The sequence below is a fragment of the Arthrobacter sp. FW306-06-A genome (assembly GCF_021870055.1).
GTDB lineage: Bacteria > Actinomycetota > Actinomycetes > Actinomycetales > Micrococcaceae > Arthrobacter.
Genome location: NZ_CP084552.1, coordinates 2,727,670 through 2,785,340, shown reverse-complemented (window position 1 = coordinate 2,785,340; position 57,671 = coordinate 2,727,670). Strand labels below are relative to the sequence as shown.

General features: G+C 67.0%; 48 protein-coding genes and 2 tRNA genes (2 of these 50 only partly in view). 37 read left to right on the top strand and 13 right to left on the bottom strand.

The annotated features are described in order from the left end of the window. The 9 genes from LFT49_RS13015 to LFT49_RS12975 all read left to right on the top strand — a co-directional run. Nucleotides 1-1,289, top strand: the 3' portion of a protein-coding gene (locus LFT49_RS13015) for an acetolactate synthase large subunit (protein WP_236798696.1). It extends 619 nt beyond the left edge of the window; the window shows 1,289 of its 1,908 coding nt (coding positions 620-1,908); its start codon lies off the left edge, out of view; it ends in the stop codon at nucleotides 1,287-1,289. A 2-nt stretch (nucleotides 1,290-1,291) separates the two neighbouring features. Then, on the top strand, nucleotides 1,292-1,804 hold the full coding sequence (gene ilvN, locus LFT49_RS13010) for an acetolactate synthase small subunit (protein WP_141160110.1): 513 nt from the start codon (nucleotides 1,292-1,294) through the stop codon (nucleotides 1,802-1,804). 85 nt (nucleotides 1,805-1,889) lie between these two features. Beyond that, the gene (ilvC, locus tag LFT49_RS13005) at nucleotides 1,890-2,915 is read left to right on the top strand and encodes a ketol-acid reductoisomerase (protein WP_236798695.1); all 1,026 of its coding nucleotides are present in this window, start codon (nucleotides 1,890-1,892) and stop codon (nucleotides 2,913-2,915) included. Between the two features lie 126 nt (nucleotides 2,916-3,041). Further along, entirely contained in the window at nucleotides 3,042-4,631 is a 1,590-nt protein-coding gene (gene serA / locus LFT49_RS13000) for a phosphoglycerate dehydrogenase (RefSeq protein WP_236798694.1), read from the top strand. 234 nt (nucleotides 4,632-4,865) lie between these two features. After that, nucleotides 4,866-7,664: an FtsX-like permease family protein gene (locus LFT49_RS12995; protein ID WP_237428466.1), complete on the top strand. Its 2,799-nt coding sequence runs from the start codon at nucleotides 4,866-4,868 to the stop codon at nucleotides 7,662-7,664. Beyond that, entirely contained in the window at nucleotides 7,661-8,416 is a 756-nt protein-coding gene (locus tag LFT49_RS12990) for an ABC transporter ATP-binding protein (RefSeq protein WP_237428465.1), read from the top strand. Before LFT49_RS12995 ends, LFT49_RS12990 begins: the two co-directional genes overlap by 4 nt. 34 nt (nucleotides 8,417-8,450) lie before the next feature. Further along, a complete protein-coding gene (gene metG / locus LFT49_RS12985; protein ID WP_236798692.1) occupies nucleotides 8,451-10,007 on the top strand; it encodes a methionine--tRNA ligase in 1,557 nt (518 codons plus the stop codon). An 80-nt stretch (nucleotides 10,008-10,087) separates the two neighbouring features. Next, on the top strand, nucleotides 10,088-11,140 hold the full coding sequence (locus LFT49_RS12980) for a 3-isopropylmalate dehydrogenase (RefSeq protein ID WP_236798691.1): 1,053 nt from the start codon (nucleotides 10,088-10,090) through the stop codon (nucleotides 11,138-11,140). A gap of 112 nt (nucleotides 11,141-11,252) precedes the next feature. Next, complete coding sequence (locus LFT49_RS12975; RefSeq protein WP_237428464.1) at nucleotides 11,253-12,365, top strand: branched-chain amino acid aminotransferase; 1,113 nt, start codon at nucleotides 11,253-11,255, stop codon at nucleotides 12,363-12,365. Between the two features lie 81 nt (nucleotides 12,366-12,446). On the opposite strand, the gene LFT49_RS12970 is transcribed toward LFT49_RS12975, so the two are convergent. Continuing rightward, nucleotides 12,447-13,040, bottom strand: coding sequence for a hypothetical protein (locus LFT49_RS12970; protein WP_237428463.1), 594 nt, complete (start codon nucleotides 13,038-13,040; stop codon nucleotides 12,447-12,449). A 120-nt stretch (nucleotides 13,041-13,160) separates the two neighbouring features. Here LFT49_RS12970 and LFT49_RS12965 point away from each other — a divergent pair, with 120 nt between their 5' ends. The 4 genes from LFT49_RS12965 to LFT49_RS12950 are packed head-to-tail and all read left to right on the top strand — an operon-like array spanning nucleotide 13,161 to nucleotide 17,094. Next, nucleotides 13,161-14,018, top strand: a complete 858-nt coding sequence (locus tag LFT49_RS12965) for an MBL fold metallo-hydrolase (protein WP_442863710.1) — start codon at nucleotides 13,161-13,163, stop codon at nucleotides 14,016-14,018. A gap of 5 nt (nucleotides 14,019-14,023) precedes the next feature. Next, entirely contained in the window at nucleotides 14,024-14,800 is a 777-nt protein-coding gene (locus LFT49_RS12960) for a fumarylacetoacetate hydrolase family protein (protein ID WP_237428461.1), read from the top strand. A gap of 42 nt (nucleotides 14,801-14,842) precedes the next feature. Then, nucleotides 14,843-16,357 (top strand): glutamate--tRNA ligase, encoded by a 1,515-nt coding sequence (gene gltX, locus LFT49_RS12955; protein ID WP_237428460.1) that lies wholly within the window; start codon nucleotides 14,843-14,845, stop codon nucleotides 16,355-16,357. Beyond that, on the top strand, nucleotides 16,357-17,094 hold the full coding sequence (locus LFT49_RS12950) for an HAD family hydrolase (protein WP_236798685.1): 738 nt from the start codon (nucleotides 16,357-16,359) through the stop codon (nucleotides 17,092-17,094). The genes gltX and LFT49_RS12950 overlap by 1 nt, the downstream gene beginning before the upstream one ends. Before the next feature lie 80 nt (nucleotides 17,095-17,174). Here the strand turns inward: LFT49_RS12950 and LFT49_RS12945 are convergent, their stop codons facing one another. Continuing rightward, the gene (locus tag LFT49_RS12945; RefSeq protein ID WP_237428459.1) at nucleotides 17,175-18,737 is read right to left on the bottom strand and encodes a hypothetical protein; all 1,563 of its coding nucleotides are present in this window, start codon (nucleotides 18,735-18,737) and stop codon (nucleotides 17,175-17,177) included. A 302-nt stretch (nucleotides 18,738-19,039) separates the two neighbouring features. Between LFT49_RS12945 and LFT49_RS12940 the strand changes: the two genes are divergently transcribed. The 4 genes from LFT49_RS12940 to LFT49_RS12925 all read left to right on the top strand — a co-directional run bounded on the left by LFT49_RS12940 (nucleotide 19,040) and on the right by LFT49_RS12925 (nucleotide 22,886). Next, nucleotides 19,040-19,111 (top strand) — tRNA-Gln (locus LFT49_RS12940). A 127-nt stretch (nucleotides 19,112-19,238) separates the two neighbouring features. Further along, a tRNA-Glu gene (locus LFT49_RS12935) sits at nucleotides 19,239-19,314 on the top strand. Nucleotides 19,315-19,485: 171 nt separating this feature from the next. After that, nucleotides 19,486-21,273: a dynamin family protein gene (locus tag LFT49_RS12930; protein WP_442863709.1), complete on the top strand. Its 1,788-nt coding sequence runs from the start codon at nucleotides 19,486-19,488 to the stop codon at nucleotides 21,271-21,273. Next, nucleotides 21,270-22,886, top strand: coding sequence for a GTPase (locus LFT49_RS12925; RefSeq protein WP_237428458.1), 1,617 nt, complete (start codon nucleotides 21,270-21,272; stop codon nucleotides 22,884-22,886). Before LFT49_RS12930 ends, LFT49_RS12925 begins: the two co-directional genes overlap by 4 nt. Here LFT49_RS12925 and LFT49_RS12920 read toward each other — a convergent pair. Beyond that, on the bottom strand, nucleotides 22,883-23,443 hold the full coding sequence (locus LFT49_RS12920) for a DUF1697 domain-containing protein (RefSeq protein ID WP_237428457.1): 561 nt from the start codon (nucleotides 23,441-23,443) through the stop codon (nucleotides 22,883-22,885). The two genes, LFT49_RS12925 and LFT49_RS12920, sit on opposite strands and share 4 nt — an antisense overlap. 43 nt (nucleotides 23,444-23,486) lie before the next feature. Beyond that, complete coding sequence (locus LFT49_RS12915) at nucleotides 23,487-24,206, bottom strand: IclR family transcriptional regulator (RefSeq protein ID WP_009356552.1); 720 nt, start codon at nucleotides 24,204-24,206, stop codon at nucleotides 23,487-23,489. Nucleotides 24,207-24,319: 113 nt separating this feature from the next. On the opposite strand from LFT49_RS12915, the gene leuC reads away from it, so the two are divergent. From leuC to LFT49_RS12885, 6 genes are all read left to right on the top strand, one after another. Continuing rightward, nucleotides 24,320-25,774, top strand: coding sequence for a 3-isopropylmalate dehydratase large subunit (leuC, locus tag LFT49_RS12910; RefSeq protein WP_237428456.1), 1,455 nt, complete (start codon nucleotides 24,320-24,322; stop codon nucleotides 25,772-25,774). Nucleotides 25,775-25,784: 10 nt separating this feature from the next. Then, nucleotides 25,785-26,387, top strand: a complete 603-nt coding sequence (gene leuD, locus LFT49_RS12905) for a 3-isopropylmalate dehydratase small subunit (RefSeq protein ID WP_237428455.1) — start codon at nucleotides 25,785-25,787, stop codon at nucleotides 26,385-26,387. A gap of 146 nt (nucleotides 26,388-26,533) precedes the next feature. Then, complete coding sequence (murA, locus tag LFT49_RS12900) at nucleotides 26,534-27,859, top strand: UDP-N-acetylglucosamine 1-carboxyvinyltransferase (RefSeq protein WP_236798680.1); 1,326 nt, start codon at nucleotides 26,534-26,536, stop codon at nucleotides 27,857-27,859. Nucleotides 27,860-27,868: 9 nt separating this feature from the next. Further along, nucleotides 27,869-28,639 (top strand): lysophospholipid acyltransferase family protein, encoded by a 771-nt coding sequence (locus LFT49_RS12895; RefSeq protein ID WP_236819897.1) that lies wholly within the window; start codon nucleotides 27,869-27,871, stop codon nucleotides 28,637-28,639. After that, nucleotides 28,636-29,685 carry an NAD(P)H-dependent glycerol-3-phosphate dehydrogenase gene (locus LFT49_RS12890; RefSeq protein WP_237428454.1) on the top strand — a complete coding sequence of 350 codons (1,050 nt, stop codon included), beginning with the start codon at nucleotides 28,636-28,638 and terminating at the stop codon, nucleotides 29,683-29,685. The genes LFT49_RS12895 and LFT49_RS12890 overlap by 4 nt, the downstream gene beginning before the upstream one ends. Nucleotides 29,686-29,687: 2 nt before the next feature. Beyond that, nucleotides 29,688-30,836: a D-alanine--D-alanine ligase family protein gene (locus LFT49_RS12885; RefSeq protein ID WP_236798677.1), complete on the top strand. Its 1,149-nt coding sequence runs from the start codon at nucleotides 29,688-29,690 to the stop codon at nucleotides 30,834-30,836. Nucleotides 30,837-30,885: 49 nt separating this feature from the next. Here the strand turns inward: LFT49_RS12885 and LFT49_RS12880 are convergent, their stop codons facing one another. Then, nucleotides 30,886-31,389, bottom strand: a complete 504-nt coding sequence (locus LFT49_RS12880) for a DUF3515 domain-containing protein (RefSeq protein WP_237428453.1) — start codon at nucleotides 31,387-31,389, stop codon at nucleotides 30,886-30,888. 69 nt (nucleotides 31,390-31,458) lie between these two features. On the opposite strand from LFT49_RS12880, the gene thiL reads away from it, so the two are divergent. From thiL to rsmD, 4 genes are read left to right on the top strand one after another with little or no spacing between them, the layout of a single operon-like run. Next, entirely contained in the window at nucleotides 31,459-32,505 is a 1,047-nt protein-coding gene (gene thiL / locus LFT49_RS12875; RefSeq protein WP_237428452.1) for a thiamine-phosphate kinase, read from the top strand. 22 nt (nucleotides 32,506-32,527) lie between these two features. After that, complete coding sequence (locus LFT49_RS12870) at nucleotides 32,528-33,514, top strand: DAK2 domain-containing protein (protein WP_237430516.1); 987 nt, start codon at nucleotides 32,528-32,530, stop codon at nucleotides 33,512-33,514. Continuing rightward, on the top strand, nucleotides 33,504-35,771 hold the full coding sequence (locus LFT49_RS12865) for an ATP-dependent DNA helicase RecG (protein ID WP_237428451.1): 2,268 nt from the start codon (nucleotides 33,504-33,506) through the stop codon (nucleotides 35,769-35,771). Before LFT49_RS12870 ends, LFT49_RS12865 begins: the two co-directional genes overlap by 11 nt. Nucleotides 35,772-35,813: 42 nt before the next feature. Next, entirely contained in the window at nucleotides 35,814-36,443 is a 630-nt protein-coding gene (gene rsmD, locus LFT49_RS12860; RefSeq protein ID WP_237430515.1) for a 16S rRNA (guanine(966)-N(2))-methyltransferase RsmD, read from the top strand. On the opposite strand, the gene LFT49_RS12855 is transcribed toward rsmD, so the two are convergent. Continuing rightward, the gene (locus LFT49_RS12855; RefSeq protein WP_237428450.1) at nucleotides 36,440-37,228 is read right to left on the bottom strand and encodes a spermidine synthase; all 789 of its coding nucleotides are present in this window, start codon (nucleotides 37,226-37,228) and stop codon (nucleotides 36,440-36,442) included. The genes rsmD and LFT49_RS12855 overlap by 4 nt on opposite strands. Then, nucleotides 37,228-38,457, bottom strand: a complete 1,230-nt coding sequence (locus LFT49_RS12850) for an aminotransferase class I/II-fold pyridoxal phosphate-dependent enzyme (protein ID WP_237428449.1) — start codon at nucleotides 38,455-38,457, stop codon at nucleotides 37,228-37,230. Before LFT49_RS12850 ends, LFT49_RS12855 begins: the two co-directional genes overlap by 1 nt. A 43-nt stretch (nucleotides 38,458-38,500) precedes the next feature. On the opposite strand from LFT49_RS12850, the gene coaD reads away from it, so the two are divergent. The 5 genes from coaD to mutM all read left to right on the top strand — a co-directional run bounded on the left by coaD (nucleotide 38,501) and on the right by mutM (nucleotide 41,611). Beyond that, nucleotides 38,501-39,001 (top strand): pantetheine-phosphate adenylyltransferase, encoded by a 501-nt coding sequence (coaD, locus tag LFT49_RS12845; RefSeq protein WP_236798671.1) that lies wholly within the window; start codon nucleotides 38,501-38,503, stop codon nucleotides 38,999-39,001. Nucleotides 39,002-39,123: 122 nt separating this feature from the next. Beyond that, on the top strand, nucleotides 39,124-39,648 hold the full coding sequence (locus LFT49_RS12840) for a YceD family protein (protein WP_236822036.1): 525 nt from the start codon (nucleotides 39,124-39,126) through the stop codon (nucleotides 39,646-39,648). 36 nt (nucleotides 39,649-39,684) lie between these two features. Further along, complete coding sequence (gene rpmF, locus LFT49_RS12835) at nucleotides 39,685-39,888, top strand: 50S ribosomal protein L32 (RefSeq protein WP_009356569.1); 204 nt, start codon at nucleotides 39,685-39,687, stop codon at nucleotides 39,886-39,888. 20 nt (nucleotides 39,889-39,908) lie between these two features. After that, entirely contained in the window at nucleotides 39,909-40,637 is a 729-nt protein-coding gene (gene rnc, locus LFT49_RS12830) for a ribonuclease III (protein WP_236798669.1), read from the top strand. 5 nt (nucleotides 40,638-40,642) lie between these two features. Beyond that, the gene (gene mutM / locus LFT49_RS12825) at nucleotides 40,643-41,611 is read left to right on the top strand and encodes a bifunctional DNA-formamidopyrimidine glycosylase/DNA-(apurinic or apyrimidinic site) lyase (protein WP_236798668.1); all 969 of its coding nucleotides are present in this window, start codon (nucleotides 40,643-40,645) and stop codon (nucleotides 41,609-41,611) included. A gap of 30 nt (nucleotides 41,612-41,641) precedes the next feature. Here mutM and LFT49_RS12820 read toward each other — a convergent pair whose 3' ends face one another. From LFT49_RS12820 to LFT49_RS12810, 3 genes are read right to left on the bottom strand one after another with little or no spacing between them, the layout of a single operon-like run. Next, nucleotides 41,642-42,613, bottom strand: a complete 972-nt coding sequence (locus LFT49_RS12820) for an NAD-dependent epimerase/dehydratase family protein (protein WP_237428448.1) — start codon at nucleotides 42,611-42,613, stop codon at nucleotides 41,642-41,644. Then, the gene (locus LFT49_RS12815) at nucleotides 42,610-45,282 is read right to left on the bottom strand and encodes an alpha/beta fold hydrolase (protein WP_237428447.1); all 2,673 of its coding nucleotides are present in this window, start codon (nucleotides 45,280-45,282) and stop codon (nucleotides 42,610-42,612) included. The genes LFT49_RS12820 and LFT49_RS12815 overlap by 4 nt, the downstream gene beginning before the upstream one ends. Next, nucleotides 45,276-46,298, bottom strand: coding sequence for a 3-oxoacyl-ACP synthase III (locus LFT49_RS12810; RefSeq protein WP_236798665.1), 1,023 nt, complete (start codon nucleotides 46,296-46,298; stop codon nucleotides 45,276-45,278). Before LFT49_RS12810 ends, LFT49_RS12815 begins: the two co-directional genes overlap by 7 nt. 230 nt (nucleotides 46,299-46,528) lie before the next feature. Between LFT49_RS12810 and smc the strand changes: the two genes are divergently transcribed. Together smc and ftsY are read left to right on the top strand one after the other, a co-directional pair. Further along, a complete protein-coding gene (smc, locus tag LFT49_RS12805; RefSeq protein WP_237428446.1) occupies nucleotides 46,529-50,122 on the top strand; it encodes a chromosome segregation protein SMC in 3,594 nt (1,197 codons plus the stop codon). 105 nt (nucleotides 50,123-50,227) lie between these two features. After that, the gene (gene ftsY, locus LFT49_RS12800) at nucleotides 50,228-51,433 is read left to right on the top strand and encodes a signal recognition particle-docking protein FtsY (protein WP_237428445.1); all 1,206 of its coding nucleotides are present in this window, start codon (nucleotides 50,228-50,230) and stop codon (nucleotides 51,431-51,433) included. A 60-nt stretch (nucleotides 51,434-51,493) separates the two neighbouring features. Here ftsY and LFT49_RS12795 read toward each other — a convergent pair whose 3' ends face one another. Then, nucleotides 51,494-52,735: an MFS transporter gene (locus tag LFT49_RS12795; RefSeq protein WP_237428444.1), complete on the bottom strand. Its 1,242-nt coding sequence runs from the start codon at nucleotides 52,733-52,735 to the stop codon at nucleotides 51,494-51,496. Between the two features lie 226 nt (nucleotides 52,736-52,961). Here LFT49_RS12795 and LFT49_RS12790 point away from each other — a divergent pair, with 226 nt between their 5' ends. Together LFT49_RS12790 and LFT49_RS12785 are read left to right on the top strand one after the other, a co-directional pair. Beyond that, nucleotides 52,962-54,314 carry an ammonium transporter gene (locus LFT49_RS12790; protein ID WP_236798661.1) on the top strand — a complete coding sequence of 451 codons (1,353 nt, stop codon included), beginning with the start codon at nucleotides 52,962-52,964 and terminating at the stop codon, nucleotides 54,312-54,314. Next, nucleotides 54,311-54,649 (top strand): P-II family nitrogen regulator, encoded by a 339-nt coding sequence (locus LFT49_RS12785; RefSeq protein WP_159631736.1) that lies wholly within the window; start codon nucleotides 54,311-54,313, stop codon nucleotides 54,647-54,649. The genes LFT49_RS12790 and LFT49_RS12785 overlap by 4 nt, the downstream gene beginning before the upstream one ends. Here the strand turns inward: LFT49_RS12785 and LFT49_RS12780 are convergent. Continuing rightward, entirely contained in the window at nucleotides 54,646-55,614 is a 969-nt protein-coding gene (locus LFT49_RS12780; protein WP_236799412.1) for an IS481 family transposase, read from the bottom strand. The two genes, LFT49_RS12785 and LFT49_RS12780, sit on opposite strands and share 4 nt — an antisense overlap. A 237-nt stretch (nucleotides 55,615-55,851) precedes the next feature. Then, nucleotides 55,852-57,255 carry a glucose-6-phosphate dehydrogenase gene (locus LFT49_RS12775; protein WP_237428443.1) on the bottom strand — a complete coding sequence of 468 codons (1,404 nt, stop codon included), beginning with the start codon at nucleotides 57,253-57,255 and terminating at the stop codon, nucleotides 55,852-55,854. 84 nt (nucleotides 57,256-57,339) lie between these two features. Here LFT49_RS12775 and ffh point away from each other — a divergent pair, with 84 nt between their 5' ends. Further along, nucleotides 57,340-57,671 carry the start of a signal recognition particle protein gene (gene ffh / locus LFT49_RS12770; RefSeq protein ID WP_237428442.1) on the top strand. 1,252 nt of this gene lie beyond the right edge of the window, so the window shows 332 of its 1,584 coding nt (coding positions 1-332); it begins with the start codon at nucleotides 57,340-57,342; its stop codon lies beyond the right edge, outside the window.

Sequence of the window (57,671 nt, the reverse complement as noted above, 5' to 3'; positions counted from 1 at the left end):
GCCCCGTTCTCGTGGACGTCGCAAAGGACGCCCAGGTGGGCCAGATGACCTTTTCCTGGCCGCCAAAGATCGACCTGCCCGGGTACCGCCCGGTGACCCGCGGCCACAACAAGCAGGTGCGGGAAGCCGCGAAGCTCATTGCCGCTTCGACCAAACCGGTACTGTACGTGGGCGGCGGCGTGGTCAAGGCCCACGCCTCGGCCGAACTGTTCGCCCTCGCCGAAGCAACCGGCGCACCCGTGGTGACCACCCTGATGGCCAAGGGCGCGTTCCCGGATTCGCACCCGCAGCACGTGGGCATGCCCGGCATGCACGGCAGCGTTTCCGCCGTCACGGCCCTGCAGCAGTCCGACCTGCTGATCACCCTCGGTGCCCGCTTCGACGACCGCGTCACCGGCGTGCTGAAGACCTTTGCGCCGAATGCCAAGGTCATCCACGCTGACATCGACCCCGCCGAAATCTCCAAGAACCGCACCGCTGATGTGCCCATCGTGGGGTCCGTCAAGGAGATCATCCCGGAGCTGACCGAGGCCGTGCGCAGCCAATTCGAGGCATCGGGCACCCCGGACCTCACCACGTGGTGGGCGTTCCTTAACAACCTCAAGGAAACCTACCCGCTGGGCTGGACCGAGCCGGACGACGGCCTGATCGCCCCGCAGAAGGTCATCAAGCGGATCGGCGAGCTGACCGGTCCCGAAGGCGTGTACGTGGCGGGCGTTGGCCAGCACCAGATGTGGGCCGCCCAGTTCATCAAGTACGAGCGCCCGCACGCCTGGCTGAACTCCGGTGGCGCCGGCACCATGGGCTACGCCGTCCCGGCCGCCATGGGCGCCAAGGTGGGCGAGCCGGACCGTGTGGTCTGGGCCATCGACGGCGACGGCTGCTTCCAGATGACCAACCAGGAGCTGGCCACCTGCGCCATCAACAACATCCCCATCAAGGTTGCTGTCATCAACAACTCCTCCCTGGGCATGGTGCGGCAGTGGCAGACCCTGTTCTACGAGGGCCGCTACTCCAACACCGACCTCAACACCGGCCATGACACCGTCCGCATCCCGGACTTCGTCAAGCTGGGGGAGGCCTACGGCTGCGCGTCCTTCCGCGTTGAACGCGAAGAAGACATCGACGCCACCATCCAGAAGGCCCTCGAGATCAATGACCGTCCCGTGGTCATCGATTTCGTGGTGAGCCCCAACTCCATGGTGTGGCCGATGGTGCCCGCCGGCGTGAGCAACGACCAGATCCAGGTTGCCCGCAACATGACCCCGGAATGGGAAGAGGAAGACTGAGCATGACCCGCCATACACTTTCCGTCCTGGTTGAGGACAAGCCCGGCGTCCTGACCCGCGTGGCCAGCCTCTTCGCCCGCCGCGCCTTCAACATCAACTCCCTGGCCGTTGGCCCCACCGAAGTTCCGGGTGTTTCCCGCATGACCGTGGTGGTCGACGCCGACGGCGACCTCATCGAGCAGGTCACCAAGCAGCTCAACAAGTTGGTCAACGTCATCAAGATCGTTGAGCTCACCCCCGAATCTTCCGTACAGCGCGACCACATCCTGGTCAAGGTACGTGCGGATGCCGCAACACGCCTGCAGGTAACCCAGGCCGCAGACCTGTTCCGCGCCTCAGTGGTTGACGTGTCCACCGACTCCGTCGTCATTGAGGCCACCGGCCATCCCGAAAAACTCACAGCCCTGCTTTCAGTGCTGGAGCCCTTCGGCATCCGCGAAATTGTGCAGTCCGGCACCCTGGCCGTTGGACGGGGATCCCGCTCCATGAGTGACCGGGCGCTCCGCTCCGCCTAGGCGTCAAGCCCGCGGCGGCACCCGCGCCCGTAACCGCAGCACCGCAAGACCACTATCTACACACCACTCAAGAGGAGTTACGCAAGTGACTGAAATGTTCTACGACGACGACGCCGATCTCTCGATCATCCAGGGCCGCAAGGTTGCCATCGTTGGCTACGGTTCCCAGGGCCACGCCCACGCGCTCAACCTGCGCGATTCCGGCGTCGAGGTCGTCATCGCCCTGAAGGAAGGCTCCAAGTCCATCGCCAAGGCCGAGGACGCCGGCTTCCAGGTCAAGAACGTTGCCGACGCCGCCGAATGGGCCGACGTCATCATGATCCTCGCGCCGGACCAGCACCAGCGCTCGATCTACAACGACTCCATCAAGGACAACCTGAAGCCGGGCAAGGCCCTCGCATTCGCCCACGGCTTCAACATCCGCTTCGGCTACATCCAGGCACCGGAAGGCGTTGACGTCATCCTCGTCGCGCCGAAGGCTCCCGGCCACACCGTGCGCCGCGAATTCGAAGCCGGCCGCGGCATCCCTGACATCATCGCCGTCGAGCAGGACGCCACCGGTTCCGCCTGGGAGCTGGCCAAGTCCTACGCCAAGGCCATCGGCGGCACCCGCGCCGGCGTCATCAAGACCACCTTCACCGAAGAGACCGAAACCGACCTCTTCGGCGAGCAGGCTGTCCTCTGCGGTGGCGTGTCCCAGCTGGTCCAGTACGGCTTCGAAACCCTGACCGAAGCCGGCTACCAGCCGCAGATCGCCTACTTCGAGGTCCTCCACGAGCTCAAGCTCATCGTCGACCTCATGTGGGAAGGCGGCATCGCCAAGCAGCGCTGGAGTGTTTCCGACACCGCCGAGTACGGCGACTACGTCTCAGGTCCGCGCGTCATCACCCCCGAGGTGAAGGAAAACATGAAGGCCGTCCTGGCCGACATCCAGTCCGGCGCTTTCGCCAAGCGCTTCATCGAGGACCAGGACAACGGCGGCGTGGAGTTCAAGGAACTGCGCGCCAAGGCAGAGCAGCACCCCATCGAGGCTGTGGGCCGCGAACTGCGCTCCCTGTTCTCCTGGCAGCAGCAGGACGTCGACTACGTGGAAGGTTCCGCTGCCCGCTAAAGCTGGCCGCCCAACCATATAGAACGCCACCGGTGAGGCCGGGCTCACACTTAACAATGTGAGCCCGGCCTTTCCGTCGGCCTAGACTTGTTTCCATCCCCAGGACTGCAACGCAGAGGATCAGCCGTGTCAAAACCCGTAGTACTGCTCGCCGAAGAACTTTCCCCCGCCACCGTCGAGGCCCTCGGCCCGGACTTTGAAATCCGCCAGACCGACGGCGCCGACCGTTCCCAGCTGCTCTCGGCGATCAGTGACGTAGACGCCATCCTGGTCCGCTCCGCCACCCAGGTGGACGCCGAAGCGATTGCCGCGGCCAAGAACCTCAAGGTCATCGCCCGCGCCGGCGTCGGCCTGGACAACGTGGACATCAAGGCCGCCACCCAGGCCGGCGTGATGGTGGTCAACGCCCCGACGTCCAACATCGTTTCCGCCGCGGAGCTCACTGTGGGCCACATCCTCAGCCTGGCCCGCCACATTCCGCAGGCCAGCGCCGCCCTCAAGGACGGCGAATGGAAGCGCTCCAAGTACACCGGCATTGAACTGTTCGAAAAGAAGATCGGCATCATCGGCCTTGGCCGCATCGGCGCCCTGGTGGCAGCCCGGCTCAAGGGCTTCGACACCAAGATCCTGGCCTACGACCCCTACATCACTTCGGCCCGCGCAGCGCAGCTGGGCGTTCAGCTGGTCACCCTGGACGAGCTGCTGGCCCAGTCCGACTTCATCACCATCCACATGCCCAAGACACCGGAGACGGTGGGCATGCTGGGCGCCGACGCCTTCAAGAAGATGAAGAAGACCGCCTATGTGGTGAACGTGGCCCGCGGCGGCCTGGTGGACGAGGAAGCACTCTTCACCGCACTGCAGGACGGCGAAATCGCCGGTGCCGGCGTTGACGTCTTTGCCAAGGAGCCCAGCACCGACCTGCCGTTCTTCAAGCTCGACAACGTCGTGGTCACCCCGCACCTGGGCGCCTCCACGGACGAAGCCCAGGAAAAGGCCGGCGTCTCCGTGGCCAAATCGGTCCGCCTGGCCCTCGCCGGCGAGCTGGTCCCGGACGCGGTCAACGTCGCCGGCGGCGTCATTGCCCCGGACGTCCGCCCGGGCATCCCCCTGATCGAGAAGCTGGGGCGCATCTTCACCGCGCTTACCCACGCATCCCTGACCCAGTTCGACGTGGAAGTGGCCGGAGAGATCTCCACCCTCGACGTCAAAGTCCTGGAGCTGGCGGCGCTGAAGGGCATTTTCGCCGACGTCGTGACCGAGCAGGTGTCCTACGTCAACGCTCCGGTCATCGCCGAGCAGCGCGGCATCAACGTCCGCCTGATCACCACCCCGGACACCGAGTCCTACCGCAACGTGCTGACCCTGCGCGGCGCCCTCAGCGACGGCAGCCAGATCTCCGTGTCCGGCACCCTGACCGGACCCAAGCAGATCGAGAAGCTGGTGGGCATCAACGGCTTCGAGGTCGAGATCCCCATCAGCGAGCACCTGGTGGTGGTTGCCTACACCGACCGCCCCGGCGTCATCGGAACCATCGGCCACATCCTGGGCATGAACAACATCAACATTGCCGGCATGCAGGTGGCGCGCTCCAACGAGGGCGGCCAGGTCCTGGCGCTGCTGACCATCGACAGCTCCGTGCCCCAGCAGGTGCTGGACGCCATCAAGGCCGGGATCGGCGCTGAAATGGTCCGGGAAGTGGATCTGGAAGACTAGCGCCGCAGGACCAGCGCGACACACCGGCCGAAACGCCGAAGCCGCTCCTCCTCCGCAAGGGCACGCCCAAACGGAGCCACATATGATTGGCCGGTCTGCTTACAATGGCTAGGTCCTGATTCAGGACCGTAGCCGGCAGACCGGCCAATACCTTTTGCACATCCGTCCGTCATTGTCCACGTCTGCCCGGGCGGATGGACGTGTGCGCACGCAATCCAGGTTTCAGGGAGTTCCATGAACGCCGTCCAGAGGTTCATCAGAAGCAGGGTGCTGCTGTTGACCGCGGCCATCTTGATCGCAGCCATGTGCTTGTCGGTCCTCGTCCAAAGCCAGTCACAGGCTGCGCTCCACCGGACGGTCGATGAAAACTCAAGGGGGCTCTACGACATCCTGGTCCAGGCCAAGGCTCCCTCCGGGGCACTCCTGCAGCCGGAGATCGCCAACGGCGCCGGCGGCATCGGCTTCGACCAGCTGGACTCCATCCGGAAGCTGTCCGGCACCTCTGTCGCCGCCCCAATCAGCCTGGTCTCGCGCGTCACCCAGAACCTTGAGACACCCCGGTTGGACGCCATGGACTACCTGGGCTACAACGCCGGCCTGGCCGGCACCGCCACGTCCGACCAGGCCGCCGGCGCCACCGCCCCGGACAAGTGGCCCGCAGCCGAATCCGTGCTGACGGACTCGGCAAAGAAGTACCGTCTCACGGCCAGCGCCGTCAGTTCCGACGGCAGCTCCGAACAGACGCTGTTCAAGACCACCGCCGAAGGAACGCTGGGCAAGGCCAAGCTCGTGGAGGAGAAGGCGGCCGGCGGCAGCAGCATCCGCATCGCCGCACCCGCGGGGGAGACCGGCATCAAGTTCCCCGCCCCGGCCGGCGGCTCGGAGCACAACCTCTTCAACCTCTCGGTGGCACTCCCGCTTGCCCCTGAGGTCACTGAATCCGTGGTGGCCGTTGACCCCGCCGCCGAACGGTCCCTGCTTGGCTCGGCCGGCGACTTCCTGGCTCCGCTGGAAAAGGCGCCGCCCGCCGACGCCCGCGGCGCCGGCGCCGTGGGCCGCTACCTGGAAGGCCTCTTCACCAGCGGCATCAGCATGGACCAGCTCAAGGAAGGCCCCGACTTCCTGGGCGTCAAGCTCAAGTACTGGGCGCCCCTGATGACCCAGTACCAGCAGGCAAAGCGCACCGGACAGCTGACCAGCGCCTCCCAGGCCGTCCCGCTGATCGTCCGTTCCGGTACTTCGCTGGACCTGAAGTACAACGTCAAGATCGAGGAAATTGACGACGCCGGCAAGGTGGTCAAGGACGTCGGGACCGTTTCGAAGTCCCTGGGCAAGGATTACCTGCCGTTCGTCTCCAAGGATCCGTTCACGCTGTCGTGGCCGGGTTCGACCGACCATTCCTCGCTGCTGGGCGCCAACGGCAACTTCAACCCGGGCCTCTACACGCCGGCCAAGTGGAGCACCAATTTCGCCGGCGCCCCGAAGTACACCGACGGCGGCACCGCCTCCAACGGGGCCGTGGACAAGACGGCCGTGCCGGGCGAATGGGTCACGGTCAACCGCCTGCCAGACAAGGCGTCCAACGGCGCACCTGTGGACCAGACCCAGCGCAACCCGGTGGACGAGCGGTCCTACCGTGACAACCTGCCCACCGGCCAGCAGCAGGCTGCGCAGCCGCTGCCCATGGTCTACGGCACATTCGACCCCGCTGCCGTAGAGGCGGCCTCGGGCGATGTCAACAAGCTTCCGCTGGGCGGGTACGACCCCACCCCATTCACCCTGGTCAAGGACGCTGCCGGGAAGGACGTTCCCGAAGCACAGCTGAAGCCTTCACTTAGCGCGACGGGACTCGCCAGCCAGTCCGCCGGTGCCATCACCGACTACTACGGACTCGCCGCAGCACGTGGCTACAAGCAGAACGCGGCCGTCATCGACGCCGTCCGCGTCCGGGCCAAGGCACCGGGCAGCTGGAAGGACGCCCAGCCCGAGGTGGAGAAGCTCGCCGCCGAGATCCGGGACATGGGCCTGGACGCGACCGTAGTGGCCGGTTCGGCCCGCGAGGACACCAGCATCTTCGTCCCCGGCTACTCCAAGGACGGAGCGGGCAAGGAATCGGCGCTGGGCACCGTCCAGCAGTCCTGGGTCCGGCAGAACGCGGCCGAGGCCGTCACCGGAGCATTGTCCGGAACCAACACCACCCTGCTCTTCCTGACACTGTGCGGGGCAGCCCTGCTGACCGGTGCATCGACCGTCAGCTACATCCGGAAGCGCCGCAGCGAAGCGGGCACTTTGCGGGCCATGGGCTGGACCCAGCGGCGGATCCGCAGCTGGGTGCTTGAGGAATTCGGCGTGGGAGCCGTGCTGCTCGCCGCCGCCGGGCTCGTGCTCAGCCTGCTGAGCTGGAGCCTTGCCACCGCTTTGGTGTGTGCCGCCGTCCTGGTGCTGTACTGCGCCGCGGCCTTCTTTGCCGCCCAGCAACTGCGCCACCGCGATGTGATCGACCAGGAGCCGCAGCATGACGAACGGCTCATCCAGGTCGATTCCCCGCTGACTTTCGCCAACCGGCAGCTGAGCACCAACAAGTTCAACACCCTGTCCCTGGCTGTCGCCGTCGGCGTCTTCGGTGCCGCAGTCGGCGGGCTGATCGCACTGCTGATCGACATCCCGCGGGCAGCCGGCGCCAGCGCCCTCAGCGGCCTGGCCGCGGCCAGCGTGACGCTGCCCAGCATCCTGCTGGCGCTTGCGGGCGTGGCCGTGGGGCTGGTGCTGACCCTGGTCACCGGCCGGTTCGAGCTCAATGCCAAGCGGCAGTACCTGGGCATCCTGCAGGCCATGGGCTGGAACCCGGACATGCTCCGCCAGGTCCGGTTGTTCGAAAATGCGCTGGTGGGAACCGTGGCCCTGCCACTGGGCGTGCTGGGCGCCCTTGGCATTGGCCTGCTGCTGGCCCCCTATGCAGCCATCTGGGCTGCCATAGCCGGGCTTGTGGCTGTAATTTGCTGGATACCGATTGCAACGAAAGTGGTCCAATGACAAACCCGACGAACGTCCAGCGCAGCCGCAGGAGCGGCTCCAACGAGGTCCCCCTGCAGACCCGGGCCAACACCATCGTTAAGTCGGCCGACCACGCCACCCCGCTGGAGATGCGCGACATCACCATCCGCTATGGCGGCGGCAAGGGCGGCGCCGAGGCCGTGAGCGTGGTGGAGGGCTTCGACCTGACCCTGCACGCGGGCGAGATGCACTGCGTTGCCGGCCGAAGCGGCTCCGGCAAAACCAGCATCCTGACTGCCGGCGCCGGGCTTACCCTGCCCACGTCGGGCCGCGTCTTCTGGGAAGGCGATTCCCTCGAAAGCATGGGCGACGACGAAATCGCCGACCGCCGTCGTGCCCTCATCGGCTACGTCGACCAAGGCGGTGCACTGATCGACGGAATGAGCGCCCTGGAGAACGTGCTCCTGCCTGCCGTCCCGGACGGCGAGGTGGACCAGCGCCGCGACATGGCCAAGGACCTGCTGGACCTGGTGGGCCTGGGCCGGCGCATGCGGCACCGTCCTGCCCAGCTGTCCGGCGGCGAACGGCAGCGCGTGGCCATCGCCCGCGCACTGATCCTGGGCACCAGGGTGCTGGTGGTGGACGAGCCCACCGCCTCGCTGGACCGTGCCTCCGCCAACCGCATCATCAGCATCCTGAAGGACACCACCTCGGACGGGATCGCCGTCCTGGTGGCCTCACACGACCACGAACTGGTCCGCCTGAGCGATACCCTGACAGAACTGATCTAGCCCACTCCACCGCACCGAAGGTAACCGTCCAACCGTGACTGCTCCAGAGAAAACGCCGTTCTACATCACCACGGCCATCACCTACCCCAACGGCGTGCCGCACATTGGACACGCTTACGAGTACATTGCCACCGACGCCATGGCGCGCTTCAAGCGGCTGGACGGCTATGACGTGATGTTCCTGACCGGCACCGACGAGCACGGCATGAAGATTGCCCAGACGGCGGAAAAGGAAGGCATCACGCCCAAGGAGTTGGTGGACCGGAACGCCGGAATTTACCAGGCGGCGCACTCCGCCCTGGGCATCAGCTACGACCGGTTCATCCGCACAACGGACGCCGACCACTACGCTGCGTCGCAGGCTATATGGAAGAAGATGGAAGCCAACGGCGACATCTACCTCGACAAGTACGAGGGCTGGTATTCCGTCCGGGACGAGGCGTTCTACGCCGAGGACGAGACGGTGGTGAAGGACGACGGCGTGCGCTACTCGAAAGAGACGGACACCGAGGTGACTTGGACGGCGGAGGAGAGCTACTTCTTCCGGCTGTCCGCCTACCAGGACAAGCTGCTGGCCCTCTACGAGTCCCACCCCGAGTTCGGCGCCCCGCAGTACCGGTTCAACGAGGTGATCAGCTTCGTCAAGCGTGGCCTGGAGGACCTGTCCATCAGCCGCACCACCTTCGACTGGGGCGTCCCTGTCCCGGGCAACGACAAGCACGTGATGTACGTCTGGGTGGATGCGCTGACCAACTACCTCACCGGTGTGGGCTACCCGGACGTGGACTCGGAGAAGTTCCGGAAGTACTGGCCTGCCGACGTCCACATCATCGGCAAGGACATTTCACGGTTCCACGCCATCTACTGGCCCGCCTTCCTGATGAGCGCCGGGCTTGAACTGCCCAAGCGCGTCATGATCCACGGGTTCCTGCACAACAACGGGGTCAAGATGTCCAAGTCCCTGGGCAACGTAGTGGCCCCGGCGGACTTCGTTGCCCGCTACGGCCTGGACCAGGTGCGGTTCTTCTTCCTGCGCGAGGTCCCGTTCGGGGCGGACGGCAGCTACAACCACGAGGCCATCGTGGGCCGGATGAACTCCGACCTGGCCAACAACTTCGGCAACCTGGCCCAGCGTTCGCTGTCCATGGTGGCCAAGAACTGCGCCGCCTCCGTGCCCACGCCCGGTGCGTTCACCGCGGAGGACGACGCCATCCTGGCCCAGGCCAATGGGCTGCTGGAGGCGGCCCGCGCCGCCTTCGACAAGCAGGAATTCAGCCGCGCCCTCGAAGCCCTCTGGGGTGTGCTGCACCACACCAACGCCTACTTCGCCGAGCAGGCGCCCTGGGTGCTGCGGAAGACCGACGTCGAACGCATGAACACCGTGCTGTACGTGACGCTGGAGGTGCTGCGGATTGTGGCCATCCTGGCCCAGCCGGTGATGCCGAACGCCACGGCCAAGCTCCTGGACGCGCTCGGCCAGCCGGAAGGCGACGCGCGGCTGTTCAGAGCAATTGCCACCCCAATCGTGCCGGGAACTGGGCTGCCCGCTCCCACCCCCGTGTTCCCCAAGTTCGAGGAACCCGCGGAGTAGCAAAAGCAGGAGCGATGCGCTCGTGTCCAAAAGCTGAGACAGCTTGACCACCATATGGATGTCTTGGCTACCCTGAAAACATGAGCGCATCCTCCATCGATCTGGCAGTAATTCCCGGCGACGGCATCGGCCCCGAGGTCATCGCCGAGGCCCTCAAAGTCCTGGAAAAGGCGGTGGCCGCGGAGGGCGTGCAGCTCAAGCCGACGCACTACGAACTCGGCGCCGGGCACTGGCTTGCCACGGGGGAGACCCTCCCCGAGCACGTCCTGGAAGACCTGAAAAAGCGCGACGCGATCCTCTTCGGCGCCGTGGGGGCCGCCCCGGGCGACACCCGCATCCCGTCCGGTCTCATCGAGCGTGAACTGCTGCTCAAGCTCCGTTTCAGCCTGGACCACTACGTTAACCTGCGGCCATCGCGGCTTTACGGCACAGTGGGCAGCCCGTTGGCCAACCCCGGGACAATCGACTTCATCGTGGTGCGCGAAGGCACCGAAGGCCCCTACGTCGGCAACGGCGGCACGCTGCGGGCCGGCACGCCGCATGAGGTAGCCACCGAGGTCTCGTTGAACACCGCCCACGGCGTGGAGCGCGTGGTCCGCGACGCGTTCCGCCGCGCCAGTGCACGGGAGCGCAAGCACGTCACCCTGGTGCACAAGCACAACGTCCTGGTCTACGCCGGGCACCTGTGGAAGCGCACCGTCGAAGCCGTGGCCCGGGAATTCCCCGAGGTCACCCACGACTACCTGCACATCGATGCCGCCACCATCTTCATGGTCACGGACCCGTCCCGCTTCGACGTGATCGTCACCGACAATCTCTTCGGCGATATCATCACCGACCTTGCCGCAGCCGTCACCGGCGGCATCGGCCTGGCGGCATCGGGCAACATCAACATGGACCGCACCGCACCGTCGATGTTCGAGCCGGTCCATGGTTCCGCACCGGACATCGCGGGCCAGGGGAAGGCGGATCCCACCGCGGCCATCCTCTCCGCGGCACTCCTGCTGGACCACCTGGGCTACACCGATGCCGCGCGGAAGATCGAAGCGGCGGTGGTTGCAGACGTCGAAAAGCGCGACGGCACCGCACGCAGCACCAGCGCCGTGGGCGACGCCATCACCGCCGGCCTGTAGCTGTACTGCCCCGGCGGGTTGCCGCCGGCTTCGGGCGTAAGCTTGTCTCGAATCACCAAATGCCGCCTCGTTGTTCAGCGCTGAGCCCCGGGCGGCCGATCGTGGAGGAACCATGACTCAGACCGCCCATGGCGTCGAATTCACCCGGCAGCCCTCGGAGAACCCGAAGTCCGCCGAAGAGCGTGCAGCCATCCTGGCGAACCCGGGATTCGGCAACTACTTCACCGACCACACCGCCATCGTCGATTACAGCGTGGACGCGGACGGCAACGGCGGCTGGCACGATGCCCGGATCGAACCTTACGGTCCGATCGTCCTGGACCCCTCGGCCGCCGTCTTCCACTACGGCCAGGAGATCTTCGAGGGCCTCAAGGCCTACCGGCACGCGGACGGCTCAATCTGGACCTTCCGCCCGGAGGCCAACGCGGCACGCCTGAACAAGTCCGCCCGCCGCCTGGCCCTGCCCGAACTGCCGGCCGAATACTTCCTCACCGCCATCCGTGAACTGGTGGCCGTCGACAAGGAATGGGTGCCCTCCGGCGACGGCGAAGCCCTGTACCTGCGGCCCTTCATGATCGCCACTGAGGCTTTCCTGGGTGTCCGGGCTGCCCGTGAGGTGTCCTTCCGGGTCATCGCTTCGCCTGCCGGCAACTACTTCGGCGGCGAGCTGAAGCCGGTTTCGATCTGGATCTCCCGCCAGTACGCGCGCGCCGGCCGCGGCGGCACCGGTGATGCAAAGTGCGGCGGCAACTATGCAGCCTCGCTCATTGCACAGCAGGAAGCGGAAGCCAACGGCTGCAAGCAGGTGCTGTTCCTCGACCAGGCCAACGACAACGCCGTCGAAGAACTGGGCGGCATGAACGTGTTCTTCGTCCTGAAGGACGGTTCCCTGGCCACGCCCGCGCTCACCGGCACCATCCTGGAGGGCGTCACCCGCATGTCCGTGATCCAGGTGGCCAAGGACATGGGCCGCGAAGTGGCCGAGCGCAAGATCACCCTGGACGAATGGCGCGACGGCGTGGCCTCCGGCGAGATCACCGAGGTGTTCGCCTGCGGCACCGCCGCGGTCATCACCCCCATCGGGATCCTCAAGGACGACACCGAGTTCATCGGCTCCGAGGATGCCAAGGCCGGCGAAGTGACCATGGCCATCCGCGAAAGGCTCCTGGGCATCCAGACCGGCGTGGAACCGGACACCCACGGCTGGCTGACCCGCCTGGCATAGCCGGGAGTCTTCAAGTACGACGGCGCCTGCCGGACTTTGGTCCGGCAGGCGCCGTTCTGCGTTCCAGTCGACGGCGGGCGGTCAGCGCCGCGCTGCCTTCCGGGCGGCGTTCTTCATCGCCTTGCGCGAGACCGGCTTCAGTGCCTTGCGGGCAGCTTCCTCGGCGAGAGCCCGGTTGCGGCGGGCGTCGATGATGTCGTTCCAGAGCGTGGTGGCAAAAACGCCGCCGTCCTGGGCGTAGACGTCATAGGGGTAGCCGGCGTAGACGGAGGGCGTAGCGCCGCCAGTGAACAGGTCCTGGCTGTCGGCCTTGGCCACGGCGTCACCCACTGCCCAGGCACGGGTCAGGTGGCGGGTCAGGTTTTCCTGGACGAACACGTTGGCGTCGCTGGACCGCGATGCCTGGTCCAGCAGGGCTTCCAGGTCTGCGGCGAGAATGGCAGCGCCGGCCTGCTCCGCAGGTGCGGGGGCCGCATCCAGTTCCGCCGTGATCCCGGAAACGGCTTCCGTCCAGTCCGCCGTGTCACGGAATTTCTTCCAGGTGGGAAACCAGACGATGCTGCCGGTGGCGTGGTTGTGGATGTGCAGGAGGCCGGTGGCCTTCTCGGTTGCCGAGTGGTCGTGGCCGTCCGCGTCCGCCTGGGCGAGAAGGTCTGCGAGTGTTGCTGTGCTCATGGGAGGGTATCCGGCTTCCTGGTGGGGATCGTAGGGCTGTCACTGGGTGCCAACTCCGGGCTGCTGCCGTTCTATTCCTCCGGTGCGTGGCGGACGCAGGCTGGGGAGCGGCCGACCTGAATGCAGGGAGGCCCCGCATGCAAGGATGGGTTCGTGACCTCTGATTCCGGCCCCTCCCTGCAGCGCAGCTCCGCGCTCACCCAGTTCATCCTGGCCCCCAATCCCGGACCCATGAGCCTGGACGGCACCAATTCCTACCTCCTGCGCGCCCCGGGCCATTCCCGCATAGTGGTGGTGGACCCGGGGCCGCAGGAGGAAACGCACCTGCAGGCACTCGCCGGTGCCGGCGCCGTCGAACTCGTGCTGGTGACCCACCGGCACGCGGATCATACGGCGGGTTCCGCCCGCTTGCATGAGCTGACGGGGGCACCAGTCCGTGCCGCTGACCCGCTCCATTGCCATGGTGGGGGAGCACCGCTTCTGGACGGCGAACTGATCCGGGCGGCAGGGCTGGAGATCACCGTGTTGGCCACGCCGGGGCACACGTCGGACTCTGTCTGCTTCCACCTGCCGGCGGACGGGGAGTCCGGTTCGGTGCTGACCGGCGATACCGTCCTGGGCCGGGGAACCACCGTCCTGGACTACCCGGACGGCACACTGGGTGACTACCTCGCGTCCCTGGACCGGTTGGCTGCGCTGGGCCCTGCAACCGTCCTGCCGGCGCACGGTCCGGTGCTGCCGTCCCTTGAAGGCATCGTCCGCGACTACCGGACGCACCGGGAGGAGCGGCTGGCGCAGATCCGCGCTGCGCTCCATCGGCTGGGCCGGGACGCGTCCGCAGGGGAAGTGGCTGACGCCGTCTATGCCGACGTCGGGCCCTCCGTCCGGCGTGCTGCGGAGCTGTCCGTGGCAGCGCAGCTTTCCTACCTGCGCGGCGGGAATGGCGGGAAGGACGACGGCGGCGGGACGGTAGGGTAGGAGCCATGCGTATTGCCAGGTTTGTAGTCGATTCCGATCCCCTGTACGGCGTCGTGGAAGGTGAACCCGGCAGTGAGGAAATCACTGTCATCCACGGCGACCCCTTCTTCAACGGCGTGGAGCGCACCTCCGTGCGCCACAAGCTGGAGGACGTCCGGCTGCTGGCGCCCATCATTCCCCGAAGCAAGGTGATCGGCGTGGGCCGGAACTTCGTGGAGCACGCCAAGGAGCTGGGCAACGAAGTGCCGGCCCAGCCGCTGCTGTTCCTCAAGCCCAACACGGCTGTCGTGGGCCCTAATGATCCCGTGGTGCTGCCCGAGTTTTCCGAAGAGGTCTCCTTCGAAGCGGAACTCTGCGTGGTGATCGGCCGCATCTGCAAGGACGTGCCGGAAGAGCGTGTGGACGACGTCATCTTTGGCTACACCTGCGGCAACGACCTCACCGCCCGCGACGTCCAGAAGACCGACCTGCAGTGGACCCGTGCCAAGGGCTTCGATACCTCCGCCCCGCTGGGACCGTGGATCGAGACCGACATGGACACGGAGGACCTGCAGATTACGGGCAGGCTGAACGGAGAGGTGCGCCAGGATGGCAGCACCAGCCAGATGATCCGCGGCGTACGCGAGCTGGTGTCGCTGGTGTCGCAGGCCTTCACCCTGCTGCCTGGCGATGTCATTATGACCGGGACGCCCGCGGGCGTCGGCCTGGTCAAGGAAGGTGACCGGTTCGAGGTGGAAATCGAGGGCATCGGGCGCCTGTCCAACCCCATCGTCCGCCGCTAGCGCCCTCCCGGGCCCGGCCAGGCGGGTAAAGTTGAAGCCACTATGAGTATCGCTTCTTCGTCACCTGCCGCCTCCATCCCGCCCGTCACCGCCGAAACGCCCGTCCGGGTCCGTTTCTGCCCTTCACCCACGGGAACCCCGCACGTCGGACTGATCCGCACTGCCCTGTTCAACTGGGCCTACGCTCGCCACACCAAGGGCACGCTGGTCTTCCGGATCGAGGATACTGACGCGGCACGGGACAGCGAGGAAAGCTACCACCAGCTGCTGGATGCGCTGAAGTGGCTTGGCATCGACTGGGACGAGGGCGTTGAGGTGGGCGGCCCGCACGAGCCCTACCGTCAGTCCCAGCGCGGCGACATCTACCAGGACGTCATCAAGCGGCTGCATGAGGGCGGGTTCATCTACGAGTCCTTCTCCACTCCGGAGGAGATCGAGGCACGCCACCGTGCCGCGGGCCGGGACCCGAAGCTTGGCTACGACGGCTTTGACCGGCACCTGACCGAGGAGCAGCTGGCCCAGTACCGGGCGGAGGGCCGGCAGGCTGTCCTCCGCCTGCGCATGCCGGATGAGGACATTACGTTCAATGACCTGGTGCGAGGCGAGATCACCTTCAAGGCCGGATCCGTGCCCGACTTCGCGGTAGTGCGGGCCAACGGCGCGCCGCTGTACACCCTGGTCAACCCCGTGGATGACGCGCTGATGGGCATCACCCACGTGCTGCGGGGCGAGGACCTGCTCAGCTCCACGCCACGCCAGGTGGCTCTCTACCGGGCGCTGTACGCCATTGGCGTTGCCGAGTACATGCCGGAGTTCGGCCACCTGCCCTACGTCATGGGACAGGGCAACAAGAAGCTCTCCAAACGCGACCCCGAGTCCAGCCTCTTCCTGCACCGCGAGCGGGGCTTCATCCCCGAAGGGCTGCTGAACTACCTGTCCCTGCTGGGCTGGTCGCTCAGCGCCGACGAGGACATCTTCACGGTGGAGCAGCTCGTTGAGCACTTCGACATCCACGACGTCCTGGGCAACCCCGCGCGCTTCGACCTGAAGAAGGCCGAAGCCATCAACGGCACCCACGTCCGCATGCTTGAGCCCAAGGTGTTCCGCGACCGCGTAGCGCACTACCTGCGCGAGGCAGGCCTGGTGGGGGAGATCCTGACCGACCGCGAGGAAGAGATCCTCACCGAAGCCGCACCCCTGATCCAGGAGCGCATCACCCTGCTGGGCGAGGCGCCGGAGATGCTGGCGTTCCTGTTCAAGGCGGACGACGCCATCGATATCGCCGATGACGCGCGCAAGGGCCTTCCGGCCAACCTTCCCGAGGTGCTGGATGCCGCCACTGCCGCCCTCGAACCGCTGGCTGACTGGACGGCGGAGGACATCCAGGCTGCCCTCAAGCAGGCCTTGGTGGAGGACATGGGCATCAAGCCGCGGCTGGCCTTCGGCCCCGTGCGGACGGCTGTTTCCGGCCGCCGCGTGTCGCCGCCGCTGTTTGAGTCCATGGTGATCCTGGGCAAGGAGTCTTCGCTGCGCCGGCTCCGCGCCTTCCGCGGCTGATGTCCGCTCCCAGCCAGGCACATGCCGCCGCGCTGACCACACCGTTCGGGGTTATCCGGGGCGTCCTGTTCGACATTGATGACACCCTGGTGGACCTTGAGTACTCCATGACCACCGCCCTGCGGGAGGTCAGTGAACACCTCCTGCCAGGCCTGGACCAGGCCGGATGGGAACGCTTCGGGCGTATCTTCACCCACGAAACCACGCACTACTACGACCGCTACCTTGCGGGGGAGCTGACGTTCAATGAACAGCGCCTGCTCCGGGGGCGGGCCGCGTTGGGGCACTTCGGAGTGGAACTTGCCGATGGCGAGGAATCGCACCGATGGCTGAGTGCCTATATGGAGAAGCAGCCTGCGTACGTCAAACCGTTTCCGGACGTGCTGCCGCTGCTGGATGTCCTGGACGCGGCGGGCATTCCTTACGGTGCCGTGAGCAACAACGTGCACGACTACCAGCGGGCCAAGCTGGACGGGGCCGGACTTGAACGGGTCACCCATCTGGTGGGTACCGACACCCTTGGCGTGGCCAAGCCGCATCCGGCAATGTACCTGGAAGGCGTCCGGCTGCTGGGAACCGCCCCCGCTGAGACGCTTTACGTGGGCGACAACCGGCTGCTGGACGCGGAGGGCTCCACGGCGGCAGGGTTGGTGGGCGTGTGGCTCAACCGCTCGGGCGAGGTCGTAGAGGATTTCGACGGCGGCATGGTGGCTTCCCTGAACCAGCTGTTGCAGTAGGCCTGCTGCACAGGGCCTGTGCGGCGGCCGCAGCCCTTCGCGAAGGACTGCGGCCGCCGCAGGTGCGGTTCCGGCCGCCGTCAGGCGGTTTCCAGGCCGACAGCCCGTCGGCGAAGGACCAGGTAGGCGGCGACGGCGGCAGCCACCAGCAGTGCCACGAGCAGCAGCGCGACCGCGGGGCTGTTGAGCCACGACGACGGCGATACGGCCGCCACCTTCGTATGCAGTTCCTCGGTCCCGGCCGCGATCCTCGAGTTGCCGTCCGCCAGCTTGCCGGCGCCATCGGCGAGTTTGCCCGATCCATCGTCCAGTTTGCCGTTGCCGTCAGCCAGTTTTCCCGTGCCGTCGGCCAGCTGGGCGGAGCCGGACTGCAGCTGGCCCGTGCCCTTGCTTAGGGTGACCGTGCCGTCGGAGAGCGCCTGCGTCCCGGCCAGCAGGCCAGGGTTGGCGGGGTCCCCATCGCCGTTGACTCCTGCGCTGAGTTTGGTGGTGCCGTCCTGCAGGCTGTTGGCGGCGTAGATCAGGCCGGGGCGGTCCGGGTCGCCCGGAACCCCGTCCATGCCAACCCGGATTTTTGTGGTGCCCTCCGCCAGCATGGTGGTGCCCAGCACCACTCCCGGGTTCTGCGGGTCCGTCGCATTGAGTTTCTCGGCCAAGGTGGCAAAGCCTGCCTTCAGCCGGCCTGCGCCGTCGTTCAACTGGCTGGCTCCCGTGCCCAGCTTGTCCGTTCCGGCCTTCAGCTGCGCGGCGCCGTCGTTCAGCTTCGCCGCACCCGCATCGAGCTGGCCCGCCCCTGCGTAGGCCCGGCGCCCGCCGTCGGCCAGCTTGGCAATCTGGTCCTTGATCACTGCCAGCGGCACCAGGCCCTGAGGACCGTTCGCCGCCGCCTCAAGCTGGTCGAGGCCCTGGCTGAGCGCAGCGAGCCCATCACCCTTGGTGGGATCGTTGCCTGCACCCGGGTAACCCTTCAACTGGGCTGTTCCGCTCTTCAGAGCCGCAGTTCCGGCGCTGAGGCGGCCGGCGCCGGCATCCAGTTGGCCGGCTCCCGCCGCCAGCTGGTCCGTGCCTGCAGCCAGCTGCCCGGCGCCGTCGGCGAGATTGTTCGGCGCGTTTCCGGCGGCCGTCGGGGTCAGGGCCGCTGAAAGGGCCACGGCGCCGGCCTGGAGTTTCTTTGCGCCGTCGTCCACCTGGTAGACGCCCGGTACGAGTTTGTTCAGGACATCATTCTGCAGTTTGGTGGTACCGGCATGGAGCTTGTCCACCCCCGGCGCCAGCTGGTCGCGGACTCCGGAGTAGATTTTCCCGGCGCCGGTCTGCAGTTCCGCCGCGCCCGCGTTCAACGCGGCGCTGCCGTCCTTTACTTTGCCGGCGCCGTCCTTCACCTGCGCCGCTCCCTTGTTGGCTGCGCCCGCGCCTGTGGCCAACTGGCCCGAACCGTCCTTGAGCTGGGCAGCTCCGGCAGCGGCCTGCTCCGCTCCATCCATGAGCTGGGCGGCACCGTTGGAGATCTGGCCTGTGAGATAGGTGTAGAAGGCAAGAAAGAGTGCCAACAAAAGGGACAGGGCGATGATCGCGATGGACTGGGAGCGGAGTCTGGGTCTGGCTGCTGCGATGGATGCTGTGCGGGTTGTCAACGCTGACACTTCCTATCTCTCCGCCGGACGACGCTGCCCGGCGGTGTGAACCGTGGTTGGTAAGGCGTTCCCGTTTTCCTCATGGGTGCCCGATGGGTAGGGCGGGGAGGTTGTTACCGATGGGTAACTTACTCGAGAGTAACCACACGGCTGGATGGTGGGCAAGGGTTTTGCCGGAATGCTTTTGGCGGGAGGCTGGGCGCGCTTGGGATGTCGATTTGTGCGAGCTGAAAGTCTCAGGTAAAGTAATTTCTCGTGCTGAGGCGCACGGAGCAGGGAAAACGCCCTGAAAACCGGCCCGAAAGTATCATTGGGATATGGTGTAATTGGCAACACTACGGTTTCTGGTACCGTCATTCTAGGTTCGAGTCCTGGTATCCCAGCTCTGGTTTGAGGGCTGATTTCAGCCGCAAACAGAAGGTTTCCACCCGGTTCGCCGATTTGAAACCTGAGCGAAGTGTGTGAAATACTCACTGAGCTTGAGCAGCGGAAACGCTGCCGGAAGTACGCGGCCCCATCGTATAGCGGCCTAGTACGCCGCCCTCTCACGGCGGTAACGCGGGTTCGAATCCCGCTGGGGTCACCATCGAAATGGTCCCGGGCATCAGCCCGGGACCATTTTTGTTTCCCCACTATGGCTGCACGGCCAAGGCGCGCCATCACGTCTGCGGTAGAACAGCGCACGCCGCCGCGGATCAAGCCTGGCCGACGCGCCGCGGCAGGCCAGGCAAATGGACTGAACTGGCATGATGTTGCTGTGACCTCCCACAACGATTACCACCGGTCCGCACAGACGGACCGCGCCCCCCAGACGGCGCCGCAGGCCGCGGCGGCGGTGACGCTGCTGGAAGAGGTCCGTGCCGGCCTGGAGGATGTCGCGCTGCCGCTGGCCCTGCCGGGTGCCGAGCAGGCGCGGCGGGAGACGTCCGCGGCGAGAGCCCAGCTGGATGACTACATCCTTCCCCGGTACCGCAGCCTGGACGCCCCGCTGCTCGCCGTCGTCGGCGGTTCCACCGGAGCGGGAAAGTCCACCCTGGTGAATGGCCTCGTGGGCCACCCTGTGACCCGCGCCGGCGCCATCCGTCCTACCACCCGCCAACCCATCCTGCTGCACAACCCCGCTGAGGCAAGCTGGTTTGATGGCCAGCGCGTCCTGCCGGGACTGAGCCGGATCCGGGGCACCCTGGCTGCCAGTCCAGTGCCCATGGCTCCGGCCGGCGCTCCGGACAACGCGGTCGACTCGCTGGTCCTGCTGGCCGATCCGGCGGTGCCGGCGGGCATCGCGCTCCTTGACGCACCGGATGTCGACTCCATTTCCGACCAGAACCGCCTGCTGGCAGGGCAGCTGCTGGCGGCGGCGGACCTGTGGGTGTTTGTTACCACCGCCAACCGGTACGCGGACGCCGTTCCCTGGAAGCTCCTCCTGGACGCCGCCTCCCGGGACATCACCGTGGCGGTGGTGCTGGACCGCGTGCCCCAGGGCGCTGAGGCCGAAGTGAGCCAGGACCTTCGCGGACTCCTCGACCGCGAAGGACTCTCCGGAAGCCGCCTCTTCGTCATCCGGGAAACCGCCCTGGACCAGGGCGGCATGCTGCCCGCGGGAACAGTCGACGAGCTGCGCGGATGGCTGTCGTCGCTGGCCGCTGACGCCGCCGGCAGGGCCGACGTCGCCCGGCGGACCCTGAACGGCACCGTCCGCGCCCTGGCCCAGCGCATGACGGAGATCGCGGAGGCAGTCCGCGAACAGGAACGGGCAGCTGCACGGCTCGAAGCGGACGCCGTGGCAGCCTACGGTGATGCGGCCACCCGGATCCTCGACGCCACCAGGGACGGAGCGCTGCTGCGCGGCGAAGTGCTGGCGCGCTGGCAGGACTTTGTGGGCACCGGTGAATTCTTCCGGACACTTGAGCAGAACGTGGGCCGGTTCAGGGACCGCATGGGCGCCTTCTTTAGGGGTGAACCGGCGCCCGCGGTCCGGGTTGAAGCAGCCATTGAGACCGGGCTGCAGGCGGTGATCGTCGACGAAGCAGCCAATGCCGCAGAGGACACGGACCAGCGTTGGCGTTCAGATCCGGCAGGCCGCCAGCTGTTGGGCCGGGAGGATTTGTCCGGCACGGCCCCAGGCTTCGCCGACCGCGCGGCAGCCGAAATCCGCGCCTGGCAGGAAGCGTTAATGGAGCTGATCCGCACGGAAGGGCAGGGCAGGCGCACGCAGGCACGGTGGTTGTCCTTCGGCATCAACGGGCTCGGTGCCGCGCTGATGATCGTGGTGTTTTCGATGACGGCCGGACTGACTGGTCTTGAGATCGGTGTCGCGGGCGGCACCGCCGTCGTGGGCCAGCGCCTGCTCGAGGCCGTGTTCGGCGAGGACGCGGTGCGCCGCATGGCGGACAAGGCCCGTGAGGACCTGGCGGCTCGCTGCCAACAACTGCTGACGGATGAACAGCAGAAGTTCCTGCAGCGGCTGCCGGAGGACAATCCCAACCTCGCGCAGCGACTTGCCGGCCAGGCCGGGGAACTCGCGCGGCTGGCGGGAAAGGCGTGAGCCGCCACAGCGGGGCACGCGGGTCAACGCGGCTGGACAGCCGGCTCCAGGCCCTCCAGGACGCCCGCGAACTGGGGGAGGGCGTGGTCCCGGACGAGGCGCTGCAGGAAGCATTCGACGTCCTGGAACGCGCCAGTTCACGCCGCTCATTGTCCGCCGACCACACCGTGGTGGGATTTTTCGGAGCGACAGGCAGCGGCAAGTCCTCCCTTTTCAATGCCGTCAGCGGCGCGGAAATCGCAACGGCGGCCGCCCGCCGTCCCACCACATCGGAACCACTGGCGGGGGTGTGGGGAGCAAAGGGGAGCGAGGCGCTGCTGGACTGGCTGGAGGTTGGAAACCGGCACCACGCCGCACCGGTGGAGGGCTTCGCCGATGAACAGACCGGGCTGATCCTGCTGGATTTGCCGGACTTCGATTCGACCCGTGCCGCGAACCGCGAGATCGTGCAGCGGATGGTGGGAATGGTGGACGTCCTGGTCTGGGTGCTCGACCCGCAAAAATATGCCGACGCCGCCGTGCACAACGGATTCCTGGCACCCCTTGCCACCCATGGTGCCGTCACGCTCGTGGTCCTGAACCAGGTGGACCGGCTGCCTGCGCATGATCTGCAACCGGTGCTCGACTCGCTGCACGCGATCCTTGCAGGGGAAGGGCTGGGACAGGTGCGCGTGCTTGCCTCGTCGGCAGTGACGGGAGCGGGAATCCCGGAAGTGCGTGCCGCCATACGGAAGGTTGCCGTCCAGCGCCAGGCCCAGTCCCGGCGCCTGGAGGCCGATGTGACCAAGGCAGCGGAGGACCTGCGGCGCGTTTCCGGCGAGGGGGAGGCTGCGGGGGTGCGGACCGCGGCAAAGACGAGACTGGCTGAGGAACTGGCCCTGGCGGCAAACGTCCCTGCCGTGGTGCGGGCGGTAGGCCAGTCCTACCGTCTGGAGTCGGTGCGCAGGACGGGCTGGCCTGTAACCCGCTGGCTCTCCCGTTTCCGGCCGGACCCACTGCGGCGGCTCAACCTGCGGCGGGATACTCCTGCCGAGCTGAACAGGACATCGCTGCCGCCTGCCGGTGCGCCGGAACGGGCCAGGACGGATGCGGCGGTCAGGGAATTTGCGGATTCGGCCAGCGCGGGCGCGCCGGGACCCTGGCGGGCCGCAATCCGGGGAACAGCAAGGGCAGGAAGGGACAGGCTGCCCGACGCTCTGGACCAGGCCATCGCCGGAACCGACCTGGGAGCCAACCGCAAAGCCTGGTGGTGGGGGCTCTTCAACATCCTGCAGTGGCTCGCGCTGCTGACGGTCCTGGGTGGCCTGGGCTGGCTCGGCGTGCTGGCCGGGCTGGCGTACCTGCAGTTGCCGGTACCGGAGGTACCGCGAGTGGAGGGGTGGCCGGCGCCTACGCTGATGATTGCGCTGGGCGTGGTGTTGGGGATCTTCCTGGCCATCACCGGCCGCTTTATCGCGGCAGGTGCTGCCCGCGCGCGTGCTGCAAGGGCCCGACGCCGGCTCAACAGTGCCGTTGCAGGTGCAGCCCAGGAACTGGTGGTGGCCCCAGTGGAGGCCGGGATTGCCCGGCTTGCAGCCTTCAACAAGGCCCTGAAGAAGGCAGGGCCAGGCTAGGAGCTTGTTGCCTGGGCGGCGGCGAGGGCAGCCGCGGCATCGCGGATCTTAATCAGGGTGCGCAGGTTGCGGGTGGTAGTGGCGGCCTTGAACTTTGCCTTGGCACTGATTTTGCTGAACGGGCTCTCCAGGGTTCCACCCACCGGGGCCAGCCAGGCAAGGGCTTCCGGCCCCAGCTGCTGCTGGTCATGCTTTTCCAGTGCGGACCCTGCTGCTTCCAGCTCATCCAGCACCTTTGCGTCCGACGAGAGGGTGATGTAGGTGTGGGTGGACTTGTCGTCTTCGGGGAAGGGGCAGGCTTCCACCAGCTGGGCCACCCTCCCGGCATCCAGCACAACCACCCACGCCTCGTAGCCAAACGCTGCACGCAGGCACTGCTCGCATTCCTGTTTGACGGCGGCCGCGTCCAGGGTACTGGAGAGCACCACGTTTCCGCTGGCCAAAAGGGTCTTGGCATCGGTGAAGCCGCGGTTCTTCAGTGCGTCCCGAAGATCGGCCATCTTGATATTGATTCCGCCCACATTGATGCCGCGGAGGAACACTGCATAGCTGCCCATGGCCACAGCTTAGCGGCGGGAACGGGCGGGAGAGCGGACTTTGCTAGTCGTTGTTTTTCCGCAGCGCCTCGGTGAGGATCCGGCCGGCGTTGCACACCACTTCCGCGTGCAGGCGCCCCGGTTGGCGGGTCAGCCGCTCGATGGGTCCGGAAATGGAGACGGCGGCAATCACCCTGCCGGACGGACCGCGGACGGGGGCCGAGACGGAGGCGACTCCCGGCTCGCGTTCGCCAAGGCTCTGTCCCCAGCCCCGCCGTCGTACCCCTGCCAGGACGGTGGGCGTGAAGCGGGCTGACTGCAGGCCCTCAAGGAGCCGGTCGTGGTCCTCCCAGGCGAGCAGGACCTGGGCGGCGGAGCCGGCTTTCATGGACAATTGCGTGCCGACGGGGATGGTGTCGCGCAAACCGATGGGGCGTTCGGCGGAGGCGACGCAGACGCGCCAGTCGCCCTGTCGGCGGAAGATCTGCGCGCTCTCGCCGGTGGCGTCGCGCAGCTGCATCAGCACGGGCCCGGCGGAGGCGATCAGGCGGTCCTCGCCGGCTGCCGAGGCGAGCTCAACGAGCCGGCTGCCGAGGACGAACCGGCCCTGGATGTCGCGGCTGACCAGCCGGTGGTGCACCAGCGCCAAAGCGAGGCGGTGGACAGTGGGCCGGGCCAGTCCGGTAGCGGCCACCAGCTGCGCCAGCGTGGTGGGACCTGCCTCGAGTGCGTCGAGCACCTGGGCCGCTTTATCAATGACACCGACTCCACTAGAATTGTCCATGTAATGATATTGCCGTCTCAATATCTGAGATGCAAATCTTTCGGCTGGCGCAGCGCGGAGCCGTCCTGATTCAGTTGGACTAATCAGCCAAACAGCAGTGAAGGGAGATGGCCATGGCAAAGACATTGGCCGAGAAAGTCTGGGACGCGCACGTGGTGCGCAAAGGTGACGGCGAAGGAGCCAACGCCCAGCCAGACCTTCTGTTCATCGACCTCCACCTGGTCCACGAAGTCACGTCCCCGCAGGCGTTCGAAGGCCTGCGGCTGGCCGGCCGCAAGCTGCGCCGCCCGGACCTGACCATTGCCACCGAGGACCATAACACCCCCACGCTGGACATCGACAAGCCCATTGCTGATTTGACCAGCCGCACGCAGATCGAGACCCTGCGCCACAACTGCGCGGAGTTCGGTGTCCGGCTGCACAGCCTGGGCGACGCAGAACAGGGCATTGTCCACGTGGTCGGTCCGCAGCTGGGCCTCACCCAGCCGGGTATGACGGTTGTCTGCGGTGACTCGCACACTTCCACCCATGGCGCCTTCGGTGCCTTGGCCATGGGCATCGGCACCTCCGAGGTGGAGCATGTCATGGCCACCCAGACCCTGTCGCTCAAGCCGTTCAAGACCATGGCCATCAACGTCGAGGGCACCCTGCGTCCCGGTGTCACGGCCAAGGACATCATCCTGGCGGTCATCGCCAAGATCGGCACCGGCGGCGGGCAGGGCTACGTCCTGGAATACCGCGGCTCCGCGATTCGTGCCTTGTCCATGGAAGCCCGCATGACCATCTGCAACATGTCCATCGAGGCCGGCGCCCGCGCCGGCATGGTGGCCCCGGACGAGACCACGTACGCCTACATGAAGGGCCGCCCGCACGCTCCGGAAGGCGCTGACTGGGATGCCGCCGTCGAATATTGGAACACGCTGCGGACCGACGACGACGCCACCTTCGACGTCGAGGTGGACCTGGATGCCGACACGCTGGAGCCCTTCGTCACCTGGGGCACCAACCCAGGGCAGGGCGTCTCCCTGTCCCAGGCCGTCCCGAACCCGGCGGACTTCGGCGACGAAAATGCCAAGGCCGCCGCGGAGCGGGCCCTGCAGTACATGGGCCTGGAAGCCGGCACCCCCATGAAGGACATTCGCGTTGACACCGTCTTCCTGGGCTCCTGCACCAACTCGCGCATCGAGGACCTGCGCGCTGCGGCGGACATCATCCGCGGGCGCGAAAAGGACCCGAATGTGCGGATGCTGGTGGTACCGGGTTCGGCCCGTGTCCGGCTTGAGGCCGAGGCCGAGGGACTGGACCGTGTGTTCAAGGACTTCGGCGCCGAATGGCGCTTTGCCGGCTGCTCCATGTGCCTGGGCATGAACCCGGACCAGCTGGAGCCGGGGGAGCGCTGCGCCTCCACGTCCAACCGCAACTTTGAAGGACGCCAGGGCAAGGGCGGCCGCACGCACCTGGTCTCCCCGGTGGTGGCTGCAGCCACGGCGGTGCGCGGCACGCTCAGCTCGCCGTCGGACCTTGAGCCGGCCCCCGAACCCGCCGCCATCCGCATCGACGCAGCCTAGGACAGACATCATGGAAAAGTTCACCAAGCACACCGGCATCGGCGTCCCGCTGCGCCAGAGCAATGTTGACACCGACCAGATCATCCCGGCGGTGTACCTCAAGCGCATCACCCGGACCGGCTTTGAGGATGCCCTGTTCTCCGCCTGGCGCAAGGACCCGTCCTTCATCCTCAACCAGGAGCCCTACAATGCCGGCTCCGTGCTGGTGGCCGGGCCGGACTTCGGCACCGGTTCCTCCCGCGAGCACGCCGTGTGGGCCTTGAAGGACTACGGCTTCAAGGCAGTGCTATCCTCCCGCTTCGCCGACATCTTCCGCGGCAACTCCGGCAAGCAGGGGCTGCTGGCCGCGCAGGTGGCGCAGGACGACATCGAGCTCATCTGGAAGGAACTCGAGAACGCTCCGGGGACCCAGGTCACCGTGGATCTCGAGTCCAAGACCGTGGTGTGCGGCAACATCGTGGCGCCGTTCGAGATCGACGACTACACCCGCTGGCGGCTCCTGAAGGGGCTGGACGACATCGGGCTGACCCTCCAGCACGAAGCCGACATCACCGCCTACGAGGCGACCCGCCCGGCGTTCAAGCCCAAGACCCTGCCGGCAAAGCTCTCCTAGCTGCCCGGACCATTCCGGCGGCAGGGGCGGGTCCGCCACGCCCCGCCGCCGGTGCCCCCTTATTTCGGTTCGGTAACGCGACCTCCTATGCTTGGTTGGAGCCTTTGCAAGGTTTTGGGGGCTAGTGATCGTGAGGAAACCGGTATATGAGTAGTGTTCTGACAATCCGCGGCGGTGTCCCGCTTACAGGCCGCGTCAGCGTCCGTGGGGCAAAGAACCTTGTCCCGAAGGCAATGGTTGCGGCCTTGCTGGGCAACGAACCGTCGGTGTTGCGGAACGTGCCGGAAATCAAGGACGTGGAGGTGGTTACCTCCCTGTTGCAGCTGCACGGCGTGACCGTGGAGAAGGATCCGGTCAACGGTGACCTCACCCTCGACCCCAAGGCCGCGAAGACGGCATCCAGCACCGCCATCGATGCGCATGCCGGGGATTCCCGCATCCCCATCCTGCTGTGCGGGCCACTGATCCACGCCATCGGCGAAGCCTTCATCCCGGACCTGGGCGGCTGCAAGATCGGCGACCGGCCCATCGACTACCACCTGGACGTCCTGCGGCAGTTCGGCGCCGTGGTGGAGAAGCGCCCCGGCGGCATCCACATCTCCGCGCCCAAGGGCCTGCATGGCGCCAAGATCTCGCTGCCGTACCCGTCCGTCGGCGCCACCGAACAGGTCCTCCTCAGCGCCACCCGCGCCGAGGGCATCACGGAGCTTTCCGGTGCAGCCACCGAGCCGGAAATCATCGACCTCATCGCCGTCCTGCAGAAGATGGGCGCCATCATCAGCGTCCAGACGGACCGCACCATCCGCATTGAGGGCGTCCGCGACCTGGGCGGCTATAACCACCGGGCCCTCTCGGACCGCAACGAATCCGCGTCCTGGGCTTCGGCAGCGCTGGTGACCCGCGGAGACATCTTCGTCGAGGGTGCTTCGCAGCGCGACATGATGACCTTCCTGAACACCTACCGCAAGGTGGGCGGCGGCATGGACATCGGCGAGGACGGCATCCGCTTCTACCACAAGGGCGGAAAGCTGAGCCCGCTGGTCCTCGAGACGGACGTCCACCCCGGATTCATGACTGACTGGCAGCAGCCCCTTGTGGTGGCGCTGACCCAGGCCGAGGGTGTCTCGATCGTCCACGAAACGGTCTACGAGAACCGCTTCGGCTTCACCGATGCCCTGATCCGCATGGGTGCCAGCATCCAGGTGCACCGCGAGTGCCTTGGCAGCGTTCCGTGCCGGTTCGGCCAGCGGAACTTCCTGCACTCCGCCGTCATCTCCGGCCCCACCCAGCTCAAGGGAACGGACATCGACGTTCCGGACCTCCGCGGCGGCTTCAGCCACCTGATCGCCGCCCTGGCCGCCACAGGAACCTCGCGGGTCACCGGCATCGACATCATCAACCGCGGCTACGAGCGTTTCACCGAGAAGCTTGCCGGCCTCGGTGCCGATTTCGACATCACCACCACGAAGTAGAGCGGAACTGTGAAGGAATCTGCCAAGAGCAGGGCCACATTTGTGTTCATCGCCGGCATCGCCCGGCCGCTGCTGAACCTCATGATGTCCAAGACGTGGGAGGGAACCGAAAAACTTCCCGCGGGCGGCTTCATCGCCGCGCCCAACCACTGCACGGAGATTGACCCCCTGGTGGTGGGCCACATGCTGTACAACCAGGGACGGGCCCCGCACTTCCTCGCCAAGGCGTCCCTGTTCAAGGTCCCCGGCCTGGGCCCGCTGCTGAGAGCCACCAAGCAGGTGCCGGTGGAGCGTTCGACGGCGGGAGCGAACCGTTCGCTGCAGGTGGCCCAGGAGATCGTGGCTGAGGGCGGTGCCATCATCATCTACCCCGAGGGCACGCTGACGCGTGATCCCGACCTGTGGCCCATGAAGGGGCATACCGGCGCTGCACGTCTGGCCCTCGAAGGCGGAATCCCCGTGGTGCCCATCGCCCACTGGGGTGCCCACGAGGTGTTCCCCAGGTACGGCAAGCGTTTCCACCTGTTCCCGCGGAAGCGATCACGGGTACTGGTGGGGGACCCTGTGGACCTGAGCGCGTTCGACGGACGTCCCTTGGACAAGGCAACGCTGGCGGAGGCCACGGAAGTCATCATGGCTGCGATCACGGGGCTCCTTGCGAGCCTGCGCGGTGAGCAGCCGCCGGCGGAACGGTGGGACCCGGCCAAGCAACAGCAGGCCAAGCAGGGGCGGTTCGTGGAACGCGGACAGCAGCACGGTGCAGGAACGGAAGCTCCGTGACCGCTGACGCAAAGCCGGGAGCGGCCCGCACGGTCGCCGTTCTTGGCGCGGGGTCCTGGGGGACCACGTTCGCGAAAATCCTCGCAGATGCAGCCATCGCCACGGGAACGCCTCGTGCCATCAAGCTGTGGGGCCGGCGCGCCGAAGTGGTGGAGGAGATCAACACCAGCCACCGCAACAGCGACTACCTCAAGGACATCGTCCTGCCAGAAAACATCACAGCGTCTACCGACGTCAGCGAGGTGTTGGCGGGAGCCGAACTTGTGGTGATCGCCGTTCCGGCCCAGTCACTGCGTCCGCAGTTGCGGGAGTGGAAGGCCATGATCGCCCCGGGTGCCGTCGTCGTCTCCCTCATGAAAGGCCTTGAGCTGGGAACCGACGCCCGGATGAGTGAGGTCATCAGCCAGGAACTGGACCTGCCGCTGGAACGCATCGCCGTCGTCTCCGGACCCAACCTCGCCATGGAAATTGCCCGGGAGGAGCCCACGGCGTCCGTCGTTGCCTGCACGGACTCCGCCACCGCCGGCTGGCTGGCCAGGACCTGCACCGCTCCGTACTTCCGGCCCTACACCACTTCGGACGTCGTCGGCGTCGAAATCGGCGGCATCGTCAAGAACGTGATCGCACTTGCCGTGGGCATCTGCGAGGGCAGGCAGATGGGGGACAACACCAAGGCCTCGGTGATCACCCGGGGGCTGGCGGAAACATCCCGCCTCGCGCTGGCGCTGGGTGGAGAGGCCAAGACCATGGCCGGGCTCGCCGGGCTGGGCGACCTCGTCGCAACCTGTTCGTCCGCACTGTCCCGGAACCATACCGCCGGCAGGCTGCTCGGCCAGGGACTGACGCTGGAGGAGGTGGGCCGCAAGATGACCCAGACCGCCGAAGGTATCAAGTCGGGCCAGGCCGTCCACGAACTCGCCGGCAAGCTCGGCGTCGAAATGCCCATTACTGCCGCCGTGGTTGCGGTGCTGGCAGGCAAGCTGTCCGTTGACCAACTGGGGCCGGTTCTGCTGTCCCGGGAATTGAAACCTGAAGGCGATTACTGACCATGTCCCACGACACAAACACCCCCGGGGAAACGGCACCCAACAGGAAACCGCGCGTTGCGGTGCTCTTCGGCGGCCGCTCCAGCGAGCATGCGGTGAGCTGTGTGACTGCCGCCGGTGTCCTGGGCGCGATTAACAAGGACAAGTACGAGGTAATTCCCATCGGGATTGCCAAGACCGGCCAATGGGTCCTGGCCCCGGCGGAAACGGCCCAGTGGTCCCTGTCGGCCTCAGCCCTCCCCGAGGTCGTGCCCTCGTCGGAGACCGTCACCCTGGCCGAGATCGGCGGGGAACACCAGCTGATTGTGGCGTCGCCCAACCAGGTGCCGCAGGAACTGGGCGCCGTGGATGTGGTCTTCCCGCTGCTGCACGGCCCGTTCGGCGAAGACGGCACCATCCAGGGACTCCTTGAGCTTTCCGACACCCGGTATGTCGGCGCGGGGGTCCTTGCCTCGGCGGTCGGCATGGACAAGCACTACATGAAGGTGGTTTTCGAAGCTGCCGGACTCCGCGTCGGCCCCTATGTCGTGGTCACCGACAGGCAGTGGCGCCGGGACCCCGAGTCCGTCCGCAAGCAGGTGGACCGGCTCGGGTTCCCCGTGTTCGTCAAGCCGGCCCGTGCGGGCTCCTCGATGGGCATTTCGAAGGTTGACTCCCTGGACGACCTGGATGCCGCCATCGAAGAAGCCCGCCGCCACGACCTGAAGCTCGTGATCGAAGCCGGGATCGTGGGACGCGAAATCGAGTGCGCCGTCCTGGAAGGCAGGGGCACCGACGCGCCCCGGACCTCCATGCCGGGGGAGATCTCCGTATCCGGGGGAACGCACGAGTTCTACGACTTCAACGCCAAGTACGTCGAGGATGACGCCGCGGCCCTGAGCTGCCCGGCCGACATCCCTGCCGAAGCGATCTCCCGGGTCCGTGAGCTCGCTGCCGCCGCATTCGATGCCGTCGGTGCCGAGGGCCTGAGCCGGGTGGACTTCTTCTACACGCCCGAGGGTGAGTTGATCATCAACGAGATCAACACCATGCCCGGCTTCACGCCCAAGAGCATGTACCCGCAGATGTGGGCGGCTTCAGGCCTGGGCTACGCCGACCTGATCGATGAACTCATCTACCTGGCCCTGAACCGCAAGACCGGACTCCGCTGATCCCGGGGACCCTGCCGGCGTGGGCCCACGGTGGGTGGCCTGCCGGAACCTACTGGCTCTTTGGCAGGTTCTGCAGGTCTTCCTGGCCCACGCAGTTCCGGACGGAAGGGACCTTCGCTGCCGCTGCCGCCAGGTCCGCGAGCACAGTCGCGGAGCTGATCTTGTCCGGGTCCATCAGGATTTCCGTGGCAGGCTCCCGGCCGTAGGTGGTCAGCGTCCACACCGGGTCGCCTTCCTTGATGACCCAGTCGACGCCGTTAACGGTCACGCAGCGGTCGGTGGTGGGCCCCGGCACGTTGACTCCGCACCGCAGGATGACCAGCGAAGGATCCCCCCACGCCGCGGTGGCCTGGCTGTTGGTCTTCCGCAGCTTTGAATCGCCAATGGAATCAGGCAGCGCCAGCATCATCGGCGCACACGCCGGGTTGGCCGCGTCCTTGGCGGCAGTGACGTCCACTGGCGGTGAGCAGGCGGTCAGGGAAAGGGCGGCCACCGCTCCAACCATCGCCATCCTGGCGGCGCGGGCGGACAGGGGCAGGTGGTGGTGGTGCATGCTTCCAGCCTATCGCCGCCGCAGTGCCCGCCCGGACACAATGTCAGTCCGGCGCGGTAGCGTAGTGGCGTGCCTGAAGACCTCCGTAACCGCGTTGACCGCCAGCCCACCGTCGACGGCCTTTCCGAAGCCGACCTGCTGGCCCGGATCTTTCCGCGCCTGCGCATGGAGGCCGGGCACACCGCCAGCACACTGCTGGGACCTGGGGATGACGCCGCCATCGTCGCCGCCACGGACGGCAAAACGGTCATCAGCATCGATACCCAGGTCCAGGACCAGGATTTCCGGCTCCTGTGGCCCAACGGCTACCGCACCACCGGATTCGACGTCGGATGGAAAGCAGCCGCGCAAAACCTCAGCGACATCAATGCCATGGGCGCACAAGCCACGTCCATGGTTGTCAGCCTCACGCTTCCCGTCGACACGCCCGTGAGCTGGGTGGAGGACCTGGCGGACGGCCTCACGGCCGGAATCCGGGAGCTCGGAGCAGTCCGCTGTTCCGTGGCCGGCGGGGACCTGGGCCGCGGTCGTGAAATATCGGTGACGGTGGCGGTGCTGGGAACGCTCGACGGCGGGCGGCCAGTCCTCCGGTCAGGCGCCCAGCCAGGGGACGTCCTGGCGTTGGCCGGCACGGTTGGCCATGCGGCTGCGGGGCTGGCCCTGCTGGAAGCGGATATTCCGGCGGACACACTGGGCCCGGCGGAAAGAGTCTTCCTGGACCTGCAGTGCCGCCCGCGTCCGCCGCTCGCGGCGGGTCCGGCAGCCCGCGCCGCAGGGGCCACGGCAATGCTCGACATCTCGGACGGGCTCCTGCGCGACGGCAGGAGGCTGGCTGCAGCCAGCAGCGTTGCCGTCGCCCTGGATCCCGCGCGCCTGGCCGAACTGGCGGAGGTCCTGGTTCCTGCGGCCGCCCTGCTGGGAGCCGATCCTGAGCAGTGGGTGCTGGGTGGCGGTGAGGACCACGGGCTGCTGGCCACATTCCCTGCCGATGTTCAGCTGCCACCCGGATTCACTGCGCTAGGCTCGATACATGCACTCGGTACCGACGATGGCCCGGGCGTCTTGACAGCGGGTCCGGCCGCGGGCACCGGGGGATGGGATCACTTTGCACACTAAGGTTGCCGCCAACGCGCTGGCGATGAAGAGGTGGCTGGGCAAGGCTGAAACTGCCCTCGGCAACCACAGCGACCGGCTGAACGCCATCAACATCTTCCCGGTAGCTGACGGCGATACGGGCACCAACCTGTACCTCACCGTCCGCGCTGCGGCCCGTTCCCTGGTGCTTGGCGAAGACCAGCCCGCCCCGGTTGACGTCGGGGAAGTCCTCGCCACCGCAGGGCAGGCAGCCATGGAGGAGGCACGCGGAAACTCCGGAACGCTCTTTTCGGTGTTCCTCTGCGCCGCGGCCGAGCCGTTGGCCGGACACACCAGGATGACGTCCACGCTCCTCGCCGCGGCCCTCAACCGTGCCCAGATCCGCGCCTGGTCCGCCCTGAGCGACCCCGTTCCCGGAACCATGCTGTCGGTCATGGAAGCGGCAGCCCGCGCTGCAGCAGCCGTCGACGCCGGCCAGGACGGCGATGACAGCAACCATGCCCTGGGCCTCACCCTCGACGCCGCGGTGGAGGGAGCGCTGGCCGCGGTGGTCCACACGGAGGAGCAGCTCGATGCGCTGCAGTCCGCCCGGGTGGTGGATGCCGGCGGCGTGGGCATGCTGCTGATCCTCGACTGCCTTCGCTCCGCCGTGATGGGCCAGGAACTGCAGGACGAACTCCTCGACGGACTGCACGGCTACGACGTCTCCGATCCCCACATCCACGCTTCCATGCCGGACGACGACGGCGTGGAAGTCATGTGCACCATCACCCTTTCGCCCCTGAACGCCGCCACCCTGCGGCAGCGGCTCGACGAGATCGGCGAGTCCGTCATCATGAGCCAGGTGGGCAGCGGCCCGGACACCGACGGCAACTACCGGTGGCGGGTCCACGTCCACGTCCCGGAACCAAACCCCGCCGTGGACATCATCCGGTCCCTCGGTGAACCATCCCAGATCAGCATCAGCGAGCTGGCGCTTCCCCGGGACGCTGCCGTGGATGCGGTGAATACCGGCGGGCATGAACGCTGAGCTGGACCTGGCCCTTGAACGGCGGATCGGAAAGCGGTCCGCCGCGGTCATCGAGAAACACCTCGGCATCACCACCGTCGAAGGCCTGCTTAACTACTTTCCCCGCCGCTACCTGACCCGCGGTGAACTGACACCCATCAGCGGGCTTCCGCTTGACGAGGAAGTCACCCTCATCGCCCGGGTATTGTCCAGCAGCACCCGGCACATGCAGGCACGCCGCGGAACCATCACGGACGTCATAGTTTCCGACGACGACGGGCAGCAGGGGCTGCGGCTGGTGGGAGGCCAGGACTACCACGGCAAGGTGCCGGGAACGCTGAAGATCAGCTTCTTCAACGGTTACAAGGCAAAAGCTGAACTCCTTCAGGGCCGGCGCGCCCTGTTCTCAGGAAAAGTCACCCGGTTCAAAGGGCAACTGGGCCTCACCAACCCGGACTTCCTCATCCTGGACGAGGACCCCTTCGCGCCGGGCAGTGATGATCCGGAGAAACTCGCAGCCATGCCGATTCCGGTGTATCCGGCTACCGCCAAGCTCCCCAGCTGGAAGATCCAGAAGGTGATCGCCACGCTGTTGGAGACCGCTGACCTCGGCTCTCTGGCGGACCCGCTTCCCCCCGCAGTGGCAGACCGGGAGGGCTTCCTTCCCGTGGCCGACGCCTACCGGCTTATCCATGCGCCTGAAACAGCGTCTGACTGGAAACGCGCCAGGGACCGGCTCCGCTACCAGGAGGCCCTGGTTTTGCAGTCCGCACTGGCCCGCCGCCGTGCCCAACTCGCCGCCGAGGAAGCCACCGCGCGGCGCCCCGTCAACGACGGGATCCTGTCCGCGTTCGACCAAAACCTGCCGTTCACCCTCACAGCCGGCCAGGCCGCCGTCGGGAAGACGCTGGCAACGGAACTGGCACAGGACGCGCCCATGAACCGGCTGCTGCAGGGCGAGGTGGGCTCCGGCAAGACCGTCGTGGCACTCCGGGCCATGCTCCAGGTGGTGGACAGCGGGGGACAGGCCGCGCTGCTGGCACCCACCGAGGTGCTCGCCGCCCAGCACTACGACTCCATCCGCCGCACCCTTGGCCCGCTGTCCAGCGACGGACTCCTGGGTGGGCTGGCCGGCGGCGGGTCTTCCGTGCAGGTCACTCTACTGACGGGCTCCATGCCCACCGCGGCCCGGAAGCAGGCCCTGCTGGATGCCGCCTCAGGGACGGCGGGAATCATCGTCGGAACCCACGCCCTGCTCAGCGACAACGTGTCCTTCTACGACCTCGGCCTGATCGTCGTGGACGAACAGCACCGCTTCGGCGTGGAACAGCGCGACGCCCTGCGGGCCAAGGCCCGGAAGCCGCCGCACCTGCTGGTCATGACCGCCACACCCATTCCCCGGACCGTGGCCATGACCGTGTTCGGCGACCTCGAAACCTCCACCCTCGATGAACTGCCCAAGGGCAGGGCCCCCATCGCTACCCACCTCGTGGGCCTTGCGGAGAACCCCGCCTGGGCGGGACGGATCTGGGCCCGCGCGCGGGAGGAGATCGACGCCGGCCACCAGGTGTACGTGGTCTGTCCCAAGATCGGAACGGACGACGACGGCGACTTCAGCCCGGGGGAGGCTGCGCCTCCGGGCCTGGAGGCGGAGGAGGGACGGGAGCTCGCATCGGTCACCGGCGTCGTGGACTATTTGCTGGCCGAACCCTCACTGGCAGGGGTTGCCCTGGCCCCGCTCCACGGGCGCCAGGACCCGGAGCTGAAAACGGACACCATGGCCGGGTTCACTGCCAACCGCATCAAGCTGCTGGTCTCCACGACGGTGATCGAGGTAGGCGTGGATGTGCACAACGCCACCCTGATGGTCATCCTGGACGCCGACAGGTTCGGAATCTCGCAGTTGCACCAGCTCCGCGGCCGCGTTGGCCGCGGCGGCCTGCCCGGGACCTGCCTGCTGGTCACTGCCCTGGAACCGGGCCACCCCAGCAGGAGACGGCTCGAAGCCGTCGCCGCCACCACGGACGGCTTCGTCTTGTCGCAGGAGGACCTCAAGCTCCGGCGCGAAGGCGACATCCTGGGCGCTTCCCAGTCAGGCGGGCGGTCAACTCTGAAGCTGCTGCGGGTCCTTGAGCATGAGGACATCATTGCCCGCGCCAGGGAAGACGCCCAGGCCATCGTCGGCCAGGATCCGCTGCTGTCCGCCCACCCCGAACTTGCCGATGCCATCGAGAAGTACCTCAACCCCGAGAAGGAGGCGTTCCTTGAACGCGGTTAGCAACCAATGCCTGCAGGGCGCCGGCGGATCGCGGTGGTCGCGGTGACCCGGATCATTTCAGGTGCGGCGGGCGGCACTCCGCTGACAGCGGTCCCGGGATCCCTGACCAGGCCTACCACTGACCGCGTTAAGGAAGCATTGTTTTCCCGCCTCGATGCCTTCGATGTGATCGCGGGTTCCCGCGTGCTGGATCTGTATGCGGGCTCTGGCGCGCTGGGTGTGGAAAGCGGCAGCCGGGGAGCCCTGACGGTGGACCTGGTGGAATCCGATGCCAAGGCAAGCGGCGTGTGCCAGCGGAACGCGGACCTGATCAACGGTGTTCTGGGCCGCAAGGCGGTGACCGTGCACCGCGCCCGGGTGGAGCCCTTCCTCGACCGCGCCCCCGAGGCCACGGCATGGGACCTGGTGTTCCTGGACCCGCCGTACCCGCTGGAGGAGGCCGGGCTGTCCGGGGTGCTGGAGAAACTCGCCGGGCACCTGGCCCCGGGCGCCGTCGTCGTAGTGGAACGCTCCTCCCGCTCCCCTGAACCGGGGTGGCCGCAGGGCCTGACCAGGTTCGCCGAGAAGAAGTACGGGGAGACCCGGCTGTGGTACGCGGAGCCGTTCGTGCCCGATGCAATCGCCGCCGAGGACCTGCCCGGGACGGACGGGCCGGATTCCCTGCGGGCCTAGCCCGAGAAGGGGTCCAGGTCCACCCCGGCCAGGACCCGCGCCGGGTGCGGGCCCCGCGCGGTCAGTTCGGCCGTCCAGGCTTCCGGCCAGGGGCCCTGCGTGCCCGCCAGGATAATGTTGCCCGGGTACCGGCCCTCAAACATCCCCGCTTCGGCGAAGGCGCCGACATCGGCCATGGCCTCACGCATCGCGGCCACCTGGCTCCTGACCAGCGTGAGGGCCGCTTCGTCGCCGACGTTGACAATAAGCAGCCCGTCCGGGCGCAAGCGGTGTCTGGCCTCCCGGTAGAAGCCGCTGGTGGCGATGTGGCCCGGTGCTTCAGGACCGGAAAAGATGTCCAAAATGACGACGTCGAACGTAAGGTCCGGAGCAAGCGCGGCGAGTGCCTCGCGGGCGTCGCCGATGATCGTGGTGAGGTCCGTTCCCTCAGGCATGGGCAGGTGCCTGAGGACAAAGTCGAGCAGTTCACGTTCCAGCTCAACTGCATACTGGATGGAACCGGGGCGGGTGGCCTGGATGTACCGTGCCAGGGTCAGCGCCCCTGCTCCCAGGTGCAGGGCCCTGATGGGTTCTCCCGGCGGTGCCGCGAGATCCACCAGATGCCCGATCCTGCGGAGGTACTCATAGAAGATCTCCGCCGGGCGGTCCAGGTTCACGTGGGACTGTTCGGCTCCGCCGATGGCGAGGACATAAGCGCCATCAGTAAACGCGTCAGGTTCGATGGTGGCATGCTGGCCTGTTGTCCGGAGGAACCTGCTGATGGCCCCGCCACTGCCGCCGGGCATCAGAGCCTGCCGCGCAGCGTTGCCAGCCGGGCGGCAGCCTCCTCCAGGACCTCCGTCTTTTTGCAGAAGGCAAACCGGAGCAGGCTTCGCGTGCGTTCGGCTCCCTCCGGATGGCAGAACACCGGAACGGGGATGGCGGCCACCCCCACCAGTGCGGGCAGCCGCCGGGCGAGGTCCAGGGCGTCCGTGATGCCCAGCGGCGCCGTGTCCACGTTGACGAAGTAGGTGCCCTTGGGGGTGAAGACGTCAAAGCCCGCGGCCCGGAGCCCGGCGCTGAGGATATCGCGCTTCTGTTCCAGGGCGGCGGCGATGCCGGTGTAGAAATCGTCCGGCAGGGCCAGGCCCGTGGCGATCGCGGCCTGGAACGGAGTGCCCGAACTGTAGGTGAGGAACTGCTTCACCGTGCGGACGGCCGAGACCAGTTCCTCGGGACCGCTCAACCAGCCGATTTTCCAGCCGGTCAGGGAAAAGGTCTTGCCGGCGGAGGAAATGGTGATGGTCCGGCCTGCGGCTCCCGGAAGCGCCGCCACCGGCGTGTGGCGGACGCCGAAGGTGAGGTGCTCGTACACCTCGTCGCTGATGATGATGGTGTCGTGCTTCTGCGCAAGGTCCACCACGCGCTGCAGGATCTCCGCAGGGAAAACGGCGCCCGTGGGATTGTGCGGATTGTTCAGCAGGACCACCCGCGTCCGCTCATTAAAGGCAGCTTCCAGTGCCGCAGGGTCGGGCAGGAAGTCGGGCGCGGCCAGGGGCACGGTGGCGTGCGTGGCGCCCGAGAGGCCGATGACCGCGCCGTAGGAGTCGTAGAACGGCTCAAAGGTCAGGACCTCGTCGCCGGGTCCGGCAAACGCCAGGAGGGACGCAGCGATCCCTTCGGTGGCACCGGTGGTGATAATGACCTCGGTTGCGGGGTCCGGCGCCAGCCCATAGAAGCGTTCCTGGTGCGCGGACACCGCCTCCCGAAGTGGGGGCAGCCCCTTGCCGGGTGCGTACTGGTTGGCCCCTGCAGCGATGGCTGCCCGGGCGGCCTCCCTGATTTCTGCCGGCCCGTCTTCATCCGGGAAGCCCTGACCCAGGTTAATGGCGCCGGTCTGGACGGCCAGGGTGGTCATCTCCTCGAAGATGGTGACGCCCAGGCCGCCGTCCGGAGCGAGGAGGTTGGCTCCGAGCGCTGTCCGCTGCCAGGGAGCAGGTGCCAGGGGGGTGGAAAGTTCCCGTGGTGGATGCATTCAGTCATGTTATCCCGGCCTTTCCATGGGGTAGGTTCGAAGCATGCGACGCGCTGTGTGCCCCGGATCCTTCGACCCCATCCACAACGGCCATCTTGAAGTCATTGCAAGGGCTGCGGGTCTTTTCGACGAGGTCATCGTGGCCATCTCCACCAACTACGCGAAAAAGTACATGTTCAGCCTCGAGGAACGGCTGGAGATGGCGCGCGAAACCCTCGCGTCCCTCAAGGGCATCGTGGTGGAGCCGGTGGGCGAGGGCCTCCTGGCCGAGTATTGCCGCCAGCGGGGTGTGTCCGCCATCGTCAAGGGACTGAGGTCATCGTCGGACTTCGACTACGAGCTTCCGATGGCCACCATGAACCGCCAGTTGAGCGGAGTGGAGACAGTTTTCCTCCCGGCCGAAGCAAGCTACGTCCACCTGTCCTCCACGCTGATCAAAGAGGTGGCGGTCCTGGGCGGCAGCGTCACGGACTACGTGCCCCGGTCGGTGCACCGCCGTATGGTTGCCGGCGAGCCTTCGGCGGATCAGCAGCCAAGGCGGTAGGCTGGATCGGTACTTCGGCGCTGCCTCCTGCCGGTTTGAGTCACCATGGCTCTTCAGGCTAAGATGGTACGTCGGTCATATGTTCAACAGGAGTTCTCATTAACAGAGATGCTGGTTCGCCCCTGGCGTTCGACGTCAAGGACCTCGGGCGCAGCCCGGGAAGCATGCGGACGCTGAAGGAACATGTACCCGCACCGGGTGATCTTGGTGTGGCGCTTATTGGTGTTCAGGAAGGCTCGGATGTCGAGCTCGACCTGAGGCTTGAGGCCGTACACGAAGGAATTCTGGTATCAGGAACCGTTGTCGCTGAAGTAACCGGCGAGTGCGGCCGATGCCTGGATCCCCTTGCGTATGACCTTGAGGTCAATGTGCAAGAACTTTTCTTCTACGAGGGCGCTGAGTTCTCGGACGGAGAAGAAGATGAAGAGCAACGTCGAGTCGAGCACGATGTAATCGATCTTGAACCGGTGTTGCGGGACGCGGTTGTCACCAATCTGCCGTTCCAGCCGGTGTGCCGGGAAGACTGCCAGGGCCTTTGCTCCGAATGCGGAGCTCGCCTGGAAGACGAGCCGGGGCACCACCACGAGGTCCTGGATCCTCGCTGGGCTGCCCTAGCTGATATGGCTAAGCCTGACCGGCAAAATTGATTTGTACGTGTTTGTCTAGAGAGAAATGAGTTAGCCGTGGCTGTTCCCAAGCGGAAAATGTCTCGCTCGAATACCCGCGCCCGCCGCTCGCAGTGGAAGGCGACCGCCCCTCACCTGGTGAAGACCGTTGAGAACGGCCAGGTCACCTACAGCCTGCCGCACCAGGCAAAGGTCGTTACCGACTCTGCTGGCACCGCGCTGTTCCTTGAGTACAAGGGCCGCAAGGTCGCTGACGTCTAATCGGCCCAACAGGCTGACTGATGTCTTCAACTGAAGAGCTTCTGAAGCGTCTCGGTGTCTCTATTGACGCCGGGACGCTTCGTCTTGCGCTCACGCACCGTTCGTACGCCTACGAGAACGGCGGCATCCCCACCAACGAGCGGCTCGAGTTCCTGGGCGACTCCATCCTGGGGTTCTCCGTGACCGACGCCCTCTACCGGGACAACCCGAACCTGCCCGAGGGCGAACTCGCCAAGCGCCGCTCCGCCGTCGTCAGTACCCGTGCGCTTGCCGGCATCGGCCGCAGCTTGGGCATCGGGGAATTCATCTATCTTGGCCAGGGCGAGAAGCTCACCCATGGCAAGAACAAGGCTTCCATCCTGGCGGACACCATGGAAGCCCTGATCGGGGCCACCTACGTCTCGAACGACATCGAGACGGCGCGCCAACTGGTCATGCGGCTAATTGGTCCGCTGCTGAAGGATGCCGCCGTCCTGGGCGCCGGCACCGACTGGAAGACCAGTATCCAGGAACTCGCAGCCAGCCGGCAGCTGGGCAGCATCCACTACGCAGTGGAGGGTTCCGGGCCTGACCATGCCCGCACCTTCACCGCTGTCCTGAATATCGGCGGAACCGCCTACGGCAAGGGTTCCGGCCACTCCAAGAAGGAAGCGGAACAGGAAGCCGCGGCAGACGCGTGGCGGGTGCTTTCCGGCGCTGGGGCCCAGGAGGCCTCCAGTACCGGCGCAAGCTCCGTGGCCGCCCAGTAGCGTCCATGCCCGAACTGCCCGAGGTGGAGGTTGTCCGCCGTGGCCTGGTGAACTGGGTCCGCGGCAGGACCATCCGTGATGTTGAAGTCCTCGACCCACGCTCCATCCGCCGCCATGCCCTTGGCGTCGGGGACTTCATCGGCAACCTCGAAGGTGCCACTGTCTCCGACGTCGTGCGCCGGGGAAAGTTCCTCTGGATGCCGCTGGTGGACAGCTCTGCTGCCGGATTGGACACCCCGGAGACCGATTGCCTGCCCCACGTTGCCCTTATGGCGCACCTGGGCATGAGCGGGCAGCTGCTGATGCAGGACCCAGCCGTCCCCGATGAAAAGCACCTTAAAGTCCGGTTCCGGCTCAGCCCGCGGGACGGGATGCCGGATCAACTGCGGTTCGTGGACCAGCGGATCTTCGGCGGCCTCTTCGTCACCACGCTGGTACCCACTGACGACGGCGGACCAGGCGGCCTGGCGGAATCCCCTCTTCCCCTGATTGCAGAGGAAGCAGCACACATTGCCAGGGACCCCCTGGACCCTGCCTTCTCCTTTGACGTCTTCTACCAGCGCCTCCGCAAGCGCAAAACGGGGCTGAAGCGGGCGCTGCTGGACCAGGGACTGGTGTCCGGCATCGGCAACATCTACGCCGACGAAGCACTGTGGCGTGCCCGCCTGCACTTCGCCCGGGCCACCGACACCCTGCGCAGGAGTGAAGCCCAGCGCGTCCTCGACAGCGCCCGCGAGGTAATGCTCGATGCCCTGGCAGCAGGCGGGACCAGCTTTGATTCGCTGTACGTCAACGTCAACGGCGCCTCAGGCTACTTTGACAGGTCCCTCAATGCCTACGGCCGGCAGGGCGAGCCCTGCAGGAGGTGCGCCGCAGCGGGTATCAATGCGACCATCCGCCGGGACCAGTTCATGAACCGTTCCTCCCACACCTGCCCCGTCTGCCAGCCGCGGCCCCGCAACGGCCGCTGGTAGCGGCCGCCCAACCCCGCCTCGCAGGCCCGCTCAGCGGGAGCCGTAGTAGTCCGTGAGCCGGGCGAGGCCTTCGTCGATGGATACTTGGGGAGTCCAGGCGAGGAGCGCGTGGGTTTCACGCTGGTCGAACCAGTGTGCCGTGGACAACTGCTCTGCGAGGAACCTGGTCATGGGCGGTTCGTCCTGCTTGCCGAGCCGAAGCCACGCCCGCTCCACCACTGATCCTGCCAGCCGCGCCAGTGGGCCGGGGACGGACCAGGCCGGAGCGGGTACGCCGTCGGCAGCGCAGATCCCTGCAATGAGTTCGCCCACGGGCCGGGGCTCACCGTTGGTGACCACCAGCGCCCGGCCGCGGATATGCCCCATGCGCTCCAGCGCGGCAACGATGGCGGCTGCCGCGTTGTCCACGTACGTGGTGTCGATCAGGGCAGCACCGGCATCCAGCAGCGGCAACCGCTTCCGGGCCGCCCGTGCCAGCACCCGTTCCACCAGCTGGGTGTCCCCGGGTCCCCACACCACGTGCGGCCGCACCGCGGCGACACGGAAGTCCGGTGCGTCTGCGGCAAGGGCCAGCAGTTCCGCCTCGGCTTTGGTGCGGGAGTAGTCGCCGTGGGCATGTACCGGGTCGGCCGGCTCAGCGCCCAGCCCTGCGATGGCGGCCCCCGAGTTGGCCACCGACGGCGAGGACACGAAAACGAAGTCCCTGACCCCGGCGTCGCGTGCTGCCTGGAGCAGCCGCCGGGTTCCCTGGACGTTCACTTCGTTGAATTCCTGCGCACGGCCGGTAAAGGAAACCTTGGCGGCCAGGTGGATGACGCCCTCAACGCCCCGGACGGCTGCCGAAACCGCCGCCTCATCGGTGAGGGAGCCACTGCGGTCCGTCACGCCGTCGACCCTTGACGGACGCCGCTGGAAGGTGGTGACCGCATGGCCCTTCCGCACCAACAGGCCTGCCACCTCCCGGCCCAGCAGCCCGCTGGCGCCGGTGACCAGCACCCTCATGGGGTCCCCGGGCGGCCGCCCGCCAGCACGGACGATGCCCACCGGGCCAGCCGCGTCCGGTCGATCTTGGCGTTGTGGCGGACGTCGGTGGGCTGTTCGGGGACAACCAGTACGGCGGCGACGGACACGCCCGCGCCGCGTGCTGCGGCCCGCACCTTGCCCGCCAAGTCCGGACCGGCAAGGCCGGCTTTCGGGGCCGGCGGGACGGTTTCGACGACGGCGGTGACGGCCTGCGTCCCCGCCGGTCCCACCCCTACCACGGCTGCCATGCCGACGCCGTCCAGGCTTTCGATGGCCTGTTCCGGGCCTACCGGGGTCACTGCGCCGCCAGGTGCAGTGACGACGTGCGCAAGGCGTCCTTCCACCCACAGCCGTCCCCGGGCGTCGAAATGGCCCACGTCCCCGGTGCGGTGCCATCCGGCGGGACCGCTGCTCAGCTCCTGGGTCAGCCAGAGGCGGTCGTAGGCGTCCTTGACGTGCGGCGCATTCACCAGGACCTCTCCCGTGATGCCCGCATCGGTGACGGGCAGGGAGCCAGGGGCGGTGCCGTCTCCTGCCAGGGGGACAACGGCTACGCGGGCACCGTGGACGGGCAGGCCCACACACACGCCGTTGCCCGCGCCCGTCATCGTTCCGGCAGCGGCATCAGCGGCGGCGGCCTGGATTTGTTCGAAGCTGATGTCGGTGACGGGCAACGCCTCGGTCATCCCGTATGGGGTGTGCAGCGAAGCGCGGGGCACCAGCTGCTGCACCTTCGCGAGGAGTGCTTCGGGAACGGGCGCGCCGGCGGAGAGGAGCAGGTCGACGCGCTCGAGTGCGGACGTACCCTCCGGGGTGAGTCCGCCATGTGTGGCGACGACGTTGCGCAGGGCAGCGGGGGATGCGAAGACCACCGTTGCATCGATGGCCGCCCCGGCATCGGCGAGGGCGCGTGCAGTCAATGTGCGGGGTGCGGTGACATCCATCGCCGGCGTCACCGAGACGGCCCCCAGGGCTGGCCCCAGCAGGGCAAAGGGCGCGAAACCCGCCACCAGGCGCTGGCCGGGACGGATCCCAAAGGTTTGGGCCACGGTGTCCCGCATGGCGGCAAGCTGCCGATGGGTATACAACACGCCCTTTGCAGGACCGGTGGAACCGGAGGTGAAGAGCACCGCGGCGGGGGAGTCCGGGCCCGGCAGGGGCCGCGCAACACTGTCCGCAGCCCCGGCCCTTTCCGAACCTGCCCTCGCCAGGGCGGCAAGGGAGGTTTCCACCCCGAGGAGGCGGCGGCGTCCCGCCGGGAGCTCCTGCACACTGATGCGCCGGGCTGCCCACCCGAGGGCCTGGGCGGCGGCCAAGGCCTTGTCGATCCCGATCAGGACATCGGGAGTGGCTCCCTTGACGGCCCTGCTCAGGCCCCTGGTGCCCAGGCCGGCGTCGGCCACCACCACCACAGCACCGAGCCGCAGGCAGGCATATAGGGCCACGGTGAGGTCCACCCCCGGCGGAACCATCAGGCTCACCCGGCTGCCCGACCCAACGCCCGCCTCCTGCAGGCCCGCGGCAAGGTGTCCAACAGCCGCCTCCAGCTGCTTCCACGTCAGGAAGCGGGCCACGGTGCCGTCCGTTGCCATTTCGACGACGGCCCTCCCGTCGCCCGCTGGTCCCGCCGCCAGTTCGGCAAGCGGCGCCCATAGGGGCTCAAAGCCGTCGGTGCCCTGTACGGCGGCGGGGGCATCGGCAGCACGGGTGCCACCACCGGTAACGCGCCCCGCGAGCCACTCGAAGACCGGCGTGGCAATGTCCCGGTCCTCGGCCACCAGGTGCCCCGCGCCCTCGTAGCGGTGCACGTCCGCATGCGGGAGCCGGGTGATGAGGTCCTTGAGGTAGCGGTCCGAGAAGATGGGGTCGCGCGGACCCCACAGCATCAGGGCTGGAACATCCAGCCCGCGCACCCCCTCCGCCACCCCGGTGAGCGCGGCGAAGCTTGGGTGGGATGCGTCAACGGGGATGTCCGCAACAAAGTTGCCCACCCCGGCGCGCCGGGACGCCCCGCGGTAAGGGGCCATGTAAGCGGTCCGGACCTCCGCGGACAGTGGCGGGTGTGCCAGAGAATGCGTCACCCGCAGGAAGGCATCCGAGGTGATGGTGCCCCATTTGTGGACGGCGGGGTGCAGGGCAAGCCGCAGCGCTGCCGGAAGGGGAGAGCCTTCCGGCTGGTGCACGGCGGTGTTGGTCAGGACCACCCCGGCCAGCTGGTGTTCGTGCGCCAGGGCCCAGCCGAGGCTGATGACGCCGCCCCAGTCGTGGCCTACGGAAACCACTGGCCCCTCCAGGGCCAGGGCGTCGGTGAGGTCGCCCAGGTCGTTGATCCTGTCGGCCAGCCGCCGGACCGTCCCGGTGCGCTCGGAAAATCCCATGTCCAACTGGTCCACGGCCACCACACGCCATGGATGGGCCGCGTCGGATCCGCCGGCCAGCAGGGTCCGCCACAGGTAGGACCAGGTTGGGTTGCCGTGCACGCACAGCAGGGTCCCCAGGGGAGCCAGTCCGCGGCGGGCAAGTTCTGCACCGTTATCCAGCAGGTGCCAGCGGTGCACGGTGCCGGGGGCATCAGCGCCGGAGGTGGAGGGGACTTCGAGTTCGCGTGACCATTCGGCGTTGACGCCGGGCCAGTCCGCGATCACCAAACGATTTCCAGCATGGCGGTATTCAGGCCGGATCCCACGCCCATGCACAGGACCCGGTCACCGCTCCCCAACGACTGCGCCTCGGCTGCCAGCGTCATGGGAAGGGAGGCAGGCCCCACATTGCCCCAGTGCGGGAACGTGATGGGCACCTTATCCGGGTCCAGGTCGATCGCCTCAATAATGGCCTGCGTGTAGGCGTTGCTGACCTGGTGGGTGACGTAGCGGTCCATGGCAGCCCAGTCCCACTCGGGCTGGGCCTCATGCCAGGCTTCGACGACCAGCTGCAGGCCGCCGTCGAGCAGTCCCTTTGTATCGGTGTGCATGCCGTCGATGCCGCCCACGCACAGTTCGTGGTGTTCGGTGCCGGCCCGCATCACGCCGCCCACCACGCGGTGGGCGCCGGGGTGCTGATCCGCCGGTCCCAGGACGGCGGCGGCGGCTCCGGAGCCCAACGTCAGCGTGGCGAACTCACGGTTGAAGTCGGCCCGGGTGGTTTCGGGCCGCTGGAGGCGTTCCAGGGTGGCCTCCTGGGTCAGCTGGGCGTCCTCGCCATTGACAATCACGGCGTACCTGATCTGGCCCGAATCGATCATGTTGCCGGCCAGGGTCAGGGCATTGACGAAGCCCAGGCAGGCATTGGCAAGGTCGAAGTTCATGGCCGACGACGGCAGGCTGAGTCCGTGGTGGATCTTCACCGCGACGGACGGTTCCAGGTTGCGCCTGGTCACCGAGGTGTTGATCAGCAGGCCGACGTCGGATGCCTCGATGCCCGCCTCGGCCAGGGCCTTGGCACCGGCTTCCACCGCAGCGTCATCGAACGACGTGCCGGCGGCCCACCAGCGGCGGTGCGTGATGCCTGCGACGCGTTCCAGCAGCCGCGGCGGGAACTTCAGCCGCTGCAGGGTTGACGCCAGGCGCCGGTCAAAGTCCGTGGAACTCACAATCCTTGGAGCTTCAACGCTGCTCACGGAGAGCAGCGCGGTGTTGCTGTGGCGGAAGGTTGCATTACCTGCCAATTCAAGCCCCTCTTCGTTTCTGTCCCGCATTCCTGCGGTGACTGTACCCACAAAAACGCAGGCTCAAGAGCTTAACTATGCCTTTGCCTGCCCGGAACATGCATATTCACGCGTGGTGCAGGCCTTGGCTTCCGGGCGCTGCTGCGGGGAAATGTCGGTCCTGCGCAGTAGATTGTAGTGAGCCGGTTCCCGCAATCCTGCCCTATCCGCTCCAGGAGACCAGAAAAGCCTTGCACCTCAAAAGCCTGACCGTCCGGGGGTTCAAGTCCTTTGCGTCTGCCACCACCTTCGACTTCGAACCCGGCGTCACCGCCGTGGTGGGTCCCAACGGATCCGGGAAGTCCAACGTGGTGGACGCCCTGGCCTGGGTCATGGGCGAGCAAGGCGCCAAAACCCTCCGCGGCGGCAAGATGGAGGACGTCATTTTCGCCGGGACGTCCGGGCGGCCGCCCCTTGGCCGGGCACACGTTTCGCTCACCATCGACAACGCCGACGGCGCCCTGCCCATTGAATACAGCGAAGTCACCATTTCCCGGACGCTGTTCCGTACGGGCGGCTCCGAGTATGCCATCAACGGTGCCGCCTGCCGGCTGCTGGATATCCAGGAACTGCTTTCCGACTCCGGGCTGGGCCGGGAGATGCACGTCATCGTGGGCCAGGGCCAGCTGGACCGCGTGCTGCACGCCACCCCCGAGGACCGCCGCGGCTTCATCGAGGAGGCAGCAGGGATCCTCAAGCACCGCCGGCGCAAGGAACGCACGGTCCGGAAACTGGAGGCCATGCAGGCCAACCTCCAGCGCCTCACCGACCTCACCGGGGAAATCCGGCGCCAGCTGACGCCCCTGGGCAAGCAGGCGGAGGTGGCCCGCCGCGCCCAGCGCGTCCAGTTCGACGTCAGGGACGCCCGCGCCCGCCTGCTTGCCGACGACCTCGTCCAGTTGCAGCTGGCGCTGGAGCGGGACGTGGCGGACGAGGCTGCGCTCAAGGCCCGGCGTGCCGCCGTCGAGCAGGAACTCGAAACGGGCCGCAGGCGGCAGGCAGCGCTGGAGCAACTTGCGGCAGAGGCCACACCGCGCCTTAATGCCGCCCGTGACACCTGGTACCGGCTCTCCACTGCCCGGGAGCGGCTTCGCTCGCTCGGCTCGCTGGCCACTGAGCGCAGCCGCCTGCTGGGTTCGGAAGATGCCGCGCCCCCGCCGGGCAGGGACCCCGAACAGCTCGAACGCCAGGCAGCCCGGGTGCGGCAGGAGCTCGCCGAACTTGAACAGGACATTGAAACCAGGCGCAGTGCCCTGGAGACGGCCAGCGCCGCAAAGGCCGAAGCGGAGCAGGCGGCCCTGGCCGAGGACCAGCGGCTCACCGCCCAGCTCCGGGCGGCAGCCGACCGGCGGGAAGGGCTGGCACGGCTTGCCGGCCAGGTGGCGGCCGCCAGGTCCCGCGTGGAGTCCGCACAGGCGGAACTGGGACGGCTGCGCGAATCCCTTACCGCCGGAACCGAACGCCGCGCCCGTGCCCAGGCCGAGTTCACGGCGTTGGAGAACCAGGTGGCGGGCGTGGAGGAGGGGGAAGAATCCCTCGACGCCGACTATGAAGCTGCAAGCGAGGCCCTGGACGCTGTGCTCCAGGAGATCACGGACCTCAAGGCCGCCGTCAACGAAGGAGTCCGGAAACGGGATGCCCTGGCCGCGCGGCTCGACGCCCTCAAGCTGGGGCTCGACCGCAAGGACGGCGCCCGGCACGTGCTGGAATCAGGCCTTCCAGGGGTGCAGGGAAGCGTCGCCGCCACGATCACGGTGCAGGCCGGTTATGAAGCGGCCATCGCCGCCGCCCTGGGACAGGCATCTGAAGCAGTGCTGGTCAAGGACAAGGACACGGCCGTTGAGGTGCTGCAGCGGCTCAAGGACGACGACGCCGGGCGGGCATCGCTGCTCCTCGCCTCGGCTGCGGCGGGCCACCAGAGGGACGGCGACCACCCTGCCTTCCGGCTGCCCGAGGGGGCGCAATGGGCCGCCGACCTCGTGGAGGGGCCCGCGGGGCACCTCGCCCTGGTCCGGCACCTGCTGGCCGGGACCGCCGTCGTATCCGGCATCGACGCCGCGTCCACCCTCGTGGCCTCGGTGCCCGGCCTCACGGTGGTCACCGGCGAGGGTGACGTCTTCACGGCGTTAACGGCGGCCGGCGGTTCTGCCAAGGCACCGTCGCTGCTCGAGGTACAGGCGGCAGTGGACGACGCCGACCGCAGCCTTTCTGCGGTCACCGCGGACCTGGAGCGGAACAGGTTCGCCCTGGCCGGCGCCGAGGCGCGGCGCGCAGGTGCGCAGGAGGAAGCGGACGCCGCCCTGGACAAGCTGCATGAATCTGACGCCCGCCTCGCGGCGGTCGCTGAACGCCTGGGCCACCTGAACTCCGTCCTGCGCAGTGCCGTGGGCGAGAGCGAACGGCTGGCCGCGTCCTTGGCGCGGGCGGAAGGGAATGTCGCTGCCGAGCAGGAAGCGCTCGCGGCCGTTACCGCCCGCCTGGCGGCAGCCCAGGAAGCACCCGTTGAAGAGGAACCCTCCACCGAACAGCGGGACGCCCTGGCACATGCCGCCTCCGCCGCCCGCGCAGCAGAGGTGGAGGCACGGTTGTCCCTGCGCAGTGCCGAGGAGCAGCTGGCCGCCACGCGCAACCGGGTGGCATCACTGGAACGCGCCGCCGCCACCGAACGCCGTGCCCGCGAGGAAGCCGCGGAGCGCGCCCGGCGCCGCCGGATCCAGGCCAAACGGGCAGCCGCCGTTTCCGCAGGCGTGGAACTGGCACTCGGCTACGTGGATGTCTCGGTGGACCTGGCACGGCACGAACGGGACCTGGCCGAGGAGAACCGCGAGCTGCGTGACCGCGGACTGCGCGACATCCGGGAAGCGAACGACGCCCTGGCCCGGGAACTGGCCGACCTCACCGACAACGTGCACCGCGACGAGCTCGCCCGGGCCCAGCAACGGGCCAGGATCGAGGCAGTAGAAACCCGTTCCGTGGATGAACTGGGCATTACCCCCGAGGCCCTGGTAGAGGAATTCGGCCCGCACGTCCCCGTGCCCGTGCCCGCGGAGGAATCCAGCGACAAATGGGCCGCCCTCCGCGCCCCCGTTGATGCTGGCGGGCAAGAGATCGTGGAAGGAAAGCCCTACGTCCGGCAGGAGCAGGAGAAGCGGCTGCGGAAGGCAGAACGGGACCTGGCCAGCCTGGGCAAGGTCAACCCCCTGGCCCTTGAGGAATTCGCGGCACTGGAGGAACGGCACCAGTTCCTCAGCACCCAGCTGGAGGACCTGAAGGCCAGCCGCCGGGACCTGCTGGACATCATCAAGGAAGTGGACGACCGCGTCCAGCGCGTCTTCGCCGAAGCCTTCGAGGATACCCAGGCGCAATTCACCAGGGTGTTCGACCGACTTTTTCCCGGCGGCGAAGGCCGGTTGGTCCTTACCGACCCCACGGACATGCTGACCACCGGCATCGAGGTGGAGGCCCGTCCGGCGGGCAAGAAGATCAAGCGGCTGTCGCTGCTCTCCGGCGGCGAGCGGTCCCTGACAGCGGTGGCGCTGCTGGTGGCCATCTTCAAGGCCAGGCCCTCGCCGTTCTACGTCATGGACGAGGTGGAAGCGGCACTGGACGACACCAACCTGGGCCGGTTGATCACCATCTTCGAAGAGCTCCGGGAATCCAGCCAGCTCATCGTCATCACCCACCAGAAGCGCACCATGGAAGTGGCGGACGCGTTGTACGGGGTAACGATGAGGGGCGACGGCGTTTCCACGGTGATCAGCCAGCGCCTCGGCGCGGAGGTTTAGCAGCGGCGCAGAGGAATATCAGCAGCGCGGGCGGCGGCGAAAAGGGCAGGTCAGCTGCGCGGCAGGCGCCGGAAGGGGGCAAGCCGTTTGTGAGAAGCTAGGGGAGTGAATGACATCCTTCCCATTGTCCTGTCCATTCTTGCTGCGCTGGTGGTCATCGGCGCCTTGATCCCGGTCCTGATCAAGACGCGGAGGAACATCACCAGGTACCCCGGTACACGGGACGCCAATGACCCCGAAATCCGCTCCGGCGGAAGCGCCGCGGTGGCGGACCGCGAGGGAACCATCGAGCGCGCGGCCCCGCAGGGCGCCGACCTCGATGAGCTGGACACCACGATGGTTCCGGACAATGCTGCCGGGCTGGAAACCATCCCCGTTGAAACCCCGCTTCCGGTCGCGGGACGCCTCACCCGCCTGCGCGAACGGCTGGTCCGCTCGAACAACATCATGGGCAAGGGGCTGCTGGCCCTGCTGTCCAGCGACCGCATCGACGAGAGCGTCTGGGACGAAGTGGAGGAGACACTCCTGCTCGCGGACCTGGGCACCGAGCCCACCATGCAGCTGGTGGATGCCCTGCGGGAGCGGGTCAAGGTCCTGGGCACCCGGACCCCCGAACACGTGAAGGCCATGCTGCGCGAAGAGCTCATCAAGCTCGTGGATCCCACCATGGACCGCAGCCTGAACGTCCAGCGGCATGCCGACAAGCCCGCCGTGATGATGGTGGTGGGCGTGAACGGCGTAGGCAAGACCACCACGGTGGGCAAACTGGCACGTGTGCTGGTGGCCGAGGACAAGGACGTCCTGCTGGGCGCCGCGGACACCTTCCGCGCCGCCGCCGCCGAGCAGCTGGCCACGTGGGGCCAGCGCGTCGGCGTTCCGACCGTGAAGTCGGACATCGACGGCGCCGACCCCGCCTCCGTTGCCTACGAGGCAGTAAAGGCAGGCATCGAGCAGGAAGTGGACGTTGTCATGATCGACACCGCCGGCCGCCTGCAGAACAAGGTTGGCCTCATGGACGAGCTGGGCAAGGTCAAGCGCGTGGTGGAGAAGCTGGCAGAGGTGGATGAGGTCCTGCTGGTGCTGGACGCCACCACCGGCCAGAACGGCCTGAACCAGGCGCGGGTCTTCTCCGAGGTGGTCAACATCACGGGCATCGTCTTGACCAAGCTGGACGGAACCGCAAAGGGCGGCATCGTTGTCGCCATCCAGAAGTCCCTCGGTGTGCCGGTCAAGCTCATCGGACTGGGCGAAGGTGCCGACGACCTGGCACCGTTCGACACCGAAAGCTTCGTCGACGCCCTGCTGAACTAGCTGACCGCTGAACCGGCTGACTCCTGAACCGGCCTGGTTCCAGAACTCCGGCAGGGCCTGCTACGGCCCTGCCGTACGGAGCGATTCCCGGGTGGGAAGCCAGGCGACGGCGGCCAGGAGCATGATGCCGCCGGTGACCCCAAAGGCCCAGCCGAAGCCCAGCCGGTCCGCCAGCAGCCCTGCCACGACCGGCCCAACGATCGCGCCGACGTCGGACATCATCTGGTAGACGGCCAGCACCTTGCCGCCCGAGCGGCCATTGCCGATGACATCGGCCACTGCAGCCTGCTGGGCTGGGCCGAAGAGGCCGGACCCGACGCCGGCCAGCGTCGACGCCGCCAGGAACCAGGGCAGGTCCGTGGTGATCCCGATTGCCGCGGTTGCCAGGGCTGCCACCAGCAAACCCGCGATCATCATGGGCTTGCGCCCCACCGAGTCGGCCAGGCGCCCCGAGAAGGTGAGCGCGGCGGCGTTGCCGGCAGCGAACACGGCCAGGGCCAGGCCGGCAGCCTGCGGGCCTGCTCCGAAAGCGGCCGCCGCGAACAGCGGCACGGTTGCCATCCGCACGCCAAAGGTGGCCCAGCCGTTGGCAAAGCTGGAAGCGAGGGCCGAACGGTAGGTGCCCGCGCCCAGGGCTTCGCCGATGCGCATGTCCGGTGACCGCTTCTGTGCGTCTCCGCCGTCCCTGCGTTGATGGCTGAGCTGGGTCTGAACCACGAAAGCGGCAACGAGCAGGGCGGCGGCGTAGGCGAGGAACGGGACCCGCAGGCCCAGCCCCGCCAGGAGGCCTCCCACGATGGGCCCGCACACGTTCCCGATCAGGAACGCTGAGGCGTAGGCTCCCGAGACCCTTCCCCTGCTTTGAGGCGGCGCCAGCCGGACCACCAGGGCCATGGATGCCACGGTGAACATCACCGAGCCTGCCCCGCCAAGGCCGCGGAACAGCAGCAGCTGCCAGTAGTCCTGGGCGAAGGCGCACGCCGCGGTGGACAGTGCCACGATCAACAGACCGGCAACGTAGATGGGGCGTTCTCCCCGCTTGCCGATCAATGCACCGCCGGCCGGGGCAAAAGCCAGGCGCATGAACGCGAAGATCGCCACGATGACGGCAGCCTCGGTGTTTCCCACTCCAAAGGTTGTGGCGAACTGGGGCAATACGGGCGCAACAAGCCCGAATCCAAGCGCGATGAGGAAGGCCGCGGCCAGCATCACCTTGATGTCGCGGGGGAGCCTTTCGCGCTGCGGCCGCAGCCGCGCCCAAAACCTTGAGGTGGCGCCGTTGGCGCGGGGTGGTGCCGTCATGCTGGGGAAATCCTCGCTGGAAAGGGAGCCGGGTGGCTGCGCGGGTGCGGAAACATAACCGTAACAAGGCGGATATGCACCATTTACTTCCTAGAGGTTGTTGTAACAGGCCGGCAATCTAAATCCTCCGCGGGCGAAACACGCCACCCACACACTCTTTACAGGACGCAAAAGGCGTTGGCAGGCGGAGTACTTCCGCAAGATTCGATGAGAGAGGACGTGCACCATGGAACTTACCGCAGGTCACGTTTGGGTCATGGTGGCGGCAGCCCTTGTGCTGTTCATGACACCCGGTCTGGCATTTTTCTACGGCGGCATGACCCGCGCCAAGGCAGCCCTGAACATGATGATGATGAGCTTCATCTCCATCGGCATGGTGGGCGTCGTCTGGGTCCTGTGGGGCGCCTCCATGAGCTCCGGGGAAGGGTTCATGGAGATCGTCGGCAACCCGTTCGCCACCTTCGGCCTTGAGGGAATCACCACCCCCGATGGCCTGATCAAGGTTGGCTACGCCGCCACGTTCGCCATCATCACGGTGGCACTGATCAGCGGCGCCATCGCAGACCGTGCCAAGTTCGGCGCCTGGTCCGTGTTCGTTCCCGTGTGGGTCACGCTGGTCTACTGCCCGCTCGCCTACATGGTGTGGGGCGGCGGCCTCTTCGGCCCTGAAGGAGCCATCGGCAAAGCCCTTGGCCCCGCCATCGACTTCGCCGGCGGCACGGTGGTCCACATCAACGCAGGTGTGGCCGCGCTCATCCTGGTCCTGATCATCGGCAACCGCAAGGGCTTCGGCAAGGACCCCAACCACCGCCCGCACAACATTCCGTTCGTCATGCTCGGCGCGGCCATCCTCTGGTTCGGCTGGTTCGGCTTCAACGGCGGTGCAGCCACCACTGCCGAACAGGGCGGCCTGATCTGGGTCAACACCCTCGCAGCCCCGGCAGCTGCCATGCTCGGCTGGCTGGTCACTGAGCGGATCCGCGACGGCCACCCCACCTCGCTCGGCGCAGCATCCGGCGTGGTTGCCGGCCTGGTTGCCATCACTCCGGCCTGCGCCAACGTCAGCCCCGTGGGCGCCCTGGGCCTGGGAGTCGTGGCCGGCGTAGCTTCCGCCCTGGCAGTCGGCCTGAAGTTCCGTTGGGGCTTCGATGACTCGCTCGACGTCGTGGGCGTGCACCTGGTATCCGGCATCATCGGCACCGTGGCGCTGGGCTTCATCGCCCTGCCCACCGACGGTGTTGGCGGCGGCCTCTTCTACGGCGGCGGACTGGCACAGCTCTGGGCACAGCTCGCGGCAGCCGGCATCGCCATTGCCTACTCCGCGATCCTGACCACCATCATCGCCCTGGCCATCCACAAGACAATGGGCTTCCGCGTCTCGCAGGAACAGGAAACGGTGGGTGTGGACCTCAGCCTGCACGCCGAGACTGCCTACGAGTTCGGCGTCAGCGGCCACGGCGGAAGCTTCCAGCCGCTGCATGACCTGATCACCGGCAAGGGCCTAACCCCTGAAGCCGCGCAGGCAGCGGAAGCGCAGAAGGCACAGTCAGCAACAGGCAAGGAAAGCGTGGGGGCATGAAACTGATCACTGCAATCGTCAGGCCGGAAAAGCTCGAAGCCATCAGGGAAGGGCTGGAAGCCTACGGCGTCCAGGGCCTGACGGTCAGCGCGGCCAGCGGCTACGGCCGGCAGCGCGGCTACACCGAGGTTTACCGCGGGGCGGAATACAACGTGGACCTCCTGCCCAAGATCCGGGTGGAAGTGCTGGCAACGGACGAACAGGCCGATGACATCCTGGACGTGATCATTGCCAGCTCCAATACCGGCAGGGCAGGGGACGGCAAGGTCTGGACCATGGACGTCCACGAAGCAGTGCGGGTCCGTACAGGGGAACGCGGAGTGGCCGCCATCTAGGTGTATTGACCTGAGAGGTTGGTGACGCGGCTGGCCGGTGGCTGACCGTTGAGTGAGGTGTGGCCTCGATGATGATTGTAATGATGGAGCCAGTCGGCGAAAGCGGCAACACGCTCGGCCTCGGAGGCGTAGGGACGGGCGTAGGCCCATTCGTCGAGCATGGTGCGGTTGTAGCGCTCGACTTTGCCGTTTGTCTGAGGCCTGTAGGGGCGGGTGCGTTTGTGCTTGATGTCCGGGCCCAGAGCGTCTTTGAATGCGTAGGAGCGGTAGCAGGATCCGTTATCGGTCAGGACCCGTTTGACAGTGATCCCGTGGGACTCGAAGTAGGCATTGGCGCGTTCCCAGAATCCGGCCGCAGTGTCCTTTTTCTCATCGGTCAGGATCTCCGTGTAGGCGAGCCTGGAGTGATCATCGACGGCGTTGTGCAAGAAGGCGTGACCCGGTCTCCGGTTCGCCGCGGTACCGGTCTTGTTCCGGTTTCCGGCGGCCCTGCCGACACTGCGGTGTCCGCCGCCGTCAGGGATCCGTCCAAGTTTCTTGATGTCGACGTGGACCAGGTCCCCGGGGCTGTGGTGCTCGTACCGGCGAATCACCCGGCCCGTGGCCCGGTCCATCCACGCCAGCCTCGCCAGCCCAAACCGGGACAGCACCCGGTGCACCGTGGAGGGGTGAATGCCCAGCAGATAGCCGATCCGTGCCGGGCCCCAGCGCCGGTTGACTCTGATCGCGACGATCCGCCGCTCCCGCCGCGTGGAGGTCCGACGCGGGGAGTTGATGGGCCGGCTGGAACGATCACCCGTCCCGTGCTCCCCGTGCTCCCGGTAACGGGCCGCCCACCGCGCTGCGGTCGTCACCGACACCTGGAACCGCTCAGCAGCACGGCGCAGCGGCCACCCGTCATCGACGATGCACCGGGCCAGCCGGAGCCGTCCCTTCGGCGTCAGAAGCGCGTTAGCATGGGACATTGAAGACCTCCTTGTGGATCGGACTCTTAGACAAGCCCCACTCCACTTGGAGGTCTTCTTTTTGTCACCTAACCACGCCGCATGTTCCTAACCTCCGTGGTCAATACATCTAGGCCTCACCACTGCGGCCCCCAGCGGACGGCAGGAACTGAAAACGAAAGCAGGGCGGGCGGGAACCGGAAGGTCCAGCCCGCCCTGCTGACGTCTAAGGCGCTAAACCCGCCTTGTGTGGACGGCTCAGTCCTGACGCCGGTTGGTGGGCCAGGACGCCGGCCCGGCCGACCCGGCGTCGTACTCCTCCAGCGGGACCTCACCCTTTTCCCATGCCTTCAGCACCGGTTCAACAATCCGCCAGCAGTCCTCAGCCGTGTCGCTCCGGACGGACAGCAGCGGATCCCCGGACAGCACCCCCTCCAGCACCTCACCGTAGGGCAGCAGGTCGGAGGCACTCAGTTCGGCTTCCAGGGTGACCCGGCCCAGGCTGAAAATGTTCCCGGGACCGTTGACATCCACATCGAACTCCAGCGTGTCCGGGCCAAAACCGATCCGCAGCTGGTTGGGGGAGTCCACCCCGGTGAAACCCTGGGGGAGGTGGGGCACCGGCAGGAAAGTGACCACCGCCTCCTTTCTCTTGTCGCCCAGGGCCTTGCCCGAACGCAGGATGAAGGGAACGCCACGCCAGCGCCAGTTGTCGATCCCCACCTGGATCTCCGCGAGGGTCTCCGTTTCCCGGTCGGCGTCCACGCCCTCCTCGTTGGCGTAGTCGGGGACCTCCTTGCCTGCTACAGTGCCGGCGGTGTATCGGGCCCTGCGCGTTGACTTGGTGAAGGGGGCGCTGACGCTGCTGGCGCGAAGGACGGTGGAGACCGCATCGCGGAGGTCGCGCTCGCCAATGGTGGCCGGAGGCTCGATGGCCATCACGGCCATGACCTGCAGGAGGTGGCTTTGGATCATGTCGCGCAGGGCGCCGGCGCCGTCGTAGTAGCGGGCACGTCCCTCCAGGGCCAGATCCTCGTCGAAGAAGATTTCCACCTTTTCCACGTGCTGCCGGTTCCACACCGGCTCCAGGAAGTTGTTCGCGAACCGCAGGCCCAGGATGTTGAGGACTGTGGCCTTGCCCAGGAAATGGTCCACCCGGTGGATGTGGTCTTCCGGGACGAGGCGCGCCAACGTCTGGTTGAGGGAGCGCGCGGACTGTTCGCTGGAGCCGAAAGGCTTCTCCATCACCAGGCGGGTACCGGCCGGCACCTCCTCTGGCTGAAGCGTCTCGCAGGCCAGCTGGCTGATCCGGGGCGGCAGAGCGAAGTAGACGGCCACCGGGCCTTCCAGGGTTTTCAGCAAGGCCGCCAGGGCGCCATTGGCCGTGACATCCAGCTGGTGGTACACCGTCTCCTTCTGCAACAGCTCGAGGGCTTCCTTGCCCGGCTGGTCCGCTGCACCGGCTGCCGCCGCGAACGATGACTGCACGCGCTCCCGCCACTGTTCAGGCGTCCAGGGGTCCGAACCGGCCCCCACCAGGCTGAGGCCCTCTGCACGGCCGGCGGCAAGCAGCCGCGCCAGCCCCGGCAGGAGGAGGCGGCCGGTGAGGTCGCCCGAGGCGCCGAGGATGAGCAGGGTCTTGACAGTTGTTTGGCTCGTCATTTTGCCAGCATGCCATCTTAGGTGTCTGACTTGATACCCTAGATAGTCGAGTCCCGATCATCTCCTGAAAGAAGTTCACGGCGCGTGTTCAATTCACTCTCTGACCGGTTGACAGCAACCTTCAAGAATCTCCGCGGCAAGGGCCGCCTCACGGAGGCCGATGTTGATGCCACCGTCCGCGAGATCCGCCGTGCCCTCCTGGACGCCGATGTCGCCGTACCGGTGGTCCGCGAATTCACGGGACGGGTCCGCGAACGTGCGCTGGGTGCGGAGGTCTCTGCCGCTCTGAACCCCAGCCAGCAGATCGTGAAGATCGTCAACGAGGAACTCCAGGAGATCCTCGGCGGCGAGACCCGGCGGATTCGCTTGGCCAAGAACGGCCCCACCATCATCATGCTCGCCGGCCTCCAGGGTGC

Excerpts from the sequence above, each read along its gene's own strand:
- ilvN (WP_141160110.1), top strand. The coding sequence starts at position 1,292 with ATGACCCGCCATACACTTTCCGTCCTGGTTGAGGACAAGCCCGGCGTC.
- LFT49_RS12995 (WP_237428466.1), top strand. The coding sequence starts at position 4,866 with ATGAACGCCGTCCAGAGGTTCATCAGAAGCAGGGTGCTGCTGTTGACC.
- LFT49_RS12990 (WP_237428465.1), top strand. The coding sequence starts at position 7,661 with ATGACAAACCCGACGAACGTCCAGCGCAGCCGCAGGAGCGGCTCCAAC.
- LFT49_RS12980 (WP_236798691.1), top strand. The coding sequence starts at position 10,088 with ATGAGCGCATCCTCCATCGATCTGGCAGTAATTCCCGGCGACGGCATC.
- LFT49_RS12975 (WP_237428464.1), top strand. The coding sequence starts at position 11,253 with ATGACTCAGACCGCCCATGGCGTCGAATTCACCCGGCAGCCCTCGGAG.
- LFT49_RS12970 (WP_237428463.1), bottom strand. The coding sequence starts at position 13,040 with ATGAGCACAGCAACACTCGCAGACCTTCTCGCCCAGGCGGACGCGGAC.
- LFT49_RS12965 (WP_442863710.1), top strand. The coding sequence starts at position 13,161 with ATGCAGGGAGGCCCCGCATGCAAGGATGGGTTCGTGACCTCTGATTCC.
- LFT49_RS12960 (WP_237428461.1), top strand. The coding sequence starts at position 14,024 with ATGCGTATTGCCAGGTTTGTAGTCGATTCCGATCCCCTGTACGGCGTC.
- gltX (WP_237428460.1), top strand. The coding sequence starts at position 14,843 with ATGAGTATCGCTTCTTCGTCACCTGCCGCCTCCATCCCGCCCGTCACC.
- LFT49_RS12950 (WP_236798685.1), top strand. The coding sequence starts at position 16,357 with ATGTCCGCTCCCAGCCAGGCACATGCCGCCGCGCTGACCACACCGTTC.
- LFT49_RS12920 (WP_237428457.1), bottom strand. The coding sequence starts at position 23,443 with ATGGGCAGCTATGCAGTGTTCCTCCGCGGCATCAATGTGGGCGGAATC.
- LFT49_RS12915 (WP_009356552.1), bottom strand. The coding sequence starts at position 24,206 with ATGGACAATTCTAGTGGAGTCGGTGTCATTGATAAAGCGGCCCAGGTG.
- leuC (WP_237428456.1), top strand. The coding sequence starts at position 24,320 with ATGGCAAAGACATTGGCCGAGAAAGTCTGGGACGCGCACGTGGTGCGC.
- leuD (WP_237428455.1), top strand. The coding sequence starts at position 25,785 with ATGGAAAAGTTCACCAAGCACACCGGCATCGGCGTCCCGCTGCGCCAG.
- murA (WP_236798680.1), top strand. The coding sequence starts at position 26,534 with ATGAGTAGTGTTCTGACAATCCGCGGCGGTGTCCCGCTTACAGGCCGC.
- LFT49_RS12885 (WP_236798677.1), top strand. The coding sequence starts at position 29,688 with ATGTCCCACGACACAAACACCCCCGGGGAAACGGCACCCAACAGGAAA.
- LFT49_RS12880 (WP_237428453.1), bottom strand. The coding sequence starts at position 31,389 with ATGCACCACCACCACCTGCCCCTGTCCGCCCGCGCCGCCAGGATGGCG.
- LFT49_RS12870 (WP_237430516.1), top strand. The coding sequence starts at position 32,528 with ATGAAGAGGTGGCTGGGCAAGGCTGAAACTGCCCTCGGCAACCACAGC.
- LFT49_RS12865 (WP_237428451.1), top strand. The coding sequence starts at position 33,504 with ATGAACGCTGAGCTGGACCTGGCCCTTGAACGGCGGATCGGAAAGCGG.
- LFT49_RS12855 (WP_237428450.1), bottom strand. The coding sequence starts at position 37,228 with ATGCCCGGCGGCAGTGGCGGGGCCATCAGCAGGTTCCTCCGGACAACA.
- LFT49_RS12850 (WP_237428449.1), bottom strand. The coding sequence starts at position 38,457 with ATGCATCCACCACGGGAACTTTCCACCCCCCTGGCACCTGCTCCCTGG.
- coaD (WP_236798671.1), top strand. The coding sequence starts at position 38,501 with ATGCGACGCGCTGTGTGCCCCGGATCCTTCGACCCCATCCACAACGGC.
- rnc (WP_236798669.1), top strand. The coding sequence starts at position 39,909 with ATGTCTTCAACTGAAGAGCTTCTGAAGCGTCTCGGTGTCTCTATTGAC.
- mutM (WP_236798668.1), top strand. The coding sequence starts at position 40,643 with ATGCCCGAACTGCCCGAGGTGGAGGTTGTCCGCCGTGGCCTGGTGAAC.
- LFT49_RS12820 (WP_237428448.1), bottom strand. The coding sequence starts at position 42,613 with ATGAGGGTGCTGGTCACCGGCGCCAGCGGGCTGCTGGGCCGGGAGGTG.
- LFT49_RS12795 (WP_237428444.1), bottom strand. The coding sequence starts at position 52,735 with ATGACGGCACCACCCCGCGCCAACGGCGCCACCTCAAGGTTTTGGGCG.
- LFT49_RS12790 (WP_236798661.1), top strand. The coding sequence starts at position 52,962 with ATGGAACTTACCGCAGGTCACGTTTGGGTCATGGTGGCGGCAGCCCTT.
- LFT49_RS12785 (WP_159631736.1), top strand. The coding sequence starts at position 54,311 with ATGAAACTGATCACTGCAATCGTCAGGCCGGAAAAGCTCGAAGCCATC.
- LFT49_RS12780 (WP_236799412.1), bottom strand. The coding sequence starts at position 55,614 with ATGTCCCATGCTAACGCGCTTCTGACGCCGAAGGGACGGCTCCGGCTG.
- LFT49_RS12775 (WP_237428443.1), bottom strand. The coding sequence starts at position 57,255 with ATGACGAGCCAAACAACTGTCAAGACCCTGCTCATCCTCGGCGCCTCG.